The sequence below is a fragment of the Candidatus Zixiibacteriota bacterium genome (assembly GCA_016933955.1).
Taxonomy (GTDB): Bacteria; Zixibacteria; MSB-5A5; order GN15; family PGXB01; genus JAFGTT01.
The window spans coordinates 230686-273263 of record JAFGTT010000032.1; the positions used below are offsets into that span (position 1 = coordinate 230686).

The 42578-nt window shown below is 49.2% G+C and carries 36 protein-coding genes (1 of these 36 running past the window's edge); 18 read left to right on the top strand and 18 right to left on the bottom strand.

Annotated elements, in window-relative coordinates; genetic code table 11:
- Positions 1-193, top strand: the 3' portion of a protein-coding gene (locus JXQ28_12285; protein MBN2278510.1) for a hypothetical protein. Its footprint begins 173 nt before the window's first position; the window shows 193 of its 366 coding nt (coding positions 174-366); its start codon lies off the left edge, out of view; its stop codon occupies positions 191-193.
- A gap of 125 nt (positions 194-318) precedes the next feature.
- Here JXQ28_12285 and eno read toward each other — a convergent pair whose 3' ends face one another.
- The gene (gene eno, locus JXQ28_12290) at positions 319-1614 is read right to left on the bottom strand and encodes a phosphopyruvate hydratase (GenBank protein ID MBN2278511.1); all 1296 of its coding nucleotides are present in this window, start codon (positions 1612-1614) and stop codon (positions 319-321) included.
- A 194-nt stretch (positions 1615-1808) separates the two neighbouring features.
- On the opposite strand from eno, the gene JXQ28_12295 reads away from it, so the two are divergent.
- The 3 genes from JXQ28_12295 to JXQ28_12305 all read left to right on the top strand — a co-directional run bounded on the left by JXQ28_12295 (position 1809) and on the right by JXQ28_12305 (position 4517).
- Positions 1809-2801: a GDP-mannose 4,6-dehydratase gene (locus JXQ28_12295; protein ID MBN2278512.1), complete on the top strand. Its 993-nt coding sequence runs from the start codon at positions 1809-1811 to the stop codon at positions 2799-2801.
- 17 nt (positions 2802-2818) lie between these two features.
- Entirely contained in the window at positions 2819-3520 is a 702-nt protein-coding gene (locus tag JXQ28_12300; GenBank protein ID MBN2278513.1) for an NTP transferase domain-containing protein, read from the top strand.
- Between the two features lie 61 nt (positions 3521-3581).
- A complete protein-coding gene (locus JXQ28_12305; GenBank protein ID MBN2278514.1) occupies positions 3582-4517 on the top strand; it encodes an SDR family oxidoreductase in 936 nt (311 codons plus the stop codon).
- A 116-nt stretch (positions 4518-4633) separates the two neighbouring features.
- Here the strand turns inward: JXQ28_12305 and JXQ28_12310 are convergent, their stop codons facing one another.
- The 5 genes from JXQ28_12310 to lon form a co-directional block, all read right to left on the bottom strand.
- Entirely contained in the window at positions 4634-4939 is a 306-nt protein-coding gene (locus JXQ28_12310) for a hypothetical protein (protein MBN2278515.1), read from the bottom strand.
- A gap of 86 nt (positions 4940-5025) precedes the next feature.
- On the bottom strand, positions 5026-6852 hold the full coding sequence (locus JXQ28_12315; protein ID MBN2278516.1) for a hypothetical protein: 1827 nt from the start codon (positions 6850-6852) through the stop codon (positions 5026-5028).
- Between the two features lie 619 nt (positions 6853-7471).
- Positions 7472-8746, bottom strand: a complete 1275-nt coding sequence (locus JXQ28_12320; protein ID MBN2278517.1) for an adenylosuccinate synthase — start codon at positions 8744-8746, stop codon at positions 7472-7474.
- Positions 8747-8771: 25 nt separating this feature from the next.
- A complete protein-coding gene (locus JXQ28_12325) occupies positions 8772-9350 on the bottom strand; it encodes a YihA family ribosome biogenesis GTP-binding protein (GenBank protein ID MBN2278518.1) in 579 nt (192 codons plus the stop codon).
- Between the two features lie 79 nt (positions 9351-9429).
- Complete coding sequence (gene lon, locus JXQ28_12330; protein ID MBN2278519.1) at positions 9430-11808, bottom strand: endopeptidase La; 2379 nt, start codon at positions 11806-11808, stop codon at positions 9430-9432.
- Positions 11809-12070: 262 nt separating this feature from the next.
- Here lon and JXQ28_12335 point away from each other — a divergent pair, with 262 nt between their 5' ends.
- The 4 genes from JXQ28_12335 to JXQ28_12350 all read left to right on the top strand — a co-directional run bounded on the left by JXQ28_12335 (position 12071) and on the right by JXQ28_12350 (position 15883).
- The gene (locus JXQ28_12335) at positions 12071-13825 is read left to right on the top strand and encodes a peptidylprolyl isomerase (protein ID MBN2278520.1); all 1755 of its coding nucleotides are present in this window, start codon (positions 12071-12073) and stop codon (positions 13823-13825) included.
- Between the two features lie 14 nt (positions 13826-13839).
- Positions 13840-15153: a peptidylprolyl isomerase gene (locus JXQ28_12340; protein ID MBN2278521.1), complete on the top strand. Its 1314-nt coding sequence runs from the start codon at positions 13840-13842 to the stop codon at positions 15151-15153.
- Between the two features lie 6 nt (positions 15154-15159).
- Complete coding sequence (locus JXQ28_12345; GenBank protein ID MBN2278522.1) at positions 15160-15402, top strand: RNA-binding S4 domain-containing protein; 243 nt, start codon at positions 15160-15162, stop codon at positions 15400-15402.
- A 145-nt stretch (positions 15403-15547) separates the two neighbouring features.
- Positions 15548-15883: an STAS domain-containing protein gene (locus JXQ28_12350; GenBank protein MBN2278523.1), complete on the top strand. Its 336-nt coding sequence runs from the start codon at positions 15548-15550 to the stop codon at positions 15881-15883.
- Positions 15884-15972: 89 nt separating this feature from the next.
- On the opposite strand, the gene JXQ28_12355 is transcribed toward JXQ28_12350, so the two are convergent.
- On the bottom strand, positions 15973-17988 hold the full coding sequence (locus JXQ28_12355; GenBank protein ID MBN2278524.1) for an LTA synthase family protein: 2016 nt from the start codon (positions 17986-17988) through the stop codon (positions 15973-15975).
- 100 nt (positions 17989-18088) lie between these two features.
- On the bottom strand, positions 18089-19897 hold the full coding sequence (locus tag JXQ28_12360) for a hypothetical protein (protein ID MBN2278525.1): 1809 nt from the start codon (positions 19895-19897) through the stop codon (positions 18089-18091).
- Between the two features lie 111 nt (positions 19898-20008).
- On the opposite strand from JXQ28_12360, the gene JXQ28_12365 reads away from it, so the two are divergent.
- From JXQ28_12365 to JXQ28_12380, 4 genes are all read left to right on the top strand, one after another.
- Positions 20009-22198: a UvrD-helicase domain-containing protein gene (locus JXQ28_12365; protein MBN2278526.1), complete on the top strand. Its 2190-nt coding sequence runs from the start codon at positions 20009-20011 to the stop codon at positions 22196-22198.
- Positions 22199-22362: 164 nt separating this feature from the next.
- Positions 22363-23361 (top strand): HDOD domain-containing protein, encoded by a 999-nt coding sequence (locus tag JXQ28_12370; protein MBN2278527.1) that lies wholly within the window; start codon positions 22363-22365, stop codon positions 23359-23361.
- 134 nt (positions 23362-23495) lie between these two features.
- Positions 23496-24506: an HDOD domain-containing protein gene (locus JXQ28_12375; GenBank protein MBN2278528.1), complete on the top strand. Its 1011-nt coding sequence runs from the start codon at positions 23496-23498 to the stop codon at positions 24504-24506.
- A 416-nt stretch (positions 24507-24922) separates the two neighbouring features.
- The gene (locus JXQ28_12380) at positions 24923-26179 is read left to right on the top strand and encodes a cation:proton antiporter (protein ID MBN2278529.1); all 1257 of its coding nucleotides are present in this window, start codon (positions 24923-24925) and stop codon (positions 26177-26179) included.
- Positions 26180-26234: 55 nt separating this feature from the next.
- Here JXQ28_12380 and JXQ28_12385 read toward each other — a convergent pair whose 3' ends face one another.
- The 3 genes from JXQ28_12385 to JXQ28_12395 all read right to left on the bottom strand — a co-directional run bounded on the left by JXQ28_12385 (position 26235) and on the right by JXQ28_12395 (position 30620).
- A complete protein-coding gene (locus JXQ28_12385; GenBank protein MBN2278530.1) occupies positions 26235-28451 on the bottom strand; it encodes a hypothetical protein in 2217 nt (738 codons plus the stop codon).
- 134 nt (positions 28452-28585) lie between these two features.
- A complete protein-coding gene (locus JXQ28_12390; protein MBN2278531.1) occupies positions 28586-29851 on the bottom strand; it encodes a hypothetical protein in 1266 nt (421 codons plus the stop codon).
- Between the two features lie 322 nt (positions 29852-30173).
- Positions 30174-30620, bottom strand: coding sequence for a histone H1-like repetitive region-containing protein (locus JXQ28_12395; protein MBN2278532.1), 447 nt, complete (start codon positions 30618-30620; stop codon positions 30174-30176).
- Positions 30621-31082: 462 nt separating this feature from the next.
- On the opposite strand from JXQ28_12395, the gene JXQ28_12400 reads away from it, so the two are divergent.
- Both JXQ28_12400 and JXQ28_12405 read left to right on the top strand, forming a co-directional pair.
- Positions 31083-31703 (top strand): hypothetical protein, encoded by a 621-nt coding sequence (locus JXQ28_12400; protein MBN2278533.1) that lies wholly within the window; start codon positions 31083-31085, stop codon positions 31701-31703.
- A gap of 126 nt (positions 31704-31829) precedes the next feature.
- Positions 31830-32813 (top strand): HD domain-containing protein, encoded by a 984-nt coding sequence (locus tag JXQ28_12405; GenBank protein ID MBN2278534.1) that lies wholly within the window; start codon positions 31830-31832, stop codon positions 32811-32813.
- 5 nt (positions 32814-32818) lie between these two features.
- Here JXQ28_12405 and JXQ28_12410 read toward each other — a convergent pair whose 3' ends face one another.
- From JXQ28_12410 to JXQ28_12440, 7 genes are all read right to left on the bottom strand, one after another.
- Positions 32819-33007, bottom strand: a complete 189-nt coding sequence (locus tag JXQ28_12410; protein ID MBN2278535.1) for a hypothetical protein — start codon at positions 33005-33007, stop codon at positions 32819-32821.
- 99 nt (positions 33008-33106) lie between these two features.
- Entirely contained in the window at positions 33107-34156 is a 1050-nt protein-coding gene (recA, locus tag JXQ28_12415) for a recombinase RecA (GenBank protein MBN2278536.1), read from the bottom strand.
- A gap of 167 nt (positions 34157-34323) precedes the next feature.
- The gene (thpR, locus tag JXQ28_12420; GenBank protein ID MBN2278537.1) at positions 34324-34893 is read right to left on the bottom strand and encodes an RNA 2',3'-cyclic phosphodiesterase; all 570 of its coding nucleotides are present in this window, start codon (positions 34891-34893) and stop codon (positions 34324-34326) included.
- Between the two features lies 1 nt (position 34894).
- Positions 34895-36136: a competence/damage-inducible protein A gene (locus JXQ28_12425; protein ID MBN2278538.1), complete on the bottom strand. Its 1242-nt coding sequence runs from the start codon at positions 36134-36136 to the stop codon at positions 34895-34897.
- Between the two features lie 21 nt (positions 36137-36157).
- The gene (locus tag JXQ28_12430) at positions 36158-36628 is read right to left on the bottom strand and encodes a phosphatidylglycerophosphatase A (GenBank protein ID MBN2278539.1); all 471 of its coding nucleotides are present in this window, start codon (positions 36626-36628) and stop codon (positions 36158-36160) included.
- A complete protein-coding gene (pgsA, locus tag JXQ28_12435) occupies positions 36625-37212 on the bottom strand; it encodes a CDP-diacylglycerol--glycerol-3-phosphate 3-phosphatidyltransferase (GenBank protein ID MBN2278540.1) in 588 nt (195 codons plus the stop codon). Before pgsA ends, JXQ28_12430 begins: the two co-directional genes overlap by 4 nt.
- Before the next feature lie 139 nt (positions 37213-37351).
- Positions 37352-37861, bottom strand: coding sequence for a hypothetical protein (locus JXQ28_12440; GenBank protein MBN2278541.1), 510 nt, complete (start codon positions 37859-37861; stop codon positions 37352-37354).
- A 391-nt stretch (positions 37862-38252) separates the two neighbouring features.
- Between JXQ28_12440 and JXQ28_12445 the strand changes: the two genes are divergently transcribed.
- The 4 genes from JXQ28_12445 (at position 38253) to JXQ28_12460 (ending at position 41944) form a co-directional block, all read left to right on the top strand.
- Positions 38253-39017, top strand: coding sequence for a hypothetical protein (locus JXQ28_12445; GenBank protein ID MBN2278542.1), 765 nt, complete (start codon positions 38253-38255; stop codon positions 39015-39017).
- Positions 39018-39363: 346 nt separating this feature from the next.
- A complete protein-coding gene (locus JXQ28_12450; GenBank protein ID MBN2278543.1) occupies positions 39364-40032 on the top strand; it encodes a TetR/AcrR family transcriptional regulator in 669 nt (222 codons plus the stop codon).
- Positions 40029-40373, top strand: coding sequence for a 4Fe-4S binding protein (locus tag JXQ28_12455; protein ID MBN2278544.1), 345 nt, complete (start codon positions 40029-40031; stop codon positions 40371-40373). The genes JXQ28_12450 and JXQ28_12455 overlap by 4 nt, the downstream gene beginning before the upstream one ends.
- Before the next feature lie 20 nt (positions 40374-40393).
- On the top strand, positions 40394-41944 hold the full coding sequence (locus JXQ28_12460; protein ID MBN2278545.1) for a DHA2 family efflux MFS transporter permease subunit: 1551 nt from the start codon (positions 40394-40396) through the stop codon (positions 41942-41944).
- Positions 41945-42578: the final 634 nt, after the last annotated feature.

A 42578-nucleotide genomic window follows, 5' to 3' on the forward strand; every position in this document is an offset into this window, starting at 1 on the left:
GCGCTCGCTGGCGTCGGTGCGCGGGAAGATCAGCGCTCTTAACCTGACCAAGCCTGCCGCGGCCAGAAAGGCCAAACCGAAACCCAAGAAAAAAGCGGCTCCCAAAAAGGCCGCCCCGAAAAAGGCCAAAGCCAAAGCCAAGGCCAGACCGAAAAAGAAAGCCGCGCCGCGTAAGTCTTACCGGAGGTACTAATACCTGATTTGGTAGATCCCAGGGATGGGAGGTGCAGCTAAAAGGACTTTATTGAAGTATCCATCCCGGAAAAACCCGCCCCTTAAGGGCGGGTTTTTTAATTAAATTCGAATAATCGCAAAATCTCATCCGAGATTGTAAAAGACCGATTTCCCCAGATACTGCGCCGATTTCCCCAGCGATTCCTCGATTCGCAGTAATTGATTATACTTGCAGATACGATCCGTCCGGCAAATTGAACCGGTCTTGATCTGGCCGGTTCCGGCCGCCACCACCACATCGGCAATAGTGCTGTCTTCGGTTTCACCGCTTCGATGCGAAACCACCGCGGTGAAGCCCGCCTTCTGGGCCATCTCGATTGCATCGAGCGTCTCCGTCAGGGTGCCGATCTGGTTGAGTTTGATAAGAATCGAATTCGATGACTTCTCCTTGATGCCTCGCGCCAGACGTTTCGGATTGGTTACATAAAGGTCATCGCCGACAATCTGGATCTTACTACCCAGGTACTCCGTCATTTTTTTCCAGCCGTCCCAATCATCCTCGGCCAGGCCATCCTCGATTGAAATAATCGGATATTTCTTGACCAGTTCCTCATAAAATTCGATCATCTGATCTGATGTGAATTTCTTGCCCTCGCCTTTCAGATCGTATTTTTTGGTCTTCGTATCATAAAATTCGGTCGAGGCCGGGTCGAGAGCCAGAAGAATATCTTTACCGGCCTTGTATCCCGCTTTACCGATGGCTTCCATGATGACTTCGAGAGCCTCCTCGTTGGACTTCAAATCCGGAGCGAATCCGCCCTCATCGCCCACCGCGGTATTGTATTTTTTCTTCTTGAGGACCTGTTTTAGATTGCCGAACACTTCGGCCCCCATTTGAAGAGCCGTGGAGAATGATCCGGCTCCAACCGGCATAATCATGAATTCCTGCAGATCGACATTGTTGTCGGCATGTTTCCCGCCATTGAGAATATTCATCATCGGGACCGGGAGTAATTTGCAGTTGGTTCCGCCGATATATTCATAAAGATAGCGCCCCACCGATTGCGCCGCGGCCCGGGCCGTGGCCAGAGAGACCCCCAGAATCGCATTGGCGCCCAGTTTACCCTTATTCTCGGTTCCATCGAGTTGAATCAGGAAATTATCCAGCGTCACCTGATCATAGGGATCGATATTGTTCGTCAATATGGCCGGGGCGATTTTCTCATTGACATTGGCCACCGCTTTGGAAACACCCTTGCCGAAATAAACCTTGCTGTCGCCGTCGCGCAGTTCCACCGCTTCATGGGCCCCGGTCGAAGCGCCCGATGGCACCGCCGCCCGCCCCAATGAACCGTCGGCCAGAACCACATCGACCTCGATCGTCGGCGTTCCCCGCGAATCGAGTATCTGCCGCGCGGCTATAAAATCAAAATCCGACATTGCTTTTATCCTTTCCGCTGATAAGAATTTTGAATTAATCTAATCGACCCCTGCCCCCGTTTCAACAAAAAACAAAATCCGCACGCTTTTCCTTATGATTGATACGCATAAACTGATGCCCCCCTTTGTCCGATCAACTATTTAAGAAAAAAGTGGATTAAGAGCGGAAGATATTTTATATTCGGCCCGGTACCATGAAATCAATCAAAGGCAAAAAAATCCTTGTCACGGGAGCTGGCGGTTTTATCGGCTCGCATTTGACCGAAACTCTGCTCAGGCAGAGGGCCAAAGTCACCGCTTTGCTCCGATACACATCGCAGGGACGGACCGGGTGGCTGGAACAACTGCCGGAACGATTGAAAACCAAAATTAATATCGTCTTCGGCGATATTCGCGATCCTGATATTTGCCAGAGAGCGGTCAATGGAAATACCCATGTTTTTCACCTGGCGGCCCAGATCGCCATTCCTTACTCCTATATCGCCCCCCGGGATTTCACAGCCGTCAATGTCATGGGGACTGCCAACCTGCTTCAGGCCGCCAGGGAATCAGGCGTTAAGAAATTCCTTCAGGTTTCGACTTCGGAAGTCTATGGCACGGCCCGGTATGTTCCGATCGATGAGAATCATCCTCAGACCGCCCAGTCACCCTATTCGGCCTCAAAAATCGCGGCCGATAAACTGGCCCAGTCTTTTCATCTCAGCTTTGGCCTCCCGACTGTAACCGTCCGTCCTTTCAATTGCTACGGTCCCCGTCAATCGGCCCGGGCCATTATCCCGACTATCATTCTTCAGGCCCTCCGGGGACGGACCGTCAGGCTGGGTAACACCGACAGCCGAAGAGATATGAACTATGTTTCCGATATCACCGATGGTATGATTGCCGCCGCCTTTACCGACAAAACCACCGGCGTTGTTTTAAATCTGGCTACCGGTACCGACTACTCCATCGGGGAGATCGTCGATCTTGTCGGAAATATTCTCAATAAAAGATTGATCATAAAAAGCGAAAGAAAACGTATCCGGCCGAAAAATTCCGAAGTCTGGCGTCTTCAGGGTGACAATCGGCTGGCCGCCCGGTTAATCGGCTACAAACCGAAATTCGCCTTATTATTGGGTATGAAAAAAACCATAGAGTTTTTCGAAAATCATCTGGCAATGTATGATCGCGAGGATTATCAGTTGTGAGAACCGGACTAAAAACCATCAGCCAGGCGATTATTCTGGCTGGTGGTGAGGGGCGCCGCCTTCTACCGTACACCCGGATTCTGCCCAAACCCCTCTGGCCGGTGGGCGATATCCCCATTGTCGAAATTCTCATCCGCCAACTGGCCCGATCCGGGATTAAAGAAATCATCATGGCGGTCGGTTATCAGGCGGATTTGATTCGGATGATTCTCGGCGATGGGCGTCAATTCGGTGTGAAAATCCGGTACTCCCAGGAGAAAAAGCCGCTTGGAACAGCCGCCCCGCTTCGCCAGATCAGGGGGTTGGACAGTAGTTTTCTGGTCCTCAACGGTGACCTGCTGACCAACCTGCCTTTCAAGGATTTTATTCGGGCACACTTGCGAAGTGATGCCGTGGCAACCGTGGCGATATTCAAACGAACCGTGAAAATCGATTTCGGGGTGGTCACCACCTATGAGAATATAATCGAGGAATACGATGAGAAACCGGTCCTGGGATACATGGTCTCGATGGGGATTTATGCCTTCCGGCGAGAGGTCTTAAAATATATCCCCAACCATAAATTCGATTTCCCCGACCTGGTAAACAGGCTAATCGAGGTCGAGAGCAATCCGCAGGTTTATCGTTTTCGGGGCCAATGGCTCGATATCGGGCGGCCCGATGATTGGGAAAAGGCTACCCGGCTCTTTCAGAAGAAATCTCAAGCTTTTTTAAAATAACGACGTAGAAATTTCTCGTTAAGTCGATATTATCAAAAAAAGGAAATATTGGGGATTATTTATGAAATATCTTATTACCGGCGGGGCCGGATTTATCGGAAGCAATATCGCCCATACCCTCCTGGATAAGGGTGAAACCGTCCGGATTCTGGACAATTTTTCGACCGGGCGCCGAATTAACCTGGCCGATATCGAGGACAAAATCGAGATCATTGACGGCGATATCAGCGATTTCTGGACGGTCAAGGATGCTGTCGAGGGTATCGATTATGTTCTGCACCAGGCGGCTCTCCCGTCGGTCCCGAGATCGGTCAGTAATCCGCTGACCTCCAACAAGGTCAACATCGATGGAACTCTGAACTTGCTCGAAGCCGGCAAGCGGGCCGGCGTGAAAAGATTCGTTATGGCTTCATCATCTTCGGTTTACGGCGACACCCCGGAACTCCCCAAGCATGAACAGATGCCGACCGATCCGCTTTCTCCCTATGCCGTAACCAAACTGACCTGCGAAAAATATTGTAAGGTATTTTATAACCTCTACGGCCTCGAAACTGTCTGCCTGAGATATTTCAATATTTTTGGTCCCCGTCAGGATCCCAACTCGGAATACGCCGCTGTCATTCCCAAATTTATTTTCGCCCTCTCCTCCGGGAAACAACCGGTGGTCTTCGGTGATGGCGAGCAATCCCGTGATTTCACCTATATCGACAATACCATCCAGGCCAACCTCCTGGCGGTCACCTCAAAAATCGCGCCCGGCAACTTTTACAATGTGGCCTGCGGGGCCAGATTCACCCTTAATGATCTTCTCGATATGCTCCGCGAAATCATCGGAACCAATATCAAAGCCAAATATATCGCTCCCCGGCCCGGCGATATTTTGCATTCCTATGCCGATGTCTCCCGCGCCAAAAAAGACCTGGGTTACAACCCACGGGTGATGTTCAAAGAGGGATTGAAAAAGACGGTGGAATGGTTTACTTCTGACCACTCCTGAAAGGTAACCGGGATCGGACAAATTCCGACTGTATTAAAATTTTGAATAGAAAAAGCGGTCCCTAAGGCCGCCTTTTCAAATTCCAGTCCGGACCATGCCCCGTTTTTCCCCGGAATTCAATCGCTGAAGAGATCATCGAATTTCTTCTTGCGATCATCCTTGGAATCAACCCGTTCCGGCCTTCCCCCGGGTGTATGGAAGGCATTGCGAAGCTGAAACCAATCACAGAAATTCGATTTGTCCTTAATAGGAATCGGCGCCTCAATAGGCTCACGGCACTGCCAGCGGGAGGTCGGATCAAAAAAACGGCAGCCCCGGCAACAGCGCAAATCCGCCCGGCAATGCGGGCAATAATCATTGCGTGTTACCTTGCCCTCGATTCCGGTCGCCCTGGCGCAATTCCAGCAGATTAAATCGCCCATTACCTGTTCTCCCTGATACCTGTCCTTCTCCTGTTATACAATATAATAATTTTGGAATTTTATGCCAGTGGTACGACCATCCTGATTTATGATAACTTCCCGGGAAAGCGTCGTTCAATATCCATGATATACAGCATAATTGTCAGAAGTTGATACAGCGGCAGACTTCCCGGATAATCGGCCATCAGATTATTCACGGCCTTTATATCGAAATACCGGCTGACCGCTTCCGACTGCCGCATTATTTGCCCTATATTCTCCCTCAACCATATCATCTCGGGATCATCTTTTCGGCGGCCGATAAGACGGTTGCGAAAAGAACGCGCCGATTTATATAAATAGCGGTTATAACGCAGCCATAATTTGGACTTAGCCCGGATCCGGAATAGATAATTATGCCTGATCGGGTTGACTCCTGCAATTCCGCTGTAAATGGGTAGCTCGATACTCCGTGGATCAAGTTCCCGCAGAAAATCGACAAAAAAGAAATAATCGATCATCGCAAGCGGCACCCGCGTCATAATGAATTCAAACAGGTCTTTCCCCCAGAAAGGCGACACCACCCAGTTGAACAATCGATGACGGTTTTCTCCCCCATTGTCGAATTTGTTGTAGCGCTCGAACTGAAGATGGACCACCCGGCCGCGCAGACTTTTTTCGGTCCAGCTATCGATTTCGGAAACAATACTTTTATCGAAAACCGATCGCTCCATTTCGAGTACCGAGCAGGCCTGATTGATCATGAACAAATTACTGAACCCGTCCCCGGCGATCATATCATTCAGGCCTCGGTAATGACGAAGCGGACGATAGCGATGCCGCAGAAACTCGCCCCCGAGACCCATGAAATGAACCTTTTTTCCGGATATCTTCGTCTCCCGCTCCATTTCATCATAATAGTTATTGACCGCCATCAGGCAGTTTACCTGACAGTCGGTCTTGAAAGTAACGTCGGCCAGAGAGTCGATCTCCCGATTAGGCCGAAGACCGGAAAAGTGCATTAATGGTGTATGATAATGTTCGGCCAGGCTGTTGGCGATCTCGGCTTCAATCCCTTCGGTCAGATGGTCATTGCAGGCGGTCAACTTAGCCCCGAGACCGGCCAGTCCGGCAAATACCGCCCGGGTATCATGACCGCCGCTGACATCGACTATTAGACCGTAATCCTGAGCTGTGACCCGGTCGAATCTGACCCGTACCATCTCCCGAAATAATTCGGCGCAACGGCCGATTATCTCCCGCCGGTCGGTTAATTCTTCCCTATCATCGAAATTATCGCTCCCGAGATTTTTACTCTCATATTTCAGTCGAGCCTGATGGAACGAAACACTGATCAATTCCGCCGGCTCGAGATATCTAACCCCCTCGATTATCGTCTTATTGCCCAGGTTATATTCAAAAATCAGAAATTCGGCCATCCACAACCGATTCAATTTTATTGACTGCAAGTGTTTCAGGACATATTTCAATTCCCTGGAAAAAACCAGACCGTCATCAGTAATTGCATAATAAGCCGGCAGACGGGCCCAGCGATCATTGAAAAGCAACAGCTTCCGTGTTTTTTTCAGGAAAATCACGGCCAGGAATTCCCCGTCGGAATTATCTATAAATGATTTAATGACTCCTTCAATATTCTCGCCCGCCTCAGCATTTATTGATACTCCTTTAAAAAAATCCCCGATCTCAGAATCAGACCGATTATAAATCATACCCTCCACAGCCCAGATCATCCCATCGTCAGAGGCAGTCAAAAGCGGATATCCATCATAACCGGAAAAAATCAATTCAAACGATCCGTCGTAATGGAGTTCTCTGATTTTAAGGCTGTCTTTCCAGAGAAGGACCTCCTTCGTATTTGATATCTCCTTATCACTCCGGCCATTCGATCGGCAGAACAGATGTAATCCGGGCATGGTTTCTCCTGTTATTATTTTATCAAACTATGGGTGGTTATCGGGGCAGGATTTAATACCGGCATTTGAATATATTTCATAAAAAACATTTTAAACCTGAAGTCTAAAAAAATGATTAAGCGTTTTTCATTATAAAGCGTCTGTCTTTTGAATGTAACCAGAAAATATGATTGTGGGGCAAATAATTTGAGGGCCCGTTCCCCTCTTTAACGGGCCCCCTGCCTCGAGAAAAGAAGATAGCGACCTGAAAATAAGCGTAGAGGTCAATTTTATTAAATCATCAGCCCTGACTGATTTCCTCACTCCTGGCCAAAATATAGCAACGCCAATGCCAAAATATCGCAGACATCCCGCGGGCCTTTCTATTTTATTGATATATAATAACTTATAGAGTCAGAGGAAATGCCGATGGGCAATTTTTGCAATTTAATTCGTATATTTATACGAGTATTTATTCTAACTGGAACCCTAATAAATTGATCCCCAATAGATTACATTGAAACGAAGATAATCGTTCAATTCGCACTATTTTACGATTTTCTAATCAAATTCAAAGAATACTGAAACAACCAACCCGATTTTAAATAATCGCGGTTGATTATTTATCTCATGAAATCCACTATATTACAATCGTCTCTTCGCGTCTGGCCCCGGTGGAGACAAGACAAATGCCGACCTTAAGATCATCGGCTATGAAACCGAGATACTTTCTGGCCTTATCCGGCAGTTTCCTGAAATCATCAATCCCAGCCGTGGCTATCATCCAGCCCTCGAATTCTTTATATACCGGCTCCACATGCCATAATTCAGCCAGATCCAGAGGCACTTCGGTCAACACTTCTCCGTTCAACCGGTAGCCGACACATACCCGAATCTTTTCGAAAGTATCTAGGACATCAAGTTTGGTTACGGCGATTTTTTCGATCCCGTTTATCCGGCAGGCATGCCGCAGGCCCACCAGGTCGATCCACCCGGTCCGCCGGGGGCGGCCCGTAGTGGCACCAAATTCTTTTCCCGCCTCGCGTAATCGTGCCCCCGTTTCATTTACCAGTTCGGTCGGGAACGGTCCGCTTCCGACCCGCGTCGTGTAAGCCTTGACAACCCCGATAATTTCGTCGAATACCTTCGGTCCCAGTCCCAGCCCGGTCATGGCCCCGCCGGTAGTGGTATTCGATGAAGTCGCAAAGGGGTAGGTTCCCAGATCGACATCAAGCATCGCCCCCTGGGCTCCCTCGAACAGAATCGATCTCCCCGAAACAATATGCCCGGTGATTTCCAGCGATACATTGACCATCATCGGTTTCAGAAGGGGCGCCAGATCCAGTAAATCACTCAATATTTTTTTCATATCGGCCCGCTCATCATCGGTCCCGTTGAAATATTCAGTCTTCATCTTTCGATAACTTTCCAGCTTTTCTTTCAGCCGGTCGGGGGCATAAAGATCGCACAACCGGATACCGAACCGGCCGACCTTGTCGCGATAAGCCGGGCCGATCCCCCTTAAAGTTGTTCCAAGGCCGTCACTGCCCCGCTTTTTTTCATCCATACTATCGATCATTTTATGGTACGGCATCACCAGGTTGGTGGCCGAGGACACGAATAATCGCCCGGTCGTATCAATACCCTTCGCCTTAAGTAAACCGATCTCCTCGATAAAACCGAACGGGTCCAGGACCACGCCGTTGCCGATATAACATATCTTACCGGGGTGGATGATTCCGGAGGGGATCAGGTGCAAGATAAACTGCTTGTTGCCGTAGCGAATAGTATGGCCGGCGTTGGCCCCGCCCTGGAAACGGGCGATTACATCGGCCTTCTCGGCCAGAAGATCGACCACCTTACCCTTGCCTTCATCGCCCCATTGGCATCCGAGCACAATTACATTCTTACCCATAATCACCACTCTCTTAAAAACTTATTTATTTCTGTTTACCGGTAATGCCCTCAATCCAGAGCAACAGCTCTTTTTTGCCGATTCCCGAAACAATCGAAAACGGAATCGGGCTGGATTTAAAGGCTTTTTCGATCTGCCGACACCTGTTAAGCAGACGGCTCTTGCTGAGTTTGTCGGCCTTGGTGAGAACAATTATATACTCTATGTTTCGCGACTGAAGCCAGTCAACCATCATCAGATCATCCTCATTGGGGTCGCGGCGGCAGTCGAGAAGAAAACAGAGCCCTTTCAATGACGGCGACGAGTCCAGATAACTGTCGACCAGTTTTCCCCATTGCCGACGCGCCTCCACCGAAGCCCGGGCATAACCGTAGCCCGGCAGATCCACAAAAAAACAAACCTCGTTAACCAAAAAAAGATTAATCAACTGCGTCCGGCCGGGAGTCTTGGAAGTTTTGGCCAGTTTTTTTCGACCGACAATCTTATTCAATAATGATGATTTCCCCACATTGGAGCGACCCGCGAAAGCGATTTGAGGACGGTTGTCGGATGGTATTTTCCGGGCATCAGCATAGGACCCGAAAAATTCCGCTTTTAAAGGCATCTTGAGATTATTTCGTTATTCTTATTGTTCCGCCACCGAGAAGTATAATAGCTTGCCATATATAAAATAAAGCAAAATTTCACTTTTTTGGCCGTCGCTCGCCCGCGATTTGTTCGGTTTTACTGCCAAAGGCAATTTTAATCGCCTCTTCAACCGTCTTGATCGGCCGCAACCTGATACCTTCGACCAGCTTATGCGGCAACTCGGGAATATCCTTCTTATTCCGGTAGGGGATAATAATATCACTGATTCCGCTTCTTTTGGCGGCCAGCAGTTTTTCGTTGAGTCCTCCCACCGCGAGGATATCGCCGCTGATTGTAACCTCGCCTGTCAGTGCCAACTTGTTGCGGACCGGCCTTTCGGTCAACGCCGACAATATCGCAATCAGGATCGTTATCCCGGCCGAGGGGCCATCTTTCGGCACGGCTCCCTCGGGAACGTGCACATGAATCTCCATCTCCTTAAAAAAGTCGGGATCAAGACCGAACCTGCCGGCATGACTGCGGATATACGATAATCCCGCCCAGGCCGACTCCTGCATAACTTCGCCCAGCTTGCCGGTTAGAGTCAATTTGGCCGCTCCCTTCATCAGGTTTACTTCGATCGGCATCACCTCGCCTCCGACCTGGGTCCAGGCCAGACCGACGGCATAACCCGGTTTCGGTCTCGGTTTGATATCGGTTGTCAGGTATTGTGGAGCCCCAAGAAATCCATTGACCTTCTTCGGCCCGACCGTGAATTTCTTCTTTCTCGATCCTTCCGCCAGTTGCTGAGCTATTTTTCTCAGGATGGTGGCGATCTGCCGCTCGACTTCCCGCACCCCCGATTCCCTGGTATAAAACCGTATTATCTCAATAAGCCCGGAATCGGGAAAATCGACTTCGATACCACCCAATCCCATTTCTTTTTTCAACTTGGGAAGCAGGTAGCCCCGGACAATCTCCAGTTTTTCATGTTCCAGGTAACCGGGTAACCTGATCGTTTCCATCCGGTCCATCAGGGCCGGCGGAATTCCGGAAAGTGAATTGGCCGTCGTGATAAACAGGACTTTCGAAAGATCGAAATCCAGTTCGAGATAATTATCAGAAAAAGCCACATTTTGTTCGGGATCGAGAACCTCGAGTAGAGCCGCGGCCGGATCGCCTCGAAAATCAATTCCGATCTTATCGACTTCATCAAGTAAAAATACTGGATTCGATGATTCAGCTTTCTTTATTGATTGGATAATCCGCCCCGGCATAGATCCGATATAGGTTCGGCGATGTCCCCGGATCTCGGCCTCATCCCGAACTCCCCCGAGAGAGATTCGGACAAACTTGCGATTCAAAGCCCGGGCGATCGAGCGGCCCAGCGAAGTTTTGCCCACCCCGGGCGGACCCACCAGGCAAAGAATCGGACCTTTCACATGCCCGGCTACTTTGAGGACAGCCAGATGTTCCAGTATCCGTTTTTTGGGTTTATCGAGACCGAAATGATCGCCGTCGAGAATTGATTTGACCTCCTTGAATTTCTGCCGATCGGTCGTTGTCTTTTGCCAGGGTAAAGCCAGAACCAGTTCCGCATAAGAACGCACCACGGCTGATTCCGCCGAATAAGGGTGCATTTTCGACAATTTCTTTATCTCATCCTCACACCGCGCAATAACTTCTTTCGGAGCTTTCAGGGTGGCCAGCTTTTCAAGCAAATCCTCCACTTCATTGGCCATCTCGTCTGTCTGACCCAGTTCATCTTTGATGGCCTTGAGCTGTTTCTGAAGATAGAATTCCTTTTGATCCCGCGACATCGCCTCCCGCACCGTCCCGTCGATTTTCTGCTCGATCTTGAGAATTTCCAGTTCCCCCTGCAGTACCGCCGCAATCTTGGAAAACTGGCTCTTAACCGTTTCCAGTTCCAGGATGGCCTGCTTGACATCCATTTTTTGCAGAATATGAGCCGCAATCGTATCGGCCAGACGCTGATAGTCATCTATGGCGGTAAACGAAAGCAGAACCTCATCGGGAAGACGCCGGTTGAGATGGACATAGTCGGAGAACAACTCCCGCACCGTCCTTGAAAGGGCCTCGGTTTCGCGGTCGTACTGCAGGCTGGTCCTGGTCGGATTGACGCTGACCGTGAAATGAGCCCCCGACTTGGTGTACTGCTTTATTCTCGCCCGGATCAATCCCTCCACCAGAACCTTCATGGTTCCGTTGGGAAGTTTCATTACCTGTAATATCCGCGCAATCACTCCGACATTATAAAGATCGGCCCGCTCCGGCATATCGACATCCGAAAGTCTCTGGGCGCAGAGAAAAACCTGTTTCTCCTGAATCATGGCTTCCTGAAGAGCCGCGATCGTAAACGGGCGGCCCACCAGAAGCGGGTAAACCATATGGGGATATATGACAATATCGCGAAGTGGAATAACCGGCAACTTGGTTTTTATTTCAATGTTTTCATCACCATAAGTCAGCTTCATAAAACCTTCAACTCCGATTATGCGTTTTTCGGGCGGCCCGTAATGTAACCAATTTTCTCCCGAAACGTTAATCTTTTTTTCCCGGGCTCTATCCCGCGCCGGCTATCCTCTTTTACCTCAACGCCAAAGCCCAAAAACAGCTTGCCAAATCGGGCCACAGGTAGTATAGTTTTAGACTTAATATCCGGAGGAACGAAGTCATCGGCATTTGGTATAAACATCTATGAGTATCTAATCAATCTAACCAATGGGGAAATATCTCATGAAGAATGCTTTGTTAATTATCACATATTTCGTCCTTTTCATTTTCGGCGCCATTATGCTGAATGGCTGCGGTTCGGATGATGATCCCGTTATCGCCAAAGTTGACGGCGAGAAAATAACCGCCCGTGAACTCAACGATATTTTCAACCGGTCCGGACAGAAATTCGCCTCTTTCGATGAGGAATTGCAGAACCGCCGGCAAATTCTCGATAGCCTGATCATCCAGCGCCTGCTTATCAAAGAAGCCTATAAAAAGAATATTGATGAATCCGAGGAGGTCAAACGGATTGTCCTGGGCAACAAAGACCGCTTCCTGCTCGACGCCTTCTACAAAAAAATGGTCATTGATCCGGTTCAGATAACCGATGAAGACGTTAAAGATTTCTATAATAAACTGGAATATAAAGTCCAGGCCTCGCACATCCTGGTTCATAGTAAAGAGCTGGCCGATTCCATCATCGAAAAACTGAAAGAGGGCGAGTCTTTCGAGAACCTGGCCCTCCAATACTCGGTTGACCCGAGCGCTTCCCAGAACCGCGGTGACCTGGGTTATTTCGTCTGGGGACAGATGGACCCCGTTTTCCTGGAAAACGTCTTTAAACTCAACCCGGGAGAAACTTCGGCTCCTTTCGAAACCCGTTATGGCTGGCATATTGCCCGGATGACCGACCGCGCTCCCAACGAACTGCGCGACACCTATGACAAGATGTACACCAAGATGCGTAACGCCCTGGAATCCATGAAACGCAGTAAACGCCTTGATGAATATACTAAAGAAGTCAAGGCCAAATATCCTATCCATATCGATACCGTCACCTGCGATTACCTGATGCACAAACGGGCCAGCCTGTACCCTCCGACCCTTTTGGAAACCCTGCCCAAAAACGATTTCGACCTGTCGCAGCTGGATCGGGACGAAAGAGAATTGGTTCTGGCTACCTGGGATGGGGGTCAGATGACCCTGGGCGGCTATCTGGGAGCTATTAAACAGCTTAAAACGGGTATGCGGCCCGATTTCGATGATTACGATGGTTTGGCCGATGTCATCTTTAATCTAAGCGCCATGGATATCCTGGAAATGGAAGCCCGGCGGAGCGGTATGGAAGATGAACCCGGATTTAAAGATCGGATCAAGCGATTTACCGAACTCACCATGGCCGATATTATGGAAAATGATTCCATTCAATATCCCGGTGAGGCCGATGAAGGTGAAATCCGGCAGTACTACGATGACAATCAATCCGAATTCGCTGTACCGGAAAAAATCCATGTCTATGAAATCATGTTCAATGACTACGCTACGGCCAAAACCTATGTGAACAAAATCAATTCCCTCGATCGTTTTAAATCTCTGGCCTCGCAATATACCGAACGAAGCGGCAAACGGGCCAATGGCGGCGATCTGGGCTGGATTGAACAGAGATATTATCCCGCCATCTTCAAAGTGGCCAAAGAAACTCCGATCGGCAAGGTCGGCGGACCCATCGCTATGGGCAATAAAACGTCGATTATTTTTGTCGCGGATATAAAACCGGAAACCATCAAGGATTTCTTCACCGTCAAGCAGAGCATCAAGGAAAAACTGGATAAACTCCGGCGGCGGATGGCTTTCGAAGAATGGGTCAAAGAACACCGCGAGAAAGCCAGTATCGATATCAACGAAAGCAACTTACGGGCCAGTATTGATAAATCGCAGTACGAACAACCCGATGCTTCGAAAAATCATCCGGTTCCCGATACCGCCGCCGGCTGACCCCGGGAAAGCTTATGAAAAAAATAAACATACTCCTGTTGGCCCTGATCCTGAGTTCGATTCTTCCTCCGGCAGTTCATCCGGAAATGGAACCGATCGAGAAAATCGTGGCTATTGTCGGCCGTGATCCCATCATGATGTCGGAGTTGGCCGCCCAGATTCAATTGGTGGCAATCCAGGGAGGTCTCCGGCCGAAAAACGAACAGGAGTTGAAAAAACTCCAGGATGATGTTCTCGATCAGATGATCTCCGAAAGGCTGTTCTTGAATGAAGCCCGTCAGGATACTTCCATAAAGGTAACCGCTGAAGATGTCGACCTGGCCCTCGATGATCATATTGCCCGAATATCATCGCAGTTCGAAAGCGAGGATCAATTCCTCGAACAGCTTAGCCTGGAGGGTCTGACCCTGAGGACCTTTAAAAAGAAACTTCGCCCCGAAATAGAAAACCAGCTTCTGAAACAGCAGTTGATATCAAAAAAACTGGCCCAGATATCCATTTCCCGTCAGGAAGTAATGGATTTTTATGAAAAGTACAAGGATTCCATTCCGGATCAGCCCGAAGCAATTCGTCTGGCGCATATCCTGATAAAGTTTCAGCCTTCGAAAACCACCGAGGATTCGGTTCTGGCCGAGGCTGAAAAAATTCGTCTGAATGCTGTCTCCGGGGCTGATTTCGCCACCCTGGCGGCGACTTATTCCAGTGGCCCTTCCGCGCTTACCGGCGGCGATCTCGGTTTTGTGGCCGCCGATGATGTCGTTCCCGAATTCAGCCGGGTGGCCTTTAACCTGTCCCCGGGCGATATTTCCGCACCGGTCAGAACTCAATTCGGCGTCCACATTATCAAATGCGAGGAAATTGAAGGCAAACGGGCTCACCTGCGCCATATCCTGCTGGAGGTTCTTCCGATAAGTCAGGATTCCCTCCTGAGTTACAAACTGGCCGATTCTCTCCTGGCAGAAATAAGGAACGGCGCCAATTTTAAAGAAAATGCCAAGGTTTTCTCGGCCGATGATGAATCCCGAAAACAGGGTGGCGAACTGGGCTGGTTTGCCGTGAAAGATCTCCCGCCCGGCTTTCAACAGGCCATGGACAGCCTGACCGAAAATGGGGATATCTACGGCCCCGTCAAGACCGATTACGGCCTTCATATTATCGAGCGTCTCGACTGGAAACCTGGTGGAACGCTCAATCCTGTGGATAATTTCGATCAGATCAAGGAAATGGCCAAGCAATCCAAAACCGGTGAATTTGTCGACCGCTGGCTGGCCGAAATAAAAGAAAAAACCTATGTCGAAATCCGGAATATTGGCAACACCGAAAAATAAATAAACATGAGACTCGATCAATATCTTTCCAAAGTGGGGCTGATAAAACGACGGACCGTGGCCAAGGAAATGGCCGACAGCGGACTGATTAAAAAAAACGGCGAACGATGTAAGCCGGCCGGCGAGGTCAACGAGGGCGATATTATCAGTGTCGGCGGCAGTCATCCCCTCACTATTAAAATAACCGCTCTCCCCGCCGGAAACGTTAAAAAGGAAGAAAGAGAAAATTATTACCAATCGATGGCGTAAGCCTTCAGTTTCTTTTATAGAAAGGCTTGCGTTTTTTTCATTTTCGTGTTTTTTTTAAACAGGGACGATATCGGTACAGGTCCGATAATTGCAGGCAATAGTCGTCTTGGGAAAATTGTGAAGAATATATAAGCGGAGAAAGACAATGAAAATTACTGATGAAGTCAAAGGCGATGTGGCCATAATTCATCTTGAAGGCAAAGTCATGGGCGGTCCCGACTCCACCATGTTTCATGGCAAGTTGCATGAACTGGCCAACGGCGGCACCAAAAAAGTTGTAATCGATCTGGCCAAAGTGGAATGGATGAGTTCGGTTGGACTGGGTATGCTTATCTCGGCTCTGACAACCATGAAAAACAATAAGGGCATGCTCAAGCTGGCCAATGTGACCAAGGGAATCGAATCACTCCTGACCATCACCCGGCTGGTGACCATCTTCGAAACCCACGATTCTCTTGACGAGGCCGTAAAATCATTCTAAACCGGCCTATCCGGTCGGCTTCCGATAGGATATATTAAAAATGGCAGTTTGATTCAATCAAGCCGCCGTTTTTAATTTTATCGCAAGAATTAATTATTGCCGCTTCGATCAAGCGGACGCCGCGGATTATAATAAGCGCTCTGGTAAAGGCCATACACTTTGCATTTCATCTCCGCCACCACCTCAGGATACTCCCCGGCAATATTAAACGACTTGTCCGACAGATGATAGAGCGAAATCGGACCGCCGTTAAGACGGCTTACAAAGAAGAGGCTGTCCCGAATGAAACCGATATTGTACCAGCTCGTGGCAAAGGCAAAATCCTCGACCGTAGCGGTCGTATCGAAAAGATCATAACCAAGCGAATAATCATCATAATCCAGCCCCACCCGGCCCATCACCGTGGGAAGAATATCAAGCTGGCATCCCAGCCGATTATTTCTTACCCCCCCGTTTATTTCTCCTCTGGTGCTGTAAACAAAAAACGGAATCTGTATCCATGACACATCCAGTTCGGTCGTGACGTTATACGGAAAACCGTTGTCGGCCGTAAAAAAGATGATTGTGTTGTCGAAAGCGCTGTCCCTGTCGATCTGGTAAAAGAATCGCGAGAAGGCCCAGTCGGCGTAGCGTATGGCATCGAATTCGTTTTTTCGCGGTTCCGATTCCGGCATCCGTTCGATCCCCACCTCCGGAACCTCGCAGGGCGGATGGTTGGTTCCGGTGAGAATCAGGGCAAAAAATTTCCTGCCCTCCAGCGCCCTTTTCCGCAACTGGTTATAGGCATGATCGAACATGACCTGATCGGGAACCCCCAGCCAGTTTAAGACCAATGACTGATCGTGATCCAGAACCGAATACACTGTCATTACCCCGTTGGCTCGCATAAATCCCTGCATATTGTCAAAATGGGGATCCTGGGTAGTGCAGAAAATCGTTTCATATCCCTTTTCGCGGAGTATCGCGGCCAGTGAAAAATAGGTCCAGTATCCCTGGACCTGCTTCATCATGGTCCTTCCGAACAGGTGCGGAGTTCCAGTCATGACCGAAAACATGGCGGTACAGGTATGAGTTCCAGTTGAATAGAAATTGGTGAAAAGAGTCCCCTTCTTCGACAGCGAATCAAAACCCGGCGTCAGATCATACTGGTATTCACTCAGCAATGTGCCGATCTTGCTCGATCCGAAAGACTCGCTGATGACCACAATAATATTGGGTGGGTCGGGATTTTGTTTCTCGAAATGGCGATGGCGAACCAACCGTTTCTCTTCCTGGCCATCTTTGACAGGCGGCATCCCCAGCATCTCCCTGACCGTGTTTTCCCCTTCGGGATACTCCACCTGTTCCACCAGCCGGTGAATTTGCTCTCTTTTGCCCATATCATAAAAAATATCCCGGGCGAATTCATGGACCGGGTTAAGAGTAAGCTGATTGGCGAATTCATACCTGGAGAAAAAAGCCATTCCCCATCGCATCGGGGACACTTCATAAATTCGGCCGATTCCGCCAATAACCAATATAAACAACACCGGAAGAATATAAACCGCCGTCACCCAGCCCCGGTTGGGACCGGTGAGATTGAGAATCAAACCAAGCAGACGTTTGGCCAGGTAGATGAAAGTTACCAGGATCACCAGGTATAAAAGCATATACCGTATTACCGGGTAGCTTTCCCAGATCATCTTTATCATGTCGCTGGAACTGTCTTTCCACAGCAGCGCCGAACCATTGAGGCGGGCCTTGAAAAATTTGTAAAACTCGATGTCGATTAAGTGCAGGAAAAACATCACTCCCGAAATGACTCCCAGCAAAACCAGATTGACAACCCGCACTGATTGATACCGCGAAATATCTATGGTCGGAATGGTACCTATCAGGAAAAGAGGAAGGAGAACCACCGCGATTACCCGAAAATCAAAACGGGCCCCGATTATAAAGGATTGCATCAGAATTGACAGAGGAATTTCGGATACCGGATCAGGATTGCTGACCATCAATAACAATCGCCAGAATTCGGAATATAACAGTAACAGAAGCGCCGCCCCGAGAATATAAAAGGCGGACGCCGAAACAAACCGAAATTTATAATTTCTTCCCCTGATCATTGCCGACCTCAATATTTAAAAAGGAGAATTTATGCCGAAACATACATTTCGACCAGAGAAAAATTGAATAATTGGAAATAACGGTTTTCCGGTCCGGCCATTATAGCCTGTTGACCTTCATGATGGCATTATAATAAATATCGGCCGTGGCTGTATCACCGATCATTTCATAATAGCGGCCCAATTTATCCCCGGCCGTCGAGGCGTGGCCATCCGACATCTCGAAGGCCTGCTGAAGATAGTTTAATCCCCGCTCCAGTTCGCCTTTTTCCAGCATGATATCCCCCATCAGAACTACCGGCAGGTAAAAGTCCGGGGGACCGCTCCGGGCGGACTGCCCGGCCGCTTCGAAGGCCAGGTCGAATTCTTTATCCCGGTTGTAATTGAGCGCCTCGGCATAAAGGTTGATAAATCCGGGATCGCTGTAATAACTATCCGGTCCCCGGTAATCATCCCGATGTTTGAAAATAGTATACATATACCCCTCGACATGAAACACCGGGTAATAGCCATTACGAAATTTCGATGACAGAAATAAGGCCTTCTCAGCCGGGGCCGACGGTTTCAATCCCGTCGAAAAAAGAATCAGATCCGGCTCACGCTCCATGAGGTAAGGGACATTGTAATTGCGCTCTTTCCAGGTTGATTTAATACCCCAGACCGGCCGGGGATTCTTGGCAATTGTTCGATCGGTCAGACCGAGCATATCGATGACCTCCGCCCCGCTGTAAAAACCGTAGGCTCCGATAGTCGTCAGGGCAATGGTATAATGATACGAGCGTGCCTGTCCAATAATTTCCGCCTGTCGTTTCATACTGCTGACCAGTCCGATCTCGAATTCTCTCACCCGGAGCAATCCCGGACGGGGAATAAGAAAGGTTGCCGCCCCGCAGGCAATCATAACAACAGCAAAAACGACTGCCCGGACAGGAGATTTCCCTTTTGTGATTTTATCAACCAGAAAATAAATGGCCGAGGTAAACGGGATGTACAAAATCGGTAGCAGGACGATAAAAAAACGATAGCCATGAAGAACATCCCCCCCCACCAGTCCGACATAAATGATAAAACCGATAATAACCGGCAGAAACAATTTTAATCGCTGAGGAATAAACCGGAAAAGAACCATCGGGATTACAATAAGCCCGCCGCCAAAACCATAATTTTTTAAAAAAAGCCGGATATAACTTAAACCGGATGCCAGATATTCGCTCGACCAGCCGGTTTTGGCATAAAAAGGATTAGGTAATAAATCCCCGTAATAAAACCAGCGAAATACGAACTGAGGCAAAATTAAAACAGCAAAGACCGCCGCCATTAGAGCCAGATGACCTATTCGATACGATCCCGAGATCAGGTAGTAAATCATGACCAGGAGAAATATCAGTCCACCCTCAGGCCGCGTCAGGGTAGCCAGGGCCAGAAACGGGATGAACAGGAAACTTCGCGCCGAAGCCATCCAAACACCATAAAATACCAGGGCCGAAAAAAATACCGTCTCCAACCCGGAAATCGACCAGTACGCCATTGCCCCGTTGGCCAGAAGCAACCATGCCGCGGCTATCGGAATCAACCGGGATCTGTCATCAGGGATAAACTCCCGACCTTTAAATAAAATCAGCCCGAATATCGAAAGCCCCGACATTATTCCGATCACCTTCGAGACAATTATATAATCCAACCCGATCCGCCCGAATAACGCCATTAGAATTATCAGGAAAAAATTAGTGTATCCTTCCACTCGCTCGCCCATATTAAAAACCAGGCCGTCCCCGTTTAAAAAGTTCTTCACATAGCGATAAGAAATAAAAGCATCATCCTGGGTGAAAGAAAGTGACAGGGCATGGATGACAAAAGCGATGGCGAATATTATAATAACTGCCGAATATGGTGATCTTACACGGAACATATTGACCTTAAAAATAAACGCCCGACCGGCAATTTACAAGTCAAAGCTGTTTGGCTCTTGCCAAAAAAGCCGGGATGATTATATTCAAGGCTTTTGCGGCGAAAGAAAACTATGGAATCTCTGCTGAGTAAATTAAATCCCGTCCAGCGTGAGGCGGTGATTTCCACCGAGGGTCCGTTGCTGGTGGTAGCCGGGGCCGGTTCCGGTAAAACCCGCGTTCTGACCAGTCGGGTGGCCTATATCCTCGGAAAGCGTCTGGCCGACCCTTGCAACATCCTGGCCGTCACCTTCACCAATAAAGCCGCCAATGAAATGAAAGAGCGCATTAACAGTTTCTTGGGAACCCAAACCTATAGTCTTTCCGTTTCCACTTTTCATTCCTTTTGCGCCCGCCTGTTGCGGCAGGAGGCCGCGGAGATAGGCTATCCGGCCAATTTTACCATTTTCGACGAAGACGACGCGATCGCTTTAATAAAGAACTGCCTGGATCAATTGAATATCGCCCGGACCCAGTTCCCGGCACCCTCGCTCAAGAGGAAGATTTCCAATGCTAAAAACCTGATGGTCGATGCCGCCGCCTTCGCCGCCCGCGCTTCCGGTTATTTCGAATCCCGCACCGCTCAGGTTTATACCCTTTACGAACAGCGTCTCAAAGAATGCGGTGCTTTCGATTTCGATGATCTTATCTTCCGCTCCGTCAAAATTCTGTCATCCCGCGAGGATATCCGCGACCGTTACCGTAATCGCTTTAAATATATCCTTGTCGATGAGTACCAGGACACCAACCATAGTCAGTACCTCCTGTTGAAACTCCTGGTCGGCGAGCATCAAAATATATGCGTCGTAGGTGATGAGGACCAGTCGATCTACGGCTGGCGCGGGGCCGATATCTCCAATATCCTCAATTTCGAGAAAGATTTTCCCGGCGCCCGGGTCATCAAACTGGAACAGAACTACCGCTCCACCGAAATCATTCTTAAAGCCGCCTCATCGGTTATCGCCAACAATATCGACCGAAAAGAGAAAACCCTCTGGACCGAGGAAAAAAGCGGCGACCCTCTCAAGCTCTTTCTGACCGACACCGCCGCCGATGAAGCCGCAACCGTGGTGGGAAATATAGAAAAGTCACTGGGCCGCCACTCACTTTCGGAAACGGTGATTCTCTATCGTATCAACGCTCAGTCCCGGCCTTTCGAGGAGGCTCTCCGGCGCCGCAATATCCCCTACCAGATAATCGGGGGATTGTCGTTTTACCAGCGCAAGGAAATCAAGGATATTATAGCCTATCTTAAATTAGCGGCCAATCCCAAAGACGATATTTCCTTCCAGCGGATTATCAATTATCCCCGCCGGGGTATCGGCGGCACCTCCATCGAAAAACTGAGCGCATACGCCCGCGCCAATGACCGCTCCTTGCTTGAGGCTTCCTCTGAAATCGACAATTGCGACAGCCTCGGCTCCCGGCCGAAAAAAATCCTGCGCGATTTCCATGACCTGATGACCGGTTTTATCGAGCGTAAAAATCATCTCGATATTGACGAACTGACCCAGATATTAATTGATGAATTGAAAATCGAGGAGCATCTTATCGAAGAAGATCAGCTGGTTGGTCAGGGACGGGTGGAAAATGTCGAGGAGTTCATCTCCAGCGCCCACGAATTCGCCGCCACTTACCCGGAACCGACTCTTGAAAACTTCCTGGCCGAAGTTTCGCTCTATACCGATCTCGACCGCTATAAGGAGATCGATGACAAACTGACCCTGATGACTCTTCATACTGCCAAGGGGCTGGAATTCGGCTCGGTGTATATGGTCGGTCTTGAAGAGGGCCTTTTTCCCTTGGCCCGGGCTATCGAAAACCCGCTCGAACTGGAAGAAGAACGGCGGCTTTTTTATGTCGGGGCCACCCGCGCCAAAAAAAATCTGCAGCTATCCATGGCCACCACCCGTAATCTTTTCGGCGAGATGGAATCGATCCCGTCCCGCTTTATTAAAGAACTCCCCCCGGCTCTGATCGATACCGCCGATTATCGAAGCCATCACCGGCGCGAATTCGAAACTGTCCGCCCGGTTGGATCGTTCCTGGGAAAGAATATCCGAGAAATCTCCGGGGTCCATTATGAGTACGAAGATGAGGAAATGCTCCGGGTCGGCCGGATCGTCCAGCATAAAACTTTCGGCCGCGGTAAAGTGGTCCGGGTGGAGGGCGAGGGGGAATCGATGCGTCTCGAAATCTACTTCACCGGGGTTGGCACCAAAAAAATCATGGCCAAATACGCCAAACTCAAAGTCGTCGGCTAAGTTATTCCCGATCAATCTCCTATCCGATTTATTTCGCGTCGCCACCTTTTGCTTAAACTGTCTGAACGCCTGTCCGATAATATATGTATATACCTGTCGCCTGAAATTCCGACAGCAGGCGCCTATTCGACTTGGGACAAAAAGCAGCATAGAAAGGGCAACGAATGGACTCCCCCGGTCCCGGAGAAATCATTTCCGGAATAAGCGAAATCGGCAGTCTCCCGCAAACACTTGCGGCTGTCCTCGAAATAATCAATAATCCGGCCGCCGGCGCCGACCAAATCGCTGATGTTATTTCCAAAGACGTGTCGTTGACCGCCCGGGTTTTGAAAATGGTCAACTCGGCTCAGTACAGCCGCCGCCGGAAAGTCTCCCGTGTCACCGAGGCGGTGGTAGTGATGGGACTTAACAGCATCAAAATGCTCACCCTGAGCAGTTCGGTGTTCAGTATGATGCCCGATAACGAATTCTCCGGCCGGTGCGATATCAAACGGATCTGGCGCCACCTTATTGAGGTTGCCGCCGGGGCCCGAAGTATCGCCCGGGAAATCAACTACCCGGAACCTGAGGAGGCTTTTGTCGCCGGTATTCTTCATGATATGGGAATTATCATCATGTTACTGTATTTCCGTGATCGTTATCTTGACCTGATCGATAGGGCCGCCGCCGAGAAAACCCCGCTCTGGAAAATAGAACAGCAAACTCTCGGATTCACCCACGGTGATCTCGGAGCGGAAATGATTGACACCTGGAAATTACCGGTGCGTCTTTCTCACGCCGCCCGCGGCCACCATCAGGTGGATGAATCCGGCCTCGAACCGGAAGCCACCCGCCTGAACAATATGGTGGCGCTGGCCGACCGTCTGACTCTGGGTCCGTTTAATGATTACTACCCCGACGTTGAAGAAAATATCCGGTTAATAAGTGAATATCAGAAACATCTCGGGCTGGAAAGTGAAACCGTTAATCGCATACGAAAAGAATCACTTCAGCAGTCGATTACGCTGGCGGAATATCTTGATCTCGATGTTGGCGATGTTATCGATATAATAACTGCCGCCAACAAGCAATTGGCCGAAATCTATTTTTCGCTCGAACAATTATATATTAGAGAGTATGAGGCGCGCCGGCTCAATGTCGAAATCGCGGCCGAAATTTCGTAAAAACATCAAATTAATTGTCCGGCAACATATTGTGACCGATACGGCCAATCCATCGGTTTCCGCCGCCTAATCCCTAAAGGTGTTAATATCAAAGGCGGTCAACCGATATATCATATAGAAATTGAGGAGATAATATGACACCGGGAACACCCAGAGAAATCATCGAAGGAATCCACGAACTCGGCAGCTTGCCGCAATCGCTGTCGGCGGTTTTAAAAGTCGTCAATAACCCCCACGCCGGAGCTAAAGAAATCGCCGAGGTTATCTCCCGGGATATCTCCCTGACCACCCGCCTCCTGAAAATGGTCAACTCCAGTCACTACATGCGTAAAGGCCGGGTAACCAAGGTTTCCGAAGCCGTTATTGTCATGGGTCTGGAATCGATCAAAACCCTCATCCTTGGCAGTACCATTTTTGGCATGACCCCCGATGAGGAACTGCTGAAAATGATGGATATCCGGCGTATCTGGCGCCATCTGCTTGAAGTGGCCCAGAATGCCCGTATCATCGCCGAATTGATCGGTTACCGCGAGCCGGAAGAGGCCTTTGTGACCGGTATTCTCCACGATGTCGGGATTGTAATTCTCCTGTTGCATTTTAAAAAGGATTATGCCGAACTGGTCGCCAAGGCGCGCCGCAACCGCCAGGAATTGGTGGTGGTCGAGCAGGATACCCTGGGGTATAACCATGCTGAGATCGGGGCCGAATTGATTACCGCCTGGCGACTTCCCAAATCGCTGGCCTACGCCGTCAGGAATCATCATAATTCCGAAGATACTTCGACCAATCCGACCGAAGAAAAACTGTGTGATATCGTCTCTCTTGCCGACCGTCTTGCGGTTGGTTCGCTGGAAATATTCCAGACCGATATCGCCCGGCTGGCCCGCGAAATAAAAAGCATGGCCCGGAATCTTAAACTCGATCACACCGAAACTGGAAAAATCCGGCGGGATTCCCTGTCGCGTTCTCTTGAAATGGCCGCCTATCTTGAACTTGATGTCGGAGATGTGATCGAAATTATCAGCGATGCCAATGCTTACCTGGCCGACCTTTATTTCGGTCTGGAGCAGACCTACCTGGAAATGCAGGGATACTACGAAAATACCGAGGTTTCACGAGCGTCCGAAAAAACGGTCACCGGATAATAGATCTTCTCATTCACCTGAGTGCCAATTTTTCTGAATAATTCGAGGGGTGATTGAGGCCCCCGATTCAGTTTAATTCTTCAAAAAAAACCTTGTAAATTTGGCCCAAAAGCTTAAATTCACTCAAATTTTTTATAGATGAAAGGAGTTCGGCGGTGTCAAGATTACTTACGGGAAAAAGAACCACCATTTTTTTCATTGTCATTTTAGGATATTTAATATATACCCTCGCCTTTGGTCAGAACGAGACCCCGCTCGGGTTGAATACCACAACCGCATCCGAACAAATCGACAGCACGATCATTACCGCCGAACCGGAAATACCCGGCCCCTCCGAAATCCCGACCGAGAATTCCGATAGCCACACCACCCACGCATCCCAACCCGATGACGAATCCGCTCATGGAAACAGCGAGGTGGCCGAAGTTCTGCTGGGATTGATAGTCATCCTGCTGGCCGCGAAATTGGGCGGCGATTTATTTGAGAGATTCAAACAACCGGCCGTGCTGGGTGAACTGGTCATCGGTATGGTAATCGGAAATCTGTCCATGATCGGTTTCGATGCTTTCGAACCATTCAAGCACAGCGTAACACTGGAAGTCCTGGCCGAAATCGGTGTGATTCTCCTGCTTTTCATGGTCGGGCTGGAATCTTCCATCAATGAGATGATGAAGGTCGGCGCGGCCTCTTTCATGGTGGCCACTTTCGGCGTCATCGCGCCCTTTTTCCTCGGCTGGGGCATCGCCATCCTATTCCTGCCGGAACATTCGACCTATGTTCATATATTTATCGGGGCCACTCTGACCGCCACCTCGGTTGGAATTACGGCCCGGGTTCTCAAGGATATCGGGAAACTGAAAACCAATGAAGCCAAAATTATCCTCGGCGCGGCCGTTATCGATGATATCATGGGACTGGTGATCCTGGCTGTTGTCACCGGAGTTATCAATACGGCCAACAGTGGCGGCTCCGGGATAGACTCGGTTCAGGTCCTGCTGATTGTGGCCAAAGCAGTCGGCTTCGTTGTCGGAGCCATTGTCATCGGGAATCTGTTGATGCCGACCGTGTTTAAAGCGGGAAGCAAATTCAAAGTGGGAGGCGTCCTGCTTTCGACCGGCTTGCTGGTTTGTTTCTCCCTGGCCTTTCTGGCCAATAAGATCGGTCTGGCCCCCATTGTCGGCGCTTTCGCCGCAGGATTGATTCTGGATAAGGTCCACTACAAGGAATTCACTGAGCGCGGCGAACACCATATCGAAGAACTGGTGGAGCCGATCGGAATCTTCCTTATTCCTATTTTCTTTGTCGAGATGGGCATGAAGGTTGACCTAAGGACCTTCGGCAATACCGAAATCCTCTTTTTTGCCGGCGTCATGAGCCTGGTCGCCATTATCGGGAAACAAGCTTGCTCGCTGGCTATTTTCGATAAAACCACCAACCGCCTGGCCATTGGCCTGGGGATGATTCCGCGCGGCGAGGTCGGCCTTATATTCGCCGCCATCGGCGCCAAAATGACTATTCTGGAACTTGATCATGTCACCGGGTTGATGCATAAAGTTCCGCTGGTGGATATCGGAACCTATTCCGCTGTCGTGATTATGGTCATGGTGACTACTCTGGTGACTCCCCCGCTTCTGAAATTTTCGCTTCTTAGGGGCGATAAAAAGAAAAAATAACTCGTCGGGGTAGAAAAAAGACCGGTCCGATGACCGGTCTTTTTATGTCCTGACTTCATTTCCATCTTTCCAGTTCCGGAATAATTCCGCTCTCGACATCTGTCCCGACCCCGATATTGTTGGCCCCGAAAGTGCTGTCGCTCTTCTCCGGTTTAAACCAGCACCTGTTGTTTCCGGCCGCCGGATGAGCCACTTCGGTACTGTCGGTGTAAGATATATAACGGTCATTTCCCCCGATATCGATTAACCCCCCGATCGACTTACTGTCGGAATAATATGTCACCACTTGTGTCGGGCGGCGGTAATAATCCCGGTCATCGACCGCTCCCAGACCCAGCGCCCCCTCTTTTAGCCGGTAGGTGTCATCTCCCCCGATCTCGATCAAAAAGGCATTGGACCGGATTTCGGCACATCCCATCGATATCATCCCGGCGGTGTAAGAATCATTGCCGCCGATATTGTATAGAAAAGCGTTGGCGTAATCCCATCCGAATCCAAGCGCCGCCCCGGCTGTTTCATAAAGTTCGTGACGGTCGTCGCCGCCCTCATCAATCATGATGCCGTTACAAAAATGCGCCCCGGAGCCCTGGGTGAAATAGCATGATTCATAGTAATCGTTCCCGGAACCGTCATAGGCTATCCCCGTGGAAAACCAGTAGGCCGTCCCCAGCGACCAGTTGCCCGAGAGGTAATGATCGTTGCCGCCGATATCGATAATTGCCCCCAAACCGCCGGCCCATGAATGACCATCGGTAATATCGCCTCTTCTTCCGAAACCTACCCCCTGGACTCCGTTCCCATTTATTTTTTTTTCGGAATGATAATCTGACAGATCGTACACCTCGGGCGATGGTTCGCCCTCATAAAAATCATCGCCCATATAATCGGCCAATACCCCGATTCCGCCGCCGATCCCGCCATAACCCTGACCGGCCCCGTAAATATAAAAGCTGTCGTTGCCGCCCCCGTCCAGGCACAGTCCGATTCCAAAATAGCCGCACCCCTGGCCGGACAGCTCGGCCCTATATTTATCATCCCCTTCCCGGTCGAAAAGAATCCCAACTCCAAATACACCGAAACCCTGCGAATTATTTTTACCGATATAAACATCATTCCCGGCGGCCTCATAAAGAATCCCGACTCCCAGCACCCCGCCTCCGAGAGATGTAAAATAACCCGATTTGTGCTGATAATAAATGTCATCACCAGCCAAATCTATATGCACCGAAATTGGAATATCAAGATACCCGGTGGCTCCGACCGCGCCGGTCTCCTCCACGTCTCCCAAATCTATCGTTGCCAGACCGGTTCCAATTCCATAATCATCCAGTTGACCTTTTCCCGAACCGGCCAGGACAATCCTTCCATACGGTGTTGGCAGGTAGAAATCGATGAATTCCACGGAATCCTTGTAATATATAATGGAATCGGCCGTTTCCTGGACAATAGCCGCCGCCTTAAGAGCGGCATAATGCATACTGGCCATGTCGATACTCCCGGCGATATCATCGTATTCCGGATAATAAATATTACCATCGGATTGCGTTAAAGCCAGGTCGTCAATCTTTAATATCCGCTCCATCTCATCCCGATCACAATTCCGAAGGGCAATACGCCGCCATTTCGCCGCCTCGATCAGATTCAAAATAAGTTTACCGAGAATTAATTTTTCATAGATCGGCATTTTCATATCGTACGATTTAGCCTTGCTTTTATACTCCCCGACAACATCAACGGTATCGCTATCCGATAAAGCCGCCAAATCCGCGTTCAATCTTAAATAATCCTGCGTCAGGGGTTGATAATAGAATTGTCTTGGAACCAATGGATCTTCCCGGGCCGCCTTGAACAGAGAATCAATGGCCTCAGCCAGAGGATATGTCGAATCGGTGACACTTATCAGATTCGGCGAGTAATTGCGAAAACCGCCCAATTTCCGATCCACACCAAGCGAATAAGTCAGATAATATAATCCCAGGGAGGAACTGTCCAGAAATGATGAATCATGATATTTTGCGACACTACCGGCCATGGTTTTACTGTAGTCATACAACTTCAGAGGTTCGCGGAAAAGATCATCAAACGATGTTAACCGGTAGGGAATATCAAGCGGAAACCGGCTCCAGTAGCCTTTCGGCTGATACCCAAGATCGGAGTGGCTGAATCCGGCCGAATCCAGTACCAACTGCAGAATATCGACTCCATCGCCGCTCAGAACCGGGACCGGCAGGCTGACGGCAATCAGAATAACAAGTAATAATAACCGGGACACCTTTCACCTCCGCATATAATTAATATCTATGACCAATCAATAATATACCGCCCCACGGATTGCAATATTGATTTCTGCCCAATAAAAAAAGCCCCCGATTGGCGGGGGCTTTATTCGGAAAAATCGTCAGGTCATTAGAACATATCGTACTTTACGGAAACCTGATAGTTCATATCCTGTTCCGTGCCGGAAATGAAATTGAATCCATTGACGATTATTTCGGGATTGATATAGGTGTCGATTTTCAACTGGCCCCAGTGGAAACCGAGACCGAGATAGGTGGCGTTATTAACATAGCCGTAACGGTATTCATTGGTGTAAGTCGCCGGATCTCCACCGGTCGGGTAGGTGTATTTATCCTTTTCATGTTCCCAGTAGGAGGTGCCGCCCATCCGAATATCCATCCAGTTGAAAACCTTGGCTTCCATACCGACTTTGAAATACGGCAGGGTAAACCAGGAATATTCATACTCGTAATCGATCCATTCTTCATCGCCATCATCCCAGTATGAATATTCTTCTTTTTCCTTGTAGTACATAAACCCGAAATCGGCAATCGCCAGAACACCCTCGGCCGGGGTGTAATTCACACCCATACCGGCATCAAGTATGAACCTGCTATACTTATCCTTATCGGTTACATCACCTTCTTCACCTTCCACATCCCAATTATCGTATTCCTTGTTGGCCACTTTGCCGAATTCCAGACCGCCATGCGGTACGAGAGTGAATTTCTGATTCATCTCATGAAACATACGGCCGCTCAAATCCAACAACATACAGCCGTCCGGTTCCGTTATGTCGTAACCGTTGTCGCCTTTATCGGTCCAAGAAAGTAGAGTCAGTTCGGCCGCGAGGTCGAGTTTGTTTTCCATCGCGGTTAAACCGAATCCGAACCCATAACCCTTGGTCGAGTATTCGGTTTCATTAATCACTTCCCCGGTGCCATCTTCCTGCTCGGTTTCATAAGAACCACTCAGATAGCCGAAATGCATACCGGCCTTCATATCGGAAAAATGCGTTCCGACAAACAGGTCGATCCGGTGATTGGGTATTTCATCATAATACTCGCTGGTTAGGAAGTACGGGAAATCCTGATTAGGCTGGACGGTGGTGAAATAGGCACCGATAACGAACGGAGTCTCATCGCTCAAGTTATAATGGACGCCGATATCAGTGAACTCATCCCAATAATAGTAATAGCCGCCGGTATTATAGGAAAACTCGCCGACCGCCATATCGGGATAATCCACTATCCGTGACGGGAATTGCCAGATATTGTTGTCATCATGGATGATGGTGTTGGCCTCACCCATTGTCAGAGTTCTGGTCATGGTGGCCATAGCGGCCGAGGAAACCAGAAGACAGACTGCCATTGCAAAAATTAACGCTCTTTTCATGCTTTCTCCTTTGTTGTATAACCCAACATTCCATATTCGGTTTTATTACCTTCACAGGTAAAAAGAAATTCCAGCTATCCACCTCCTTTCAGAGATTCAGGTTTGTCCCATCTATTTAAAAAATTTGTATCCTTCCCGGAAACGTGAGCCAATTAAACAACAAATGATTAAAAAGGTCAACAAAAAAAATAAATCTTCGCAGAAACATAAAAAAAAATAATAATTTTAAAGGATCAGGATTTTGGAAGAAAAACGGCCAACAATAAAAAAACCGGCCGGATATATACCCGGCCGGTTCGATTCATACCTTAAATCAAACGGACTATTTTCTGGTACCCCAGTTGGTCCGTCGGGATGATGCACGACGAGTGCGTCTTTTCCTGGTCGGCATGGCCATCATAGTCTGCGTGGATTTTCTTGAGGCCCTTTTAACCGAACGCTTGGGAGTCGACTTCTTGGCGACTGCTTTGCGCGTGGATTTCTTCCAGGTCGCCGGCTTGCGAGCCGTGGTTTTCTTGGAAACCGCCTTGCGGACCGGCTTGCGCGACGTCGCCTTCTTGACTGATGCCTTCTTCACCATTCTTTTGCGGGAAACGGTTTTGCGAGACACAGCCTTGCGGGCAGTACTTTTCCTGGTTGAGGTTTTCCTTGTGGTACTCCTCTTGGGTGAAGCCTTCCGTGCGGAACTTTTCTTCGGCGCGGCTTTCCGTACGGCCGTCTTACGCGCCTTGGTCGTCCGCTTGGTGACCTTTTTTCTTTGGGTCGGCATCTCTTTTTTCCTCCCTTAACAGAAGTATGCGTTTACAAACCAGTTTGTAAGGTTTGATTAATCTGTTTTTTTATCGACAAAACTTCCGTTTTATTTAACCACATCAGTCATAAATCCTTAATAATTCACGGGTTGAGAAGGCCTATTGTTCTTTTTTCCACATACCCGATATAATGCCATCCGACGCATCCAACCCCATCCTAAAATCACCGCAAATGTGAAATCGCCTTCATATAATCTGCCCGATGTTATAAATCCTGCTTTTCCCTGCAACCGAATCCCAAGTGACTCCGAAATCTATCCGACTATTCCCCTGCAGAATCTAACTTATTGTCGTACATTGCGATAAGAGAACAAAAAAGACACTTTCCTCACTCACAAATCCTGGAAACAAGATGGAATGATCAAAGGCACGCCCTTTGCTCAAAGCCATGACAGAGGCGATCAAGTAAAGGAGTCAAAATGCTGGACAACAAATTCAAGCGCGGTTTTACCAGGGAAAAACTTGATGCAGTGGTTGAACCCAAAGTCCATAAAGACTCCGGCGGGCATTATATCAATACCCTGTCGGAAAACGTCAAGGTTTATTTTGACGATTACTACGGATTCCTGGAAAAGGTCTATGAACGATGTGAAGAGGAACTCTCTGATATTGATAGCAAGCTGAAAACCACCCGCAAGGAATGTGTCGAAACCGCCGCCTTTTACCAGGCCAAGAAAATTATTGTCGGCATGACCATGAAAACCGCGCGTAGCTTCTATACCGATGGCTCCAATTTCGGGGTGATTATGACCCCCTGGTGTTTCGGGACCGTGGTCCTGGAAAAAGTGGAAATCTACCGGGAACGGCTGGCCAAAGGCGAGGTGGACCAGACCAATATTCCCGAATATGCCTATTATGTCATTAAATATATCGATGAAATATACAAAAAAACCCTTCTCGACCTTTTCGATTTCCCTTCCGATGCCTTTAAAATGCGCTGGCAGTACAGCGAATTGCTCAAAAGATACTCAAAGGTCCTGACCAGTATTACCAATTCTCTTGGCTCGGTTTTGACCTCCATAAAAAACTACGGAACCTGATTGCTTGTTCAGGATCCCTTTCTCCCTCCTATAGGTACCCCGGAATTTTCACATTCCGGGGTTTTTATTTAAATTTGAGGCCCTTTTTTACCGATAAGTAAAATAACTTTAAAAATTTGCGTTTAAATGGCAATACATTTACTCAACAGCAAAACCGGCACCCGCTACCTGCCGATTTATCTGGAATCACTCAGAATCGATACGGTTTTGAGCTTTGACCTCTATATCAAAATCGGCGAGGAGATGATTCTCTACCGTTCGGCCGACCTCCCCTTTTCCGAAAAAACCCTCGATAAACTGCTGGAAAACAATGTTAACCGGCTTTATGTCAGCGAAAAATTCAAAGATAAATACCAGAAATATATCGAACAAAATCTTGACAAAATCTTAAATGACCGGAAAATCCCGGAGAAGAAAAAGGCTAACATCCTCTACGACACCTCGAAATCCCTCATGAAAGACGTTCTTGAGAACCCGACTTTTGGTGAGAATATCCGCCGTTCCACCAGCATGGTGACCCATACCGTCGGCTTTATTCTCAAAGGCCAGGCCGCCTTCCACAATCTCCTACGCATCAGTTCTTTCGACTATTACACCTACACCCACTCGGTCAACGTCTGTACCTTCGCCGTGGCTCTCGCCCAGCAACTGGGGATCAGAGACGATAAATCGCTCAACGAACTGGGCATGGGGGCGTTGCTTCACGATATCGGCAAATCGAAAATATCCGATCGTATTCTGAACAAGCGGACTACCCTTTCTCCTATGGAATTCGAACTGATGAAAAAGCATCCCAAATGGGGGATCGAGATCCTAAGCGGAACCGACATGATCAACCCGGTTTCCTACTACCCGGTTCTCCAGCATCATGAACGGGGCGGCAAGGATGGTTATCCCAATGGAATCGGTTTAAGCGAAATGCATGATTACAGCAAGATTGTGGCTATTGTCGATTCCTTCGATGCCATGACAACCGAGCGGGTCTACCAGAAAGCCAAAGAAACTTTCCCGGCCCTGCAACAGATGTTTTCCATGAAAAATGCCTACGAGCGGAAAATGCTCAAAGCCTTCGCCGAACTGATGGGCCCCTCCGGCCTGCTGAATATCTGACTAAATCATACAAGGACTTTGTCTATCGCAAGCCTTTTTTCAAAAATGTCTATTTCATCATAATCCGGATTGAAATCCGACATTAACACTCTTTTTCGAATTTGAGCTTTATTTTGATCATAAAAGACTTCCGGTTCTTGAATAAATCCTCGTTTCACAAGCACCAGAATCCATATCTTTTTCCTTTTAGGCATTTATTTCAAGCCCTTTATCATCCGGAATCCATTTGATTTAATCCAGGAGAAATAGCGGATCAATAATATCATTTCCCGTTGACAACCCCGAATATTTCCCTACTCCTCTTCCACCGTCTGCTCCGATGGCTCTTTACTGCCGCCACCAGACCCCATCATCCCCATCTTCTCCCGCACTGCTACGTCAATCGCCTTGCAGATATCGGCATTCTCCTCGACAAACCGCTTGGCCGCCTCTCGCCCCTGACCCAGCCGGTCACCGCCGAAACTGTACCACGCCCCCGATTTCTCGACAATATCATACTTGGCCGCCAGATCGAGCAACTCGCCCGAATACGAAATCCCCTTGCCGTACGTAATATCGAACTCGGCCTCGCGGAACGGCGGCGCCACCTTGTTTTTGACCACCCGTACCCGGGTCCGCCCCCCGACCACTTCCTGGTTTTCCTTGATCGTGGCGATCTTGCGGATATCCAGCCGGATGGTCGAATAAAACTTCAGCGCATTACCGCCGGTGGTCGTCTCCGGATTACCGAACATAACTCCGATCTTCATCCGAATCTGATTGATAAAAATAACCGCTGTTTTCGATTTGGAAATAACCGCCGTCAGTTTGCGAAGGGCCTGCGACATCAGCCGCGCCTGCAACCCCATATGGGCATCGCCCATTTCGCCCTCGATCTCCGCTCGCGGCACCAGCGCCGCCACCGAATCGATCACGATTATATCAATTGCCCCTGATCGCACCAGGGTCTCGACAATATCCAGCGCCTGCTCGCCGGTATCCGGCTGGGAAATGAGTAGATTATCGACATCGACCCCCAGCGCCCGGGCATAATGAGCGTCAAAAGCATGTTCGGCATCGATAAAAGCGGCAATCCCCCCCAGTTTCTGGGCCTCGGCGATAAAATGAAGCGTCAGAGTCGTTTTGCCCGAACTCTCGGGACCATACACCTCCGTTACCCGCCCGCGCGGGACTCCCCCCACTCCCAGAGCATAATCCAGTCCCAGCGAACCGCTCGGAATTATGGCCACTTCCATTGCCACATCATCCCCCATCCGCATTATCGCGCCTTTGCCGAACGATTTCTCGATTTGACTCAAGGCGCTCTCAAGCGCCTTCTTCCTGTCAGGTGCGCCTACCGCCATCTTGACCTCACCTATATTTTTACTGCTTTTGGCCATTTTTCTCTTCCCGTTTTCGTTTTTTTCATAGAAAGATATTCATTTTTTATATCATGAATATCACATTTTCAATTAACATATAAAAGCCCCCGCTGTCAAATGCTGTCAGTGAAAATAAGCGTGATCGAAAATTATTCGCGGTTGGAAACCATAAGTTTCCATGTGGACAGTCTCTCATAGATCGGCCCGCGCGGAGTCAAAGTCGATTTAAACAGGACCATCTCGCTGAAAACGATTTTCTCCGGAACGAATTGGTAACTATTTACGGCCTCGGCCAGTTCCGCGGTCTGAAAATTGTCTTTAACCCGCCCCAGTGTCAGATGGCTTTTAAACGGCCGGTTTTCCTTCGGAAAACCAAATGCCGCCATCGCTTCTTCGATTTCCCCGGCGAGGGCCTCAAGTTGCTCAATCCCTCCGGATAATCCGGCCCAGATTACCCGCGGCCGCCTGATATTCGGAAATGCGCCCAGCCGGTCAATCATCGAATTGACCGCCCGATGCCGCCCGGCAATACTTTCAAGCGATGATATAATCTCGGCCACTTGCGCTTCATCGGTATCCCCGAGGAATTTCAGCGTCAGATGGATATTCTTCGGAGCCACCCAGTTTACCCGGGTTCGTTTCTGTTTCAGGACAAAGATAGCTTTGCCGAGCATTTCTTCCACTTCATTCGTCAATGGCGAAGCAATAAAAAGACGCATATCATTCAATTCCCAGCATATTCCTGCGCAACAACTCCAGGGCGGCGTAAACCGATCTGTTACGATTCATTTCGCGGTCGCGGGTCAGTTGAAACTTTCGTGAAATCACCCCGGCCGACGAGGCTACGGCCGCAAAAACCGTCCCAACCGGCTTCTCCTCAGTCCCCCCATCCGGCCCCGCGACTCCCGTTATGGACAAACCATACTCGCAACCCGAACGCTTCCTGATACCGACCGCCATAGCCTCGGCCGTCTCGGCCGAAACCGCCCCAAATCTATCGATAATCTCCGCAGGGATATCCAGCAGTTCTATTTTCGACCGGTTGGAATAGGTCACCACCCCCCGGTCAAAATAGGCCGATGAACCCGGAATATCGGTGATCCTGGCCGCCAGCAGTCCGGCCGTGCATGATTCGGCGGTGGCCAGTTTGGCTCCCCGTTCCTTCAGCAAACGACCGATCACTCCCTCCAGGCAATCATTATTTTCCCCGTATATATATTTCCCGACCAATCCTCTCAATTTCTCCGCCAGTTCCTCGGCCGCCTTGCTGACCTCATCCCCATCGGTCCCGTAGGTCATAATCCGCAGATCCACACCTCCATAAGCCGGCAGATAGGCCAGATGAATGGTCTCGGACAACTTAATATAAGGCGTGATTTTCTCGGCCAGAGCCGATTCGATTATCCCTGTCGTCCGAAGTTTAATCGTCCGAATAAACTGCTTGCTGATATGACTCTCGAGATACGGTATCATTTCTTCGGATGCAATTACCTGCATCTCGCGGGGAACTCCCGGAAGCGAAATAAATATCTTACCGCCATCGTTAATGACGATTCCGACCGCCGAACCGATCCGGTTGGGAAGATAAATCGCCCCCTGGGGCAGAAGAGCCTGGTTTTGGTTGATCGACGGCATTTCAATCCCGCGCGCGGCAAAACGTTTTCGGATATCCTCCAGAACCTCTTCATGGAAAACCAGATTGCGTTTGAAAACCTTGACAATTGCACGCTTGGTGATATCATCATCGGTCGGTCCCAGTCCCCCGGTGGTGATAACAATATCCGCCCGCTTCAAAGCCAGATAAAAAACCTCTTCCATTTTTTTGGCATCATCACCCACAGCCGTTTTATATACCACCGGCAAACCGATCTCCATCAGTTTCCCGGCAATAAACGGGGAATTGGTATCAATCGTGTGGCCCGAGATGATTTCATCGCCGATAGTGATTATTTCGACATCCATGTTAACTCTTTCCTCGCCGGATTAAGCTCCCCCAATATAATGATTTATGATATATACCGTCAATTGGGTTAACAGGTTCGCCTGAATTCCCGCCACCACGTCATCGGCCGTCACTCCCCACCCCCGGGGTAGTCGCTCGGCAGCATTGGCCGGCCAGATTTTGACCGCATCCAGTAGCCGAAAATATATAAAAGCCAGACCGAAATTAAGAAGCGAATACGGCACCAGAATCAACGTGATAAACATCCCCGCCCACTCATCGATCACAATCCGTTTGGCGTCATGACCGTAAATTTTCTCCGCCTCCCCCGCCAGAAAAACCGAGATTACAGTCGCCGCCACTGCGGCCATAATGGTTGCGGTTTCATGGCCTTTAAGGAAAAAACAGGCGATCAGCCAGGCCGGAATAGTCCCGGTGGAACCGGGGACTATTTTGCTGTAACTGCAATAGAAACCCGATGCGAGAAATTTGATAATGGAATTCTTATTCATCGCAGAACATTCTTCAGCATCGAGTAATATTTCACGGTATAATCAAAGCCGGTGTAAACCGTTATCAAGGTGGCCGCCCCCAGAAGAATATCGTACACCTCCTGCCGGTTGAAAATCAGCAACTCTTTTAGAGGGCTTTCCACCAGCGAGAAAAAGGCATCGAGCGTAATCACCAGAAGCATAAAAGTAATCGTGCTCATCTGTATAATTGTTTTCAGCTTGGCCAGGGTCGAGGCCGGTATGATCGAGCCTTTGTAAGCCGCCAGCGAGCGAATCCCCGTCACATAAAATTCCCGCGCGATAATCAGCATTACCATCCACGCCCGCGCAAATCCCAACGATACCAGCGCAATCAGGGCCGCCGAGACCAGAATTTTATCGGCCAGGGGATCCATAAATTTCCCGAATCCGGTGATAATCCCGTATTTGCGGGCATAATGCCCATCAGCAATATCGGTGAGCGCCGCAACAACATATAATATAAAGCCGAAAATCCGGCTGTAAGCGTTGTCAATCAGGAAAAACGACATGAAAACGGGCGTCAGGATAATCCGGCTGAGAGTCAATTTGTTGGGCATATTCATGACAGAGGAGAATTTACTAAGATATCACATGGCTGTCAATCGGATTTGCCGACTCCCCTGTCCATCCGATTTTCCACTGAAAAAGTAGCCGGAGTATAAGACGGCCGGGGCTGATTAATAAAGCCCCGGCCCGAAGATTTTATTTCTTTTCCATTTTCGTTTCCGCCGGCTTGCGGACAAAAATCATGGTATTGTCATCCGGTTTCTCGGCAAAATCGGTCGGCCGTTTGCTGTCGGGTGAATACCTGATCTCCAGCGTGTCGGCCGTATGGAACCGATAAATACAAAACAGCGTTGTCCATTCCGAGCCCGGACCGCCGCATTCCCCGACACATAAATCAATCGCCGCCGGAGTCGCGGTCTTATCCAGTTTGTACGGCCCGGTCACCGATGAGGCGGTTCCCTCGATCGGTTTATCGGCCCGGGTATACTTGCCGTCCGACCCGATAATCAGACTCCCCCCGGCCAGCATTTTGGTCGGAAGCATCGTCCATTCACCAATAATCGACGGTTGCTCGGCCGCCGCTTGTTCGGCCGGTGCTTTCTCCTGAACCGCCGGTTCGGTCTTCTGATCCGAGGCCTGTCCGCAGACCACCAGAACCGGCAGGGTCAGAATTAAAACAAACAAAAAAACAAGACTCTTTTTCATGGCATGTCCCTCGCTGTTGATATTAAAGATTCCCTCTATTTCTGCATTGTTAAAACATTTTAAAATATTAGGCAAGGTTTTTCCCGGCGATTTTCCCTCATTTCCAAATATTTCTCCCCAACTACTGTGTAATTTTCCCGGTTTGAATAAACAGCTCGTCAAAAACAGATTGCCGATTTCTCGGTCGTATATTATACATGCAAATAAAGTGTTTTGGAAACACATACACAGCGACCTTACCCCGATTGACATACCGACCATCCCGCTCCAATGGGTTGGGTTTCCTGAATATGGTAAGTTATGGCTTATTATTAGGGATTAATATGAATCCATGCAAATCTGAATAAATCCTGAAATCTATAAAATATAAATTGTCTTATGGAGTAACAAGATGCAAACAAAAATGAAGAACTGGAATGGTAAAGAAATACCCTGCGCCCGAAGCCGGGGCGGCGTGATTGCCGCCACCCATCCCTATCATAATCTGATTAGCACCGACTGCACTCCCTGGCCGCCCCCCGAAATAACTCAAAAGCTGTACAAGAGCCGCCATGCCGGAGCCTTTGGCGATGAAGATGCCAAAATCGCAAGTTCAGGACTCGGTTACTACTGCGATCTTCAGTCTCTTCACAGCGAGGATGCTATTACCTGGTCGGTGTTCGGCACGGCCGCACGGGCTGACACTCGCATAAAAGAAGCCTGGCTCTCCGAACTGTTTGATCTTTTAAACCTGCCGGATATTCAGACCCAAAAAGCCGAAATCTATCTCTGGCGGCGTATTCCTCATCCGGATACTCTTGTTTCCGGCGGCCCGGAAATCGACATGGGTATTTTAACCGCCAATGCGCTTTTTCTCGGAGAGGCCAAATGGCTGTCGGATGTCGGAGGCTCTCAGGGCAAATTAAAAAATAAAAACCAGATTCAACTTCGCGGCGAATTTCTTCTGAAGTATGGCAAGACACTTTTCCGGGATCGTCCTTATCTGGTGGTATTCGGCATCAGCCTGTCGCAGGGATCAATCAAAGACGCAACGCCTGACGGAATCATTTTCCAATCGACTATATGGGAGAAAGTCTGCGCCCTCAAGTCTCATCCCCTGTATGATGAAGTCAATAGATATTATGAGTGGAAAAAAGCCAATACGCAGATAAGATGACTCCTGCGGATAAGGGATTCTGGCCTGTTACAGTTCTCTGTTCCGAGTGAATGAATTTCAACCGATTTGGCGAGAAACCCGATAATTATTTTCCATCATTATTTCCAACGTATTGTTTTATTACTTCCCGACACATTTTCCTGTCATTCCCAACCCCTTTTTTGTCATTCCCGACCTGATCGGGAATCCATCTTCATCCCCTCTTGAGAGGGGTGGATCCGCCGAAGGCAGGATAAGCTGACGATATCTATAAAACTCCTCCGAATAGACATTTTTCCGATTAGTAAAAAAACTCTTGACATACTGACCCACAGTCATTATATTAATGACTGGAGGTCATTAAAACATGGTGAAATTTACGCATGGCAGGCGAAAAAAAGGTGGTGCCGGTTCGAAGCGCCGCCGACTGCGCCCCGAAGCGCGTCGGATAGAATTGCTCGAGGCCGCCCTTAGCGTCCTGAGAAGCCGGGACCCTATAAATGCGCGTGTCGAGGATGTGACCGGGGCCGCGGGAGCGGCCAAGGGGACTTTTTATCTCTATTTTCCATCCTGGGAAGATATGCTTGTTGAAGTTCGCGCACACCTTCTATCGAAATACATATCCGAAATGCAAAAAAGATTTGCGGGCGAAGCACTCTCTGACTGGTGGGACACATTCGAAAAAGAGTGCATTCACTTCATCGATTTCATTGTGGAACTCGGCGATCTGCACAAAGCTATCTTTCACGGACCAATTGCGGATCGGCCTATCGACACCGCCATATCCTCCAATACGATTATTACCCGGATATTGAAGACAGGAATCGAATCCGGCGCCTGTCGACTTGTTGAAATCGACGCTTCGGCCAGGCTCCTCTTCTCGGTGTTACATACTACAGCAGACAGCGTTGTTCAAACGGGTGACCGTAAACATTATCTCAATTCGATGCTTGATCTACTGAGGGCCTGGCTTGCCCCCTCCCCGGCGACAATGAAACAAAGAATATCTTCCCCCCGAAGGAAACGTAATAAATGATTGAACAGAAAAAACATATCGAGGTTAACCGTCTCGTTAACGCGAAATCGGACCGTTGGATTCCGGTTATTGATTTGGGACGTTGCAAAGGATGTGGCAAATGCGTTGAAGCCTGTCCCCGGGGTGTATTGGAAGTTCGCAGGATAAATTCCGCCGATTATGAACAACTGGGATGGATTGCCCGAATGAGAATTCGACATCACGGTATGCAGGTTGCTTATGCGGTCGGTACCGTCGACTGTCAATCATGCGGCCGATGTCTCGAAGTATGCCGAAAGCAAGCCATACATTTAGGTCCCCTGATCTCTGATGCAACTCAAGCGTACCGGCAAAATCATTGAATAAGGAGATTGACACACTAATGTTACTGAAGGAAAAAGAAATCGCGGACACGGGAATAACAACAATCTACTCGCGCCGATGGCAGGCTTTTTCGGTCCTGGCACTGGCGGTTCTGATCGTGGTCCTCGACCATATGGTGCTTAATGTTGCTCTGCCGACATTGCAACGTCAGATGGGAACAACGCTCTCCGAACTGCAGTGGATCGTTGACGCCTACATTTTGGCGTTTGCCACATTGCTATTGACGATGGGGGCGCTGGGTGACCGCATCGGTCACACGGCTATGCTCCGCGCCGGGATGTCCCTCTTCGGTCTGGCGAGTCTGTCCGGGGCGTTTGCCGGTTCCGTATGGCAGTTGATAGTTGCGCGCGTCTTCATGGGTGCGGGCGCGGCGATGATTATGCCCGCCACACTGGCAATCATTTCGAGTATATTCCCCCCTGAAGAACGCGGCAAAGCCATCGGTGCCTGGGGTGCGATGAACGGCCTCGGTGTCGTCCTCGGTCCCCTTCTCGGGGGATGGTTGCTTGAGCACTTCAACTGGAGCGCGATATTCCTTATAAATGTGCCGGTCGTTATCACGGCTTTGGCCGCGGGATTTTTCCTGATACCCAAAAACAACACTCGCGCCCGACGCCACATTGATTTACCCGGAACCGCTCTGTCGGCGGCAACCATCTTCTTACTGGTATTTGGTATCATCAAAGGAACCGACCTTGGTTGGGCACACCCCCTGGTGTATGGAGCGCTGATATTGGCTTTAATCTCCGGTTTATTTTTCTATCTGCGGGAGAGACGGACTGACTTCCCGATGATAGACCTCTCCCTTTTCAAAAATCCGCATTTGTTGGCTGGGAGCGGCAGTATCGCTATCATGACTTTCGCCATGTTCGGCGTCCTGTTTGCTTTGACGCTGTACATGCAGTTTGTCAAAACCTACTCGCCCATGGAGACCGGCCTCCGCTTTCTCCCAATGGCCGTCGGCTACGCCTTCGGTTCTGTTTCCAGTCACCGCAGTGTTCTGCGCTGGGGAACCAGGACGGTAGTGGCATGGGGCTTTGCAGGAATGGCAATGCTGGCTCCGCTTATCGCTTTCTGGCAATCGGCGACTCCCTTCTGGCTCATCGGTCTCTGTGTAGGCTTACTCAGTTTTTGCCTCGGGAATATCATGACGCCTGCGCTTAATATCGTGTTGGGAGCGGTGCCGAAAGAAAGAGCCGGGATCGGCTCGGCCATCGGCAATATCTCTTTTCAGCTGGGAGGGGCTTTTGGCGTTGCCGCTCTGGGAGCAGTGCTTGGCAGTATCTACCGCTTTCGAATGGATACAGCATTGGATGGGAATGCGTTTTTTTCGGTTCAAGTGATTCAGGGCGCAAAAGAATCGCTCGGTTCCGCCGTTGTCCTGGCCGGCGCTTTACCGGTGGAAGCCGGACAAAAACTGTTATTACTGGCCAGGGCCACTTTTATGAGTGGCTGGCTGATAGTTTTTTTGGCCATTTGTTGCGTCGGAATAGTCGGGCTGGTATTCGCGCTAAGGCGTATGCCACCGCGTGATATATTAAAGCAATAATAATGGAGGATCGTTAAAAGCAAAATACAACAGACCAGAACTCATGGCCTATTCAAAGACCGGGCATTTGCTGAATCTTTTAAAAAGTCGATTATGTCAGAGGCCCCATTACGAATCCGCCCGGTAGCCGCCTTTTAGTTCTCTCTTCATGCGACAGCCCCGTTTTTTCGTGGGCATCATACATTGTCATTTGGTGTCCGGCAAACGCCCTCGTTTGCCTGTTATAATCTTCCTGTCATTCTCGCATCGTTTTTTGTCATTCCCGAAAAAAGCCCGTCATTCCCAAGTTTCTTCTCTGTCATTCCCGACCTGATCGGGAATCCATCTTCATCCCCTCTTGAGAGGGGTGGATCCGCCGAAGGCATTTATGCCGTAGGCGGAGACAGGGTGTGTTATCCAATCTGCTTGACACACCCCTGAATCCCATCTCGAGATGGAACTTTGAATATTTTCGTCGGCCACAGACTCCTTTCTCTGCCCCGCATTGAATCATTCCCACCGCCTTCATGTCATTCCCATTTCTATTCTGTCATTTCCGGAAAAAGTCTGTCATTCCCGACCTGATCGGGAATCCATCTCAACAATCCCCTCTTGAGAGGGGTGGATCCGCCGAAGGCATTTATGCCGTAGGCGG

What these genes read in the sequence shown, in the direction of transcription:
- eno (MBN2278511.1), bottom strand. Translation starts at nt 1,614, where the DNA reads ATGTCGGATTTTGATTTTATAGCCGCGCGGCAGATACTCGATTCGCGG.
- JXQ28_12295 (MBN2278512.1), top strand. Translation starts at nt 1,809, where the DNA reads ATGAAATCAATCAAAGGCAAAAAAATCCTTGTCACGGGAGCTGGCGGT.
- JXQ28_12305 (MBN2278514.1), top strand. Translation starts at nt 3,582, where the DNA reads ATGAAATATCTTATTACCGGCGGGGCCGGATTTATCGGAAGCAATATC.
- JXQ28_12310 (MBN2278515.1), bottom strand. Translation starts at nt 4,939, where the DNA reads ATGGGCGATTTAATCTGCTGGAATTGCGCCAGGGCGACCGGAATCGAG.
- JXQ28_12315 (MBN2278516.1), bottom strand. Translation starts at nt 6,852, where the DNA reads ATGCCCGGATTACATCTGTTCTGCCGATCGAATGGCCGGAGTGATAAG.
- JXQ28_12320 (MBN2278517.1), bottom strand. Translation starts at nt 8,746, where the DNA reads ATGGGTAAGAATGTAATTGTGCTCGGATGCCAATGGGGCGATGAAGGC.
- JXQ28_12325 (MBN2278518.1), bottom strand. Translation starts at nt 9,350, where the DNA reads ATGCCTTTAAAAGCGGAATTTTTCGGGTCCTATGCTGATGCCCGGAAA.
- lon (MBN2278519.1), bottom strand. Translation starts at nt 11,808, where the DNA reads ATGAAGCTGACTTATGGTGATGAAAACATTGAAATAAAAACCAAGTTG.
- JXQ28_12335 (MBN2278520.1), top strand. Translation starts at nt 12,071, where the DNA reads ATGAAGAATGCTTTGTTAATTATCACATATTTCGTCCTTTTCATTTTC.
- JXQ28_12340 (MBN2278521.1), top strand. Translation starts at nt 13,840, where the DNA reads ATGAAAAAAATAAACATACTCCTGTTGGCCCTGATCCTGAGTTCGATT.
- JXQ28_12345 (MBN2278522.1), top strand. Translation starts at nt 15,160, where the DNA reads ATGAGACTCGATCAATATCTTTCCAAAGTGGGGCTGATAAAACGACGG.
- JXQ28_12350 (MBN2278523.1), top strand. Translation starts at nt 15,548, where the DNA reads ATGAAAATTACTGATGAAGTCAAAGGCGATGTGGCCATAATTCATCTT.
- JXQ28_12355 (MBN2278524.1), bottom strand. Translation starts at nt 17,988, where the DNA reads ATGATCAGGGGAAGAAATTATAAATTTCGGTTTGTTTCGGCGTCCGCC.
- JXQ28_12360 (MBN2278525.1), bottom strand. Translation starts at nt 19,897, where the DNA reads ATGTTCCGTGTAAGATCACCATATTCGGCAGTTATTATAATATTCGCC.
- JXQ28_12365 (MBN2278526.1), top strand. Translation starts at nt 20,009, where the DNA reads ATGGAATCTCTGCTGAGTAAATTAAATCCCGTCCAGCGTGAGGCGGTG.
- JXQ28_12370 (MBN2278527.1), top strand. Translation starts at nt 22,363, where the DNA reads ATGGACTCCCCCGGTCCCGGAGAAATCATTTCCGGAATAAGCGAAATC.
- JXQ28_12375 (MBN2278528.1), top strand. Translation starts at nt 23,496, where the DNA reads ATGACACCGGGAACACCCAGAGAAATCATCGAAGGAATCCACGAACTC.
- JXQ28_12390 (MBN2278531.1), bottom strand. Translation starts at nt 29,851, where the DNA reads ATGAAAAGAGCGTTAATTTTTGCAATGGCAGTCTGTCTTCTGGTTTCC.
- JXQ28_12395 (MBN2278532.1), bottom strand. Translation starts at nt 30,620, where the DNA reads ATGCCGACCCAAAGAAAAAAGGTCACCAAGCGGACGACCAAGGCGCGT.
- JXQ28_12400 (MBN2278533.1), top strand. Translation starts at nt 31,083, where the DNA reads ATGCTGGACAACAAATTCAAGCGCGGTTTTACCAGGGAAAAACTTGAT.
- JXQ28_12405 (MBN2278534.1), top strand. Translation starts at nt 31,830, where the DNA reads ATGGCAATACATTTACTCAACAGCAAAACCGGCACCCGCTACCTGCCG.
- JXQ28_12410 (MBN2278535.1), bottom strand. Translation starts at nt 33,007, where the DNA reads ATGCCTAAAAGGAAAAAGATATGGATTCTGGTGCTTGTGAAACGAGGA.
- recA (MBN2278536.1), bottom strand. Translation starts at nt 34,156, where the DNA reads ATGGCGGTAGGCGCACCTGACAGGAAGAAGGCGCTTGAGAGCGCCTTG.
- thpR (MBN2278537.1), bottom strand. Translation starts at nt 34,893, where the DNA reads ATGCGTCTTTTTATTGCTTCGCCATTGACGAATGAAGTGGAAGAAATG.
- JXQ28_12425 (MBN2278538.1), bottom strand. Translation starts at nt 36,136, where the DNA reads ATGGATGTCGAAATAATCACTATCGGCGATGAAATCATCTCGGGCCAC.
- JXQ28_12430 (MBN2278539.1), bottom strand. Translation starts at nt 36,628, where the DNA reads ATGAATAAGAATTCCATTATCAAATTTCTCGCATCGGGTTTCTATTGC.
- pgsA (MBN2278540.1), bottom strand. Translation starts at nt 37,212, where the DNA reads ATGAATATGCCCAACAAATTGACTCTCAGCCGGATTATCCTGACGCCC.
- JXQ28_12440 (MBN2278541.1), bottom strand. Translation starts at nt 37,861, where the DNA reads ATGAAAAAGAGTCTTGTTTTTTTGTTTGTTTTAATTCTGACCCTGCCG.
- JXQ28_12445 (MBN2278542.1), top strand. Translation starts at nt 38,253, where the DNA reads ATGCAAACAAAAATGAAGAACTGGAATGGTAAAGAAATACCCTGCGCC.
- JXQ28_12450 (MBN2278543.1), top strand. Translation starts at nt 39,364, where the DNA reads ATGGTGAAATTTACGCATGGCAGGCGAAAAAAAGGTGGTGCCGGTTCG.
- JXQ28_12455 (MBN2278544.1), top strand. Translation starts at nt 40,029, where the DNA reads ATGATTGAACAGAAAAAACATATCGAGGTTAACCGTCTCGTTAACGCG.
- JXQ28_12460 (MBN2278545.1), top strand. Translation starts at nt 40,394, where the DNA reads ATGTTACTGAAGGAAAAAGAAATCGCGGACACGGGAATAACAACAATC.